This is a genomic window from Methylobacterium sp. AC690 (assembly GCF_979256535.1).
Window position 1 is genome coordinate 226,604 of sequence record NZ_CEEDOX010000003.1, and the last position, 57,671, is coordinate 284,274.

Annotated in this window: 36 protein-coding genes and 1 pseudogene (2 of these 37 running past the window's edge); 20 read left to right on the forward strand and 17 right to left on the reverse strand. The window is 64.4% G+C overall.

Features of this window, described 5'->3' with window-relative positions:
- From glgX to glgB, 7 genes are all read left to right on the forward strand, one after another.
- Window positions 1-707, forward strand: the 3' portion of a protein-coding gene (gene glgX, locus AC0IY1_RS05135) for a glycogen debranching protein GlgX (protein WP_471768100.1). 1,393 nt of this gene lie to the left of the window's left edge; 707 of the gene's 2,100 nt are visible here — the last part of the coding sequence; its start codon lies off the left edge, out of view; it ends in the stop codon at window positions 705-707.
- A 72-nt stretch (window positions 708-779) separates the two neighbouring features.
- Window positions 780-962: a hypothetical protein gene (locus tag AC0IY1_RS05140; RefSeq protein WP_055954934.1), complete on the forward strand. Its 183-nt coding sequence runs from the start codon at window positions 780-782 to the stop codon at window positions 960-962.
- Between the two features lie 240 nt (window positions 963-1,202).
- Window positions 1,203-3,008 carry a malto-oligosyltrehalose trehalohydrolase gene (gene treZ, locus AC0IY1_RS05145; protein ID WP_471768250.1) on the forward strand — a complete coding sequence of 602 codons (1,806 nt, stop codon included), beginning with the start codon at window positions 1,203-1,205 and terminating at the stop codon, window positions 3,006-3,008.
- Window positions 3,005-7,906, forward strand: coding sequence for a malto-oligosyltrehalose synthase (locus tag AC0IY1_RS05150; protein WP_471768101.1), 4,902 nt, complete (start codon window positions 3,005-3,007; stop codon window positions 7,904-7,906). Before treZ ends, AC0IY1_RS05150 begins: the two co-directional genes overlap by 4 nt.
- 168 nt (window positions 7,907-8,074) lie before the next feature.
- Window positions 8,075-11,455 carry a maltotransferase domain-containing protein gene (locus AC0IY1_RS05155; protein ID WP_471768103.1) on the forward strand — a complete coding sequence of 1,127 codons (3,381 nt, stop codon included), beginning with the start codon at window positions 8,075-8,077 and terminating at the stop codon, window positions 11,453-11,455.
- A gap of 172 nt (window positions 11,456-11,627) precedes the next feature.
- A complete protein-coding gene (gene treS, locus AC0IY1_RS05160) occupies window positions 11,628-14,885 on the forward strand; it encodes a maltose alpha-D-glucosyltransferase (protein ID WP_471768106.1) in 3,258 nt (1,085 codons plus the stop codon).
- Window positions 14,886-17,189 (forward strand): 1,4-alpha-glucan branching protein GlgB, encoded by a 2,304-nt coding sequence (gene glgB / locus AC0IY1_RS05165; RefSeq protein ID WP_471768109.1) that lies wholly within the window; start codon window positions 14,886-14,888, stop codon window positions 17,187-17,189. It begins immediately after the preceding gene.
- Window positions 17,190-17,305: 116 nt separating this feature from the next.
- On the opposite strand, the gene glgA is transcribed toward glgB, so the two are convergent.
- Window positions 17,306-18,811: a glycogen synthase GlgA gene (gene glgA, locus AC0IY1_RS05170; RefSeq protein WP_471768112.1), complete on the reverse strand. Its 1,506-nt coding sequence runs from the start codon at window positions 18,809-18,811 to the stop codon at window positions 17,306-17,308.
- A gap of 191 nt (window positions 18,812-19,002) precedes the next feature.
- Window positions 19,003-20,601 (reverse strand): alpha-amylase family glycosyl hydrolase, encoded by a 1,599-nt coding sequence (locus AC0IY1_RS05175; protein WP_471768114.1) that lies wholly within the window; start codon window positions 20,599-20,601, stop codon window positions 19,003-19,005.
- A 576-nt stretch (window positions 20,602-21,177) separates the two neighbouring features.
- Between AC0IY1_RS05175 and AC0IY1_RS05180 the strand changes: the two genes are divergently transcribed.
- The 4 genes and pseudogenes from AC0IY1_RS05180 (at window position 21,178) to tnpC (ending at window position 26,184) form a co-directional block, all read left to right on the forward strand.
- The gene (locus AC0IY1_RS05180) at window positions 21,178-23,631 is read left to right on the forward strand and encodes a glycogen/starch/alpha-glucan phosphorylase (protein ID WP_471768252.1); all 2,454 of its coding nucleotides are present in this window, start codon (window positions 21,178-21,180) and stop codon (window positions 23,629-23,631) included.
- 175 nt (window positions 23,632-23,806) lie between these two features.
- Entirely contained in the window at window positions 23,807-24,220 is a 414-nt protein-coding gene (gene tnpA, locus AC0IY1_RS05185; protein WP_471768116.1) for an IS66-like element accessory protein TnpA, read from the forward strand.
- Window positions 24,217-24,564: an IS66 family insertion sequence element accessory protein TnpB gene (gene tnpB / locus AC0IY1_RS05190; protein ID WP_471768118.1), complete on the forward strand. Its 348-nt coding sequence runs from the start codon at window positions 24,217-24,219 to the stop codon at window positions 24,562-24,564. Before tnpA ends, tnpB begins: the two co-directional genes overlap by 4 nt.
- A 114-nt stretch (window positions 24,565-24,678) precedes the next feature.
- A pseudogene (gene tnpC, locus AC0IY1_RS05195) lies at window positions 24,679-26,184 on the forward strand (IS66 family transposase).
- Between the two features lie 100 nt (window positions 26,185-26,284).
- Here tnpC and AC0IY1_RS05200 read toward each other — a convergent pair.
- From AC0IY1_RS05200 to coxB, 14 genes are all read right to left on the reverse strand, one after another.
- Entirely contained in the window at window positions 26,285-27,229 is a 945-nt protein-coding gene (locus AC0IY1_RS05200; protein ID WP_055954915.1) for a ferredoxin reductase domain-containing protein, read from the reverse strand.
- Window positions 27,230-27,296: 67 nt separating this feature from the next.
- Window positions 27,297-27,650: a hypothetical protein gene (locus AC0IY1_RS05205; protein WP_471768120.1), complete on the reverse strand. Its 354-nt coding sequence runs from the start codon at window positions 27,648-27,650 to the stop codon at window positions 27,297-27,299.
- A gap of 130 nt (window positions 27,651-27,780) precedes the next feature.
- Window positions 27,781-30,666 (reverse strand): EAL domain-containing protein, encoded by a 2,886-nt coding sequence (locus AC0IY1_RS05210; protein WP_471768123.1) that lies wholly within the window; start codon window positions 30,664-30,666, stop codon window positions 27,781-27,783.
- A 208-nt stretch (window positions 30,667-30,874) separates the two neighbouring features.
- Window positions 30,875-32,170 carry a M16 family metallopeptidase gene (locus AC0IY1_RS05215; RefSeq protein WP_471768126.1) on the reverse strand — a complete coding sequence of 432 codons (1,296 nt, stop codon included), beginning with the start codon at window positions 32,168-32,170 and terminating at the stop codon, window positions 30,875-30,877.
- 6 nt (window positions 32,171-32,176) lie between these two features.
- On the reverse strand, window positions 32,177-33,589 hold the full coding sequence (thrC, locus tag AC0IY1_RS05220; RefSeq protein ID WP_471768129.1) for a threonine synthase: 1,413 nt from the start codon (window positions 33,587-33,589) through the stop codon (window positions 32,177-32,179).
- Window positions 33,590-33,655: 66 nt separating this feature from the next.
- Complete coding sequence (locus AC0IY1_RS05225; RefSeq protein ID WP_471768132.1) at window positions 33,656-34,072, reverse strand: DUF4864 domain-containing protein; 417 nt, start codon at window positions 34,070-34,072, stop codon at window positions 33,656-33,658.
- Between the two features lie 83 nt (window positions 34,073-34,155).
- The gene (locus AC0IY1_RS05230; RefSeq protein ID WP_471768135.1) at window positions 34,156-34,920 is read right to left on the reverse strand and encodes an SURF1 family protein; all 765 of its coding nucleotides are present in this window, start codon (window positions 34,918-34,920) and stop codon (window positions 34,156-34,158) included.
- A gap of 2 nt (window positions 34,921-34,922) precedes the next feature.
- On the reverse strand, window positions 34,923-35,291 hold the full coding sequence (locus AC0IY1_RS05235) for a DUF983 domain-containing protein (RefSeq protein ID WP_471768137.1): 369 nt from the start codon (window positions 35,289-35,291) through the stop codon (window positions 34,923-34,925).
- Between the two features lie 134 nt (window positions 35,292-35,425).
- Window positions 35,426-36,283, reverse strand: coding sequence for a cytochrome c oxidase subunit 3 (locus AC0IY1_RS05240; protein ID WP_471768140.1), 858 nt, complete (start codon window positions 36,281-36,283; stop codon window positions 35,426-35,428).
- A gap of 137 nt (window positions 36,284-36,420) precedes the next feature.
- Entirely contained in the window at window positions 36,421-37,035 is a 615-nt protein-coding gene (locus AC0IY1_RS05245) for a cytochrome c oxidase assembly protein (RefSeq protein WP_471768143.1), read from the reverse strand.
- A gap of 27 nt (window positions 37,036-37,062) precedes the next feature.
- The gene (locus AC0IY1_RS05250; protein ID WP_280137551.1) at window positions 37,063-37,197 is read right to left on the reverse strand and encodes a hypothetical protein; all 135 of its coding nucleotides are present in this window, start codon (window positions 37,195-37,197) and stop codon (window positions 37,063-37,065) included.
- A 35-nt stretch (window positions 37,198-37,232) separates the two neighbouring features.
- Complete coding sequence (locus AC0IY1_RS05255; protein ID WP_471768146.1) at window positions 37,233-38,183, reverse strand: heme o synthase; 951 nt, start codon at window positions 38,181-38,183, stop codon at window positions 37,233-37,235.
- Window positions 38,184-38,360: 177 nt separating this feature from the next.
- Window positions 38,361-39,992 carry a cytochrome c oxidase subunit I gene (gene ctaD, locus AC0IY1_RS05260; RefSeq protein ID WP_055954879.1) on the reverse strand — a complete coding sequence of 544 codons (1,632 nt, stop codon included), beginning with the start codon at window positions 39,990-39,992 and terminating at the stop codon, window positions 38,361-38,363.
- A gap of 89 nt (window positions 39,993-40,081) precedes the next feature.
- Window positions 40,082-40,921, reverse strand: a complete 840-nt coding sequence (gene coxB / locus AC0IY1_RS05265) for a cytochrome c oxidase subunit II (RefSeq protein WP_055954876.1) — start codon at window positions 40,919-40,921, stop codon at window positions 40,082-40,084.
- Window positions 40,922-41,234: 313 nt separating this feature from the next.
- Between coxB and AC0IY1_RS05270 the strand changes: the two genes are divergently transcribed.
- The 6 genes from AC0IY1_RS05270 to AC0IY1_RS05295 all read left to right on the forward strand — a co-directional run bounded on the left by AC0IY1_RS05270 (window position 41,235) and on the right by AC0IY1_RS05295 (window position 48,403).
- On the forward strand, window positions 41,235-42,143 hold the full coding sequence (locus AC0IY1_RS05270) for a LysR family transcriptional regulator (RefSeq protein ID WP_471768148.1): 909 nt from the start codon (window positions 41,235-41,237) through the stop codon (window positions 42,141-42,143).
- A gap of 167 nt (window positions 42,144-42,310) precedes the next feature.
- Window positions 42,311-42,784: a formate dehydrogenase subunit gamma gene (locus AC0IY1_RS05275; RefSeq protein WP_471768151.1), complete on the forward strand. Its 474-nt coding sequence runs from the start codon at window positions 42,311-42,313 to the stop codon at window positions 42,782-42,784.
- Window positions 42,781-44,340 carry a formate dehydrogenase beta subunit gene (locus AC0IY1_RS05280; protein ID WP_471768154.1) on the forward strand — a complete coding sequence of 520 codons (1,560 nt, stop codon included), beginning with the start codon at window positions 42,781-42,783 and terminating at the stop codon, window positions 44,338-44,340. The genes AC0IY1_RS05275 and AC0IY1_RS05280 overlap by 4 nt, the downstream gene beginning before the upstream one ends.
- 13 nt (window positions 44,341-44,353) lie before the next feature.
- Window positions 44,354-47,215 (forward strand): formate dehydrogenase subunit alpha, encoded by a 2,862-nt coding sequence (gene fdhF, locus AC0IY1_RS05285; protein WP_471768157.1) that lies wholly within the window; start codon window positions 44,354-44,356, stop codon window positions 47,213-47,215.
- Between the two features lie 13 nt (window positions 47,216-47,228).
- On the forward strand, window positions 47,229-48,071 hold the full coding sequence (gene fdhD / locus AC0IY1_RS05290; protein WP_471768160.1) for a formate dehydrogenase accessory sulfurtransferase FdhD: 843 nt from the start codon (window positions 47,229-47,231) through the stop codon (window positions 48,069-48,071).
- Between the two features lie 41 nt (window positions 48,072-48,112).
- Window positions 48,113-48,403 (forward strand): formate dehydrogenase subunit delta, encoded by a 291-nt coding sequence (locus AC0IY1_RS05295; RefSeq protein WP_471768163.1) that lies wholly within the window; start codon window positions 48,113-48,115, stop codon window positions 48,401-48,403.
- Between the two features lie 34 nt (window positions 48,404-48,437).
- Here the strand turns inward: AC0IY1_RS05295 and AC0IY1_RS05300 are convergent, their stop codons facing one another.
- The gene (locus tag AC0IY1_RS05300) at window positions 48,438-49,340 is read right to left on the reverse strand and encodes an NADH dehydrogenase [ubiquinone] 1 beta subcomplex subunit 11 (protein WP_471768166.1); all 903 of its coding nucleotides are present in this window, start codon (window positions 49,338-49,340) and stop codon (window positions 48,438-48,440) included.
- A gap of 623 nt (window positions 49,341-49,963) precedes the next feature.
- Here AC0IY1_RS05300 and gltB point away from each other — a divergent pair.
- From gltB to AC0IY1_RS05315, 3 genes are all read left to right on the forward strand, one after another.
- Complete coding sequence (gene gltB, locus AC0IY1_RS05305; RefSeq protein ID WP_471768169.1) at window positions 49,964-54,679, forward strand: glutamate synthase large subunit; 4,716 nt, start codon at window positions 49,964-49,966, stop codon at window positions 54,677-54,679.
- Window positions 54,680-54,875: 196 nt separating this feature from the next.
- Window positions 54,876-56,306 carry a glutamate synthase subunit beta gene (locus AC0IY1_RS05310; RefSeq protein WP_471768172.1) on the forward strand — a complete coding sequence of 477 codons (1,431 nt, stop codon included), beginning with the start codon at window positions 54,876-54,878 and terminating at the stop codon, window positions 56,304-56,306.
- Between the two features lie 115 nt (window positions 56,307-56,421).
- Window positions 56,422-57,671 carry the 5' portion of an FdhF/YdeP family oxidoreductase gene (locus AC0IY1_RS05315; RefSeq protein WP_471768254.1) on the forward strand. Its footprint extends 1,054 nt past the window's final position, so only the first 1,250 of its 2,304 coding nucleotides appear in the window; the start codon lies at window positions 56,422-56,424; the stop codon falls past the right edge of the window.

A 57,671-nucleotide genomic window follows, 5' to 3' on the forward strand; every position in this document is an offset into this window, starting at 1 on the left:
AGCACAATCTTGCCAATGGCGAGGACAATCGCGACGGGCATGGACACAACCTCTCGCGCAATTACGGCGTCGAGGGGGACACCACCGATCCCGTCGTCCTCAACCTGCGAGCCCGCCAGAAGCGCAATCTCCTGGCTACGGTGTTCCTGGCGCAAGGCGTGCCGATGCTGCTCATGGGCGATGAGCGCTCGCGGAGCCAGCGCGGCAACAACAACGCTTACGCCCAGGACAATGCCATCAGCTGGATGGACTGGGAGAACGATCCGGATCTCAGCCTCGCGACCTTTGTCGGCAACCTGACGCGTCTCCGCCGCGAGCAACCCGCCCTACGTCGGCGCGACTATCTCACAGGCGCTCTGGTCGATGATGGGCCTCTCCGAGACGTTCACTGGCTCGCCCCGGGGGGGACTGAGATGGACGATGGAGACTGGGCGGATTCCGACCGGCAAGCCTTCGGTATGCAGATCGGCAATGATCTGCCGCAGGCGGATCGCCTGCTCATCCTCATCAATGCGGCCGAACAGCCCTGCGATTTTACCCTGGCACCGATCATCGGAGGCCCTTGGACGCTTGTTTTCGACACGACGAAACAGACCGGTTCTGTGCCGGCCGGACAGGCCCTGTTTCCACCCGGCGCGGGCGTTCGCCTCGATGCACAAGCGATCTACGTGCTGCGCGCGAGGCCGGCCTCGGCTTATCGGGGATAAGCAGAGAGCAGGTTGAGACCCCGGCCGGGCCTCGAACGGGGTTCACCCCGTCGATCCCTCGGAACGCAGTTCATGTCGCGCTTGTTCGAGGAACTCCTCGCGTTCAGCATCCGAAAGGGGCAGCAAAGGGCATTCGAAGGTCGGGTGGTCGTCGGCGCCGGCAGCGTCCCAGCAACGCTCTCCGTGACTCTTTCGTGCGAAGTTCAGCTTGGCCCTCGCCAGGACCAGCACCGCATCAGCTTCTTTCATCTTTGACCCTGCAGCGCGGGGAACCGCTCCAACCCGCATGAGGCAAGAGTCAGACCGAGCCGGGATCGGCTCCGAGGAGTCGGTGCGGCGCACAAAACTCTTCCGGCCAGTGGTTGTCGCCGCCAAACCACGCCTTACCTCGACGGTGATCCCGCAGGGAACAACATGGTGCGCGCCGGCTTCTGCAAGGTGCGACGGACGCTCACGTCCCCAAGACGAATTCAGCAGACGGATGATGGTGGCTTGATGCGGCGCGCCCACAGCATGGCTTTCGGCAGCGAAGTGGTGAAGGACGGAGTTCGCTTCGCGTTCTGGGCCCCGACGGCTCAAGAGGTGAGCTTGGTCCTCGACGGAGCGGACCATCCGATGCCGGACGGCAAGGAAGGTTGGCGCCGGCTCACCGTTGCAGGAGCCGGCGGCGGTGCACGCTACGGCTATCGCATCGACGGCGACCTGATCGTACCGGATCCGGCATCACGGTTTCAGCCAGAAGACGTCTCAGGTCTCAGCGAGGTGATCGATCCGCGCAGTTACGATTGGGCCGACGCCACTTGGACCGGACGCCCCTGGGAGGAGGTCGTGCTTTACGAACTCCATGTCGGGACGGCGACGCCAGAAGGCACTTACGCAGCGCTGGAAGGTAAGCTCGAGGACCTGCGCGACCTCGGAATAACCGCCATTGAATTGCTGCCGCTCGCGGACTTCAAGGGTACGCGCAACTGGGGCTACGACGGAGTCCTGCCCTACGCGCCGGACAGCGTTTACGGTCGACCAGACGACTTGAAGCGCCTCATCGACAAGGCGCACACCCTTGGGCTGATGGTCTTCCTGGATGCAGTCTACAACCACTTTGGCCCAGCCGGGAATTACCTGAACGCTTACGCCAAGACTTTTTTTACAGAGCGACATCAGACGCCCTGGGGCGCCGGGATCAACTACGACGGCGAGACCAGCGGGCGAGTTGTCCGCGATTTCTTCATTGAGAATTCATTGTATTGGCTCGAGGAATTTCATTTTGATGGTCTGCGCTTTGATGCAGTCCATGCGATCCTCGACGATTCTGAAAAGCACTTCATCGGAGAGCTCGCCGAAACCATCCGCGCGAGACTGCCGGACCGCCACATTCACCTTGTCCTTGAGAACGAGGCGAACCAGGCACGCTGGCTTGAGCGCGATACGCAGGGGCAGGCGATCCAGCACAATGCGCAATGGGCCGACGACCTGCACCATTGCTGGCACGTGCTCCTCACCGGCGAAGATGCCGGCTACTATGCGAGCTTCGCTGACAGGCCAGTCGAGCATTTGTCCCGCTGCTTGTCGGAAGGTTTTGCCTATCAGGGCGAGCCCTTCCCGACCCTGGATAACCATCCTCGCGGCGAGCCGTCCTCCCATTTGCCGCCGTCAGCCTTCGTCACGTTCCTGCAGAACCACGATCAGGTCGGAAACCGGGCGCTGGGTGAGCGGCTGAGCGCCCTCTCCGATCCGAAGAGGCTTGCGCTCGCCCGGGCTGGGCTGCTCCTCAGCCCGCAGATCCCGATGCTGTGGATGGGCGAGGAGTGGTCGTCGACCGCGCCCTTCCTCTTCTTCGTGGACTTCGCGCCGGACGAGGAGCTGAACAAGGCTGTTCGCGAGGGACGCCGCCGGGAGTTCAAGAGCTTCGCAGCCTTCGCCGACGATACGTCGGTGATCCCAGATCCTACTGAAGCGAAGACGTTTACCGATTCACGGATCGACTGGGCCGAGCGTTCGGAGGCGGCTCACCGCGCGGTGCTGGCGGACACGCGCAATCTGCTTCAGATCCGGCACCAGAGCGTGGTGCCCCTGACGAAGACCCGATATGTCGGCGCAAGGTCGACCCTACCGCGGCCCGACGTCGTCGACTGCACCTGGACCTATGCGGGCGGCTGGCTGCGTTTCGTCGCCAATGTCGGCAACGCTGATTTCACCGTCGAACGCAGTGGCGGCCAGGTCATCTGGTCGAGCGGTTCGGGCAACGAATCAATCCAACTTCCGTCTTGGACGGGTGTCTTTCTGACGGGTGTGAATCGATGAGCCGCGACCTCGAACGCCTCGCCGACCTCCTCGGCGTCGCTGCCGGCTATACCGATGCCTTCGGACAGCCTGTAGAGACCGCCCTCGAGGTTCGGCGTGGGATGATCGCTGCCCTCGGCTTTGCCGTCGAAACCGACACGGACATCGCCGCGAGCCTCGCCGAGGTTGCGACCGTGCGAAGCGGGCTCATCCCGCCGCTTCTGCCGGCCGAGGCCCGTCGCGCCACCACCGTCCCGATTCAGGTGGCAGGCGCCAGTGGGACATTGTCCTGGCGTTTGGTCGACGAGCGAGGACATCACCGCGAGGGTCGTGTCGCGGTCACGGGCTCCAGCTTCGAGTTGCCACCGCTTACCCCAGGCTATCATCGCCTCTCCGTCACCCTCGGTGAACATCGTTCGGATTCCTGGGTGATCTCGGCGCCACAGCGCTGCTGGCGCCCGCGGGCCTATGCGGATGAGGGCGCCCGCGACTGGGGTCTCGCGGCACAGCTCTACGGCCTTCGCTCGCCCGACAACCTCGGGATTGGCTCCTACGCCGATGCGGGGCGGGCGGCGCGGGATGCGGGCCTGCGCGGCGCGTCCTTCCTGGGCCTCAGCCCCGTCCACGCGCTGTTCGCCACCGATCGCACGAAGATCTCGCCCTACTCGCCGTCGTCGCGGCTCTTCCTCGAAATCCTCTTCATCGAGCCCGGTGCCCTGCCGGGCTTCGCGGGCTCGAAGGCGGCGGCACTGCTGGCCTCCATGGAAGATCGGGTGGAGAGTCTGCGGGAGGCCAAGCTCGTCGAGCATGCCGGCATCTGGGCCGTGCTGTCGCCCGTGCTGCAGGCCCTCTGGCAGGAATCTGCGGCGCGCGCCGGGATGGATGCGGACTTTGCCGCCTTCCGAGCCGCCGGCGGGGAGGACCTTGAAGCGCACGGCACCTTCGAGGCGCTCGCCGAGCACTATCAGGCACAGGGCGCCCAGTGGCTCGGCGACTGGCCGGAGGAGATGCGCCGCAACGGAACGCAAGCCGTCCGCGCCTTCGCCGAGACCCATGCCGAGACCGTGACCTATCACATCTGGCTGCAGTACCTTGCGGATCGCCAGCTGGAAGATGCGTCCAACACCGCGCTCGCCACCGGCATGCGCCTCGGGCTCTACCGCGACCTCGCCGTCGGCGCCGACCGGGGCGGCTCGGAAATCTGGTCGCATCCCGAGCGGTTCGCCAACGGTGTCTCCATCGGGGCGCCGCCGGACCTGTTGGCACCGAAGGGCCAGGATTGGGGCCTGCCAGCCTTCCATCCCCTCGAAATGGAGCGCGACGGGCTTGCGGCCTTCCGTGCCCTGGTGGTGGCCAACATGCGCCATGCGGGCGCGATCCGAATCGATCACGCCTTTCAGCTCGCACGCCTGTTCCTGATCCCGGTCGGGCGCTCGGCGAAGGAAGGGGCTTACGTTGCGATGCCCTTCGAGCCGATGCTCGCGGTGCTGCGCCTCGAAAGCCACCGTGCGAAGTGCCTGGTGATCGCTGAAGATCTTGGGACCGCCCCGGAAGGCTTCTCCGACGCCCTGATGCAAGCTGGCATCCTCAGCTACCGGATCCTCGCCTTCGAGCGCGAGCAGGGCGCCCGCTTCAAGCCGCCGGCGGCCTATCCTCGGGATGCCCTCACGGCCATCACCACCCACGATCTGCCGACTTTCGTCGGATGGTGGCGGGGCGTCGACACCGACACGCGCCAGGCGCTCGGGCTCTACGATTCCGAGCGCGCCGATGCGGAGCGCCGCGAGCGCGTCGAGGAGCGCACCCGTCTCACCGAAGCGCTCGCCTCGGAGCAGTTGCTGCCGAGCTACGATCCGCCCGAGGCTGCCCCGTTCGAGGCTGCGGCCCGTTATCTCGGGCGTGCGCCCTCCATGCTGACGGCAGTCCAGTATGAGGACGTCGTTTCCGAACTGTCTCAGGCCAATGTGCCGGGCTCGACGGAAGGCTACCCGAACTGGCGTCGCAAACTCGATCGCACCCTGGAAAGCATCGCCGCCCCCGGGGGACCCCTCGCCAAGCTTGCGGCCTCCCTCGCCGCCGAGGATCGCGGTCCGCGCTCGGGCGCCGCGCGCCTCGCATCGGCTCCGCCCCGATCGACCTACCGCCTCCAGTTCCACAAGGACTTCACCTTCGCGGATGCGGAGAAGATCGTTCCGTACCTCGCCAAGCTCGGCATCAGCCACGTCTACGCTTCGCCGATTCAGAAGGCCCGTCCCGGCTCGACGCACGGCTATGACATCGTCGACCACTCGACGATCAACCCGGAACTCGGCGGAGAAGAGGGCTTCGCCCGCTTCTCGGATGCGCTGCATGGGGCCGGCCTCAAGCTCCTCCTCGACATCGTGCCGAACCACATGGGCGTCGGCGGCGCCGACAATCCCTGGTGGCTCTCAGTGCTCGAATGGGGCGGGCTCTCGCCCTCGGCCGAAGCCTTCGACATCGACTGGTCGCGGCTCGGCGCCAAGAACAAGCTCGTGGTGCCGTTCCTCGGCGACCGCTACGGCGAGGCCTTGGAGAAAGGGACTCTGGAGCTGAAATTCGATCCCGAAAAGGGCGCGTTCAGCATCTGGCACTACGAGCACGAATTTCCGATCTGCCCGCTCCAGTATCCGACGATCCTGAACCGCTCGCTCGCGGCACTCGGCGACATCGAGGACGCGGCGGCGCTCGAGGTGTTGGGCATCTCGGAGCGCCTGCGCCTCATGGGGGAAGAGACCAGCGACGAGCGCCGTCGTGCTTTCCCGGCGGAAGCCGAAGAACTCAAGGACCGCCTCGTCGAGGCCGTCGAAGCCTCTCCGGCCATCGCGTCCGCAATCGGTCGCACGCTGAAGCTCCTCAACGGCGCCAAGGGGCACCCTGACAGCTTCGGTCCGCTGCACCGCCTTCTCGAGCAGCAATCCTATCGCCTCGCCCATTGGCGGATCGCTGCGAGCGACATCAATTACCGCCGGTTCTTCGACGTGAACGGCCTCGCCGGCCTGCGCGTCGAGAAATCCGACGTTTTCCAGCGCTCGCACGAGACGATCTTCCGCCACATCGAAGCCGGACGCATCGATGGTCTCCGCATCGACCACATCGATGGTCTCGCCGATCCGCTCGGCTACGCGCGCGCGTTGCAGGCTGCCATCGGCCCAGGCTTCTACGTGGTGGTGGAGAAGATCCTCGAACCCGGTGAGCGCCTGCGTCCCTGGCCCGTGGCGGGCACCACCGGGTACGACGTCCTCAATCAGCTCGACGGCATCCTCGTCGATCAAGGCAAGCGCGCCGAGATCCGCAAGCTCTACGAGAGCCGGACGCAGTTCGACGAGCCGTACAAGTTCATGCTGCGGGCGGCCAAGGCCGAGATCTTGGAGATTAGTTTCGCCTCCGAGCTCGAGGTGATGACCTCCGACCTCAAGGCTGTAGCGGATGCCGACCGACGGACCCGTGACTTCTCGGTCAATGCCATTCGTCGGGCGCTGATCGAGATCATTGCCCGCTTCCCGACCTATCGCAGTTACCTGCCGGGCGACCTCGACGAAAGCGATGTCGAGGACGAGGATATCCGTCTCATCGAGACGGCGGTGAAGAAGGCCAAGCGCTGGAGTGCGTTGCCGGACCGTTCCGTGCACGACTTCGCCGCCGACGCCATGCTCGGCCGCATCGACGTGACGGGACCGGGTCGGCCGGACCCGGAGGTGATCCTGCGTTTCCGCCGCCGCTTCCAGCAGCTCACCGGTCCGGTGATGGCCAAGAGCCTGGAGGACACACTGTTCTATCGCTTCGCCGAGCTCCTCGCCTTGAACGAGGTCGGGGGCGATCCGGGTGAATACGGCCTCGACGCGGAGCATTTCCATGCGCTTCAGGCGGCGCGGGCTCGCGACTGGCCGAACGCGATGATCACCACCGCGACCCACGACACCAAGCGCGGCGAGGATGCCCGCTCGCGCCTGCTCGCCCTGTCGGAAATCCCGCAGGATTGGGCCATGGCCTGGGACACCTGGACGAACCTCGCCCAGCCCCATCTGACGGTGATCGACAAGGAGCCGGTGCCGGACGCCAATGACCAGTGGATGTTCTTGCAGGCCATCCTCGGTGCATGGCCGCTCGAACTGCTGGAGGCGGATGATCCGGCCGCGATCGAGGATTTCCGCAATCGCCTGGACGCCTATGCCGAGAAGGCCTTGCGCGAATCGAAGCGGCGGTCGAGTTGGGTCAACGTCGACGAGGAATACGAGGGTGCGGTTCACACGCTCTTCGGCGGCCTCATCGCACCCGGGTCCGCGTTCCTGGCGCAACTGCGCCCGTTCGCGAAGCGCCTCGCCCATCTCGGCATGATCGCCGGTTTGGGACGAACGGTACTGAAGGTGACCCTGCCGGGCCTGCCCGACACGTACCAGGGCACCGAGTTCTGGGATTTCTCGTTCGTAGACCCCGACAACCGCCGCCCCGTGAACTACCCGGCCCTGACCAGGGCCCTTGAGGAGGGCTTGCCGACCGCCGATCTCCTGCCACACTGGACGGATGGACGCGTGAAGCAGGCGACCCTTGCTAGGCTCCTGGCAGATCGCGCCGTCCGGCCGAGCTTCTACGCCGATGCCGATTATCAGGCCCTTCCGGCGTCCGGTCCGCAGGCGGGGCATGTCATCGCATTCACACGTTCGGATGCGACGACGGGCGAGGGCGATCTCGTGGTCGCGGTCCCGCGACTCGTCTCAGGTCTCATCGGTGACGCCATCTGGTCGAGTGAAGCCTTCGCGGGGACGAGCGTGGCGGTGATGCCAGGCTCAGCCTGGATCGATCTCGTCACCGGCGACGAAGTTGTTTCCGAGGACGGCCGGATCGAACTCGAACGGGCCTTCACGCGTCTGCCCTATGCCGTCTTGAAGCGGATCCGCTGACGGCGGGTCGAACGCGCCCCCAAACCGGGGGCGCGCCGACACGATCGATATGGGGAAGGGATCGACCTTCCTCGACACGGCTGACCCTCCTCGGGACAGCCGCTCGCCGGCTCAGGCGGCCCCTATCGGGGTTCCGATCCGTGCACGCACAGACGAAATGGAGCTCGCATGAACGCACCCAGCCCCGCAACGACCGCCGCCCAGCGGACCGCAGCCGGTCAGGTGCCGCTTCCCGCTACCCTCGCGCCCCGCGCCGAGGGGCCGCGCATCTACAACCTCTTCCCACTTCTCGTCGGACGCGTGTCTGCCTGGACCGCTGAATTGCCGAGGATCGCTGCCCTCGGCTTCGACTGGGTCTATCTCAATCCCTTCCACCAGACCGGTGGATCGCGCAGCCTCTACGCCGTGGCCGATCCGGACCGCCTGGACGAGCGCTTCCGCGACCAGGACGGCACTTCGGACGATGAGCAGATTCGACGTTTCTGCGCCGCCGCCGCTTCGCAGGGTCTGAGTGTGATGACGGATCTCGTCATCAACCACACCGCCATGGACGGTCCGCTCGCCGCTCAACGCCCGGATCTGTTTGTGCGGGATTCTGAAGGCCAGATCGAAAGCCCCTATGCGGTCGATCCGGACGATCCGTCGATCCGTACGGTTTGGGGCGACCTCGCCGAACTCGACTATCATTCCGAAGGCGCGCGCCAGGAACTCACCGCCCTCTGGTCGGGCTACGTCAACCGCCTGCAGGATCTCGGCGTGCAGGGATTCCGCTGCGACGCCGCTTACAAGGTCCCGGCCACGGTCTGGCGCGACCTGATCGGTGCGGCCAAGGCACTGGAGCCGGATTGCCTGTTTGCGGCCGAGACCCTTGGCTGCACCTTCGAGGAAGCCCAGTCCACCGCGGGAGCCGGGTTTGACTACCTCTTCAACAGCTTCGCCTGGTGGGACCTCAAGGCCTCCTGGGCGCTCGACCAGTACGAGCGCCTGCGTGTTATCGCGCCCTCCATCGCCTTTCCCGAGAATCACGACATGGCCCGCTTGGCCGCCGACCTCGACGGCGACGCGGCCGCCATCGCCCGTCACCTGACGGCACGCTACGCCTTATCCGCATTCTTCTCCGCTGGTGTGCTCATGCCGATCGGGTACGAGTGGGGCTACCAGCGTGCGCTGCACGTGGTCGAGACGACGCCGGAAGCACGCGAATCAAATACTGGCGTCGACATCTCGGCTTCGATCGCGGCGATCAATGCCCTGCGGGCCGAACTGCCGGCCGCCAATGTCGAGGGTGCCCAGGCGCGGATTTCGTCACCCGACGCGGCCTACACGGCTCTGCTGCGCTTCGACACCGGACACGGCGCCTCCGCGCGCAGCGCCACGCTGGTGCTGTACAATCCGACGGAGGCCTCGGTGCCGGTGGCGCCGGAAGCCCTTCTGGCCCGGACAGGTGGCATGCTCGGTGACTTCATCGATCGGACGCCGGAGGCGGAGCCCATCCAGTTTCGCCCAGGCGTTGCCCTTGCCCTGGCACCGGGAGAAGTCCGCATCCTCGCCGCGGAAAGCTTAGGCGTGAAGGCGATGCCGAGGCCGAGCACACCGACGGGTGAGGGTCGCGTCGTCATCGAGGCGGTGATGCCGGAGCTCGATGGCGGCCGGTCGGCGGTCAAGCGTGTGGTGGGCGAAAGCGTTCACGTTACCGCGGACATTTTCAGCGACGGCCACGAGATCATCGACGCCGAGATCCTGTCACGGGTCATGGGTGAGACCGAATGGCGGTCCGACCGCCTGGTATTCATCGACAACGACCGCTGGGGCGGTCACTTCCCGCTCCTTCGCAATGCCCGCTACGAGTTCACGATCCAGGCCTGGCGAGACGGGTATTCGTCCTGGGTGCGCGACACCCTGAAGAAGCGCGATGCCGGGGTCAACGTCCGACTGGAGACCATCGAGGGTGTCGCCTTCGTTATGGGAGCGGCCGAGAATGCGGCGGGTTCGGATCGCGGCCGCCTGAAGGCCCTCGTCGGCGACCTCGAGGCTCAGCCGTCCGGCTCGGCGAGCCAACTCGACCTGATGCTCGCACCTGCCAACGCGCATCTGATCCGCCAGCATGCCCCGCGCATCAACCTCTCGCGCTATCCGGTCAACGTGCCGGTCATCGCCGATCGTCTCGCGGCCCGTTTCTCGGCTTGGTACGAAATCTTCCCGCGCTCCCAATCAATGGACGTCAACCGCCACGGCACCTTCGACGACGTCATCCGGCGTCTGCCGGAGATCCGCGAACTTGGCTTCGACGTTCTGTATTTCACGCCGATCCATCCTGTCGGAAAGACCAACCGCAAGGGCAAGAACAATACCCTGAAGGCGCTGCCCGGGGATGTCGGCTCGGTCTACGCAGTCGGCTCGGAGGAGGGCGGACATGAGGCCGTTCATCCGGATCTCGGCACCCTCGACGACTTCCGACGTCTCGTGGCAGCGAGCCACGCCTACGGCATGGAGATCGCCCTCGATTTCGCGATCCAGTGCTCGCCGGACCATCCGTGGATCAAGAACCACCCGGAGTGGTTCGAGTGGCGTCCCGACGGCACCCTGAAGTTCGCCGAGAACCCGCCGAAGAAGTACGAGGACATTTCCAACGTCCACTTCTACGGTGGCGCGCTGCCATCCCTCTGGATCGAGCTGCGCGACATCGTCATGGGCTGGGCGGAACTGGGCGCCCGGATCTTCCGGGTCGACAATCCGCACACCAAGCCGATCCCGTTCTGGGAGTGGATGATCGCCGAGGTCAATGCCCGCTACCCCGACGTGATCTTCCTCGCTGAGGCCTTTACCCGGCCGAAGATGATGAAGAAGCTCGCCAAGGCGGGTTACCAGCAGAGCTACACCTATTTCACCTGGCGAGACACCAAGGCAGATCTGATCGCCTATTCGACCGAGTTGGCAGGAGAGATGGGCGACTATTATCGTCCCAACTTCTTCGCCAACACGCCCGACATCAATCCGATCTACCTGCAGACCAGCGGACGGGCGGGCTTCGTCGTACGCGCAACCCTCGCCGCTACGCTGTCGAGCGTCTGGGGCATCTACAACGGCTTTGAGATGTGTGAGGCCGAGCCTTATCCCGGCAAGGAAGAATACCTCAACTCCGAGAAGTACGAGCTGAAGGCCTGGGATTACCACCGACCCGGCAACATCCGTGACCATATCATCAAGCTCAATCAGATCCGGCGCGACAACCCGGCCCTGTGGGACTTTCGCAACGTCGTCTTCACCGGCGCCTATAACGACCAGATCATCGGCTACGCCAAGGTGACGCCGGAGGGGGACAACTGCATCTTCGTGCTGGTCAACCTCGATCCGCGCAACCGGCAGGAATGCACCTACGAGGTGCCGCTGTGGCTGCTCGGCCAGCCCGATGACGGGGCTGTCGAGGTCGAGGACCTGCTGCTCGGCTACAAGTTCGAGCTACGTGGGAAATCACACCGCATCGCCCTCGATCCTGCGGAGCGCTCGGCGGTGATCTGGCGCCTTCGCGCCCCGAGCCGGGTTGCGTAAGCCGCGTGCCCGTGTCAGCAAAAAACCCGGCGGCCCAGGCGGGCCGTCGTCGTGTCGCCCGATTGTCGGCGCCTACCCAGCCGACGGACGCCGTACTCGCCAGTCTCATCGCTGTGAGTGGTACGGATGCCCCGGACACGCCCTTGAACTCGACGCATGAGGCAACGACGCGATGATCGATCGCAGCGATCCGCAATGGTACCGTGACGCCATCATCTACCAGATCCACGTCAAGTCGTTCTTCGACTCCAACAATGACGGGATCGGCGATTTCGAGGGCCTGACGCAGAAGCTCGACTATGTCCGCGACCTCGGTGTCACGGCCATCTGGCTGATGCCGTTTTATCCGTCGCCCCTGCGCGACGACGGCTACGACATCGGCGATTATCGGGACGTCAATCCGTCCTACGGCACGATGGAGGAGTTCCGGAAGTTCGTGGACGCGGCGCACGAGCGCGGCCTGCGGGTGATCACCGAGCTCGTCATCAATCACACCTCCGACCAGCATCCCTGGTTCCAGCGAGCCCGCGAGGCCCCGGCCGGTTCGCCGGAGCGCGACTTCTATGTCTGGTCGGATACCGATACACCGTACTCGGACACGCGCATCATCTTCCTCGACACCGAGGTCTCGAACTGGACTTGGGACCCTGTCGCCAAGCAGTACTTCTGGCACCGCTTCTACAGCCACCAGCCCGACCTGAACTTCGACAATCCGGCCGTGCTCGAAGCGGTCATCGAGGTGATGCGCTACTGGCTCGACATGGGCGTGGATGGCCTGCGCCTCGATGCAATCCCCTACCTGATCGAGCGGGACGGCACGAACTGCGAAAACCTGCCGGAGACACACACGGTCATCAAGGCGATCCGCGCGGCTTTGGATGCGAGCTATCCCGACCGGATGCTGCTGGCTGAGGCCAATCAGTGGCCCGAGGAGACCGCGCAGTATTTCGGCGACGGCGACGAGTGCCATATGGCATTCCACTTCCCGCTGATGCCGCGCATGTACATGGCGATCGCCCGCGAGGACCGGCACCCGATCACCGACATCATGCGCCAGACCCCGGAAATTCCCGAGGGCTGCCAGTGGGCGATCTTCCTGCGCAACCATGACGAGCTGACCCTCGAGATGGTCACCGCCGAGGAGCGCGACTACCTCTGGTCTTTCTATGCCGCCGAGCGCCGCGCCCGCATCAACCTCGGCATCCGGCGCCGCCTCGCGCCCCTGTTGGAGAACGATCGGCGCAAGATCGAGCTGATGAAGTCCCTCGTCCTGTCGATGCCCGGCACGCCGGTGCTGTATTACGGCGACGAGATCGGCATGGGCGACAACATCTACCTCGGTGATCGCGACGGCGTGCGGACGCCGATGCAATGGTCGCCGGACCGCAACGGTGGCTTCTCGCGGGCCAATCCACAGAAGCTCTTCCTGCCTTCCGTGCAGGACCCGATCTACGGCTTCGACGCGATCAACGTCGAGGCACAGACCCAGTCGCAGACCAGTTTGCTGAACTGGACGCGGCGCATGATCGCGATCCGCAACAATTCGGTGGCGCTCGGCCGGGGCGGCATGCAGTTCCTCTATCCTTCGAACCGCAAGGTCCTCGCCTGGATCCGCGAGTTCGAGGGCGAGCGGGTCCTCTGCGTCGCCAACCTGTCCCGAGCGCCGCAGGCGGTGCAGCTCGACCTGTCGGAACTGCGCAGCGCCGTTCCGATCGAGCTGACGGGTGGCTCGGAGTTCCCGGCCATCGGCGATCTGCCATACCTGCTCACCTTGCCCTCCTACGGCTTCTACTGGTTCTCCCTGAGCGCGGCGAACACGGGCAGCATCGGTCCGCAGCCCGAATTGCCGGAACTCTTCACCCTCGTTCTCACGGGTGGCATCGAGACCTTGATGGCCGGGCGCGAGCGCACGGCCTTCGAGCGCACAGTCGCGCCGCGCTTCATCGCGACCCGTCGTTGGTTCGCCGCCAAGGGCTCGCGCATCAAGTCGGTGCAGGTCACCGACAGCGCGGCGCTGAAGGACAGCACCGGCGAGGCGAAGTTCCTCCTGCCCCGGGTCGCCGTTCACCTCTCCACGGGCGAGCGGCAGGACTATTTCGTGCCGGTGGCAGTCGATGAAGGCCGCGAAGACGAGGCCATGCTTCAGCATGCCGTGGCGCGTGTCCGCCGGGGTCCGCGCACCGGGCTGCTGCTCGGCGCGGCCGCTTCGTCGAGCTTCGCCGTTGCGATGGTCGAGAGCATGCGCGAGGGTCGCGAGATCGCCACCGAGACCGGGCGCCTCGTCTTCTCCACCACTTCCGCCTTCGATCGCGATGTGGTGGTGGAGCCCGGCGAGATCCGGTCGCTGAACGCTGAGCAGAGCAACACCTCGATCGCCATCGGCTCGAAGATGATGCTGAAGCTGCTGCGCCGCCTGCAGACCGGGACCCATCCCGAGATCGAAGTCGGGCGTTTCCTTACTGAGACCGCGCACTTCCACAACACGCCGGCGCTCCTTGGCGTTCTTGAGCACGTCGACGCCAAGGGCACTCGTACAGCGCTCGCGGTGCTGCAGAAGTTCGTGCCGAACCAGGGCGATGCCTGGACGCTGATGCTGGAAGGCCTGCGCCGCGACTTCGACACGGTGGTGTTGGCGCCGGAGAGCGAAGCTCCGTCACCCGCGGAGGCGTTCGAGACCCACCTGCGCTGGGCGATTCTGCTCGGGCGCCGCACGGCCGAAATGCACAACGCGTTCGCGGTCGAGACCGACGACCCGGCCTTCGCGGCCGAGCCCTTCGACCACGCCGACCTCTACGCCCTCGGCGACGACACGCGCCGCCAAGCGGAGCGGGCTTTCCGCGGGCTCGACGGCCTCGCGGGCCGCGGCTCCAATGCTGCGAGCACCGAACTGGCGGGCCGCCGCCACGAGGTCGAGGCGGCGATCGAGACCCTGACCGCCAGGGCACCACAGGGCGCTACGAAGACCCGCATCCACGGAGATTATCACCTCGGGCAGGTGCTGGCGGCAGAGGACGATCTCATCATCGTCGACTTCGAAGGTGAACCCTCGCGGCCGGCCGACGAGCGTCGGATCAAGTCGACACCGTTGCGGGACGTCGCCGGCATGCTGCGCTCCTTCGCGTACGGCGCCGAGACCGTCACCCGTGGGATCGCCGCGCGCTTCTCGGATTCCGAGGAGCGGGCCCGGCGGGCTTCGATCGCCTGGCGCGGCATGATCGATGCCGCCTTCCTCGACGGCTACCGCGAGGCCGTCTCGGTGAGCCGGGCCGCCGTGACCGATCCGGAGACCGAGGGCCGTCTTCTCAGGCTCTCATTGCTGACGAAGGCGCTCTACGAAGTCGATTACGAAGCCAACAATCGACCCGACTGGATCGAAATCCCCGCCCGTGGGGTTCTCAACATTCTGGATGAGATCAAGAGAGGCGTTTGAATGATGGGCATCGACGAGACGTTCGCGAGCAGGACCGGCCAAGCGTCGGGCACCTCCGGATCGGCGGACGTTACGCCCGTTGCCACCCGGGCGCCGCAATCCGCGGCGCCCGAGACCGGTTCGCTTCACCCCGACGTCATTGCCGCAATGATGGCGGCGAACCATGGCGATCCCTTCTCGGTGCTGGGTCCTCATGAGGTGGGGCCGGGTCAGTGGGAGGTTCGCGCCGTGCTGCCGGAGGCGAAATCCGCGAGCCTGCTCGTGGGCAGCCAACGCATTTCCTTCGAGCGCAAGCACCCGGACGGCTTCTTCGTCGCACGCCTGCCGAGTGAGGGGCGTCCGCTCTATGAGCTATCCGTCGAAACCTGGGACGGCGTCGAGCGCTCGCGCCACGATCCGTACGGGTTCGGCTCCTCCCTGCGCCAAAAGGACATCGACAATCTGCGCGAGGTCGGCAGCAACGTCACCTACCGCATCCTGGGTGCGCAGCATCGCCCGGTCGACGGGATCGACGGTTTCCGCTTCGCGGTCTGGGCACCGAATGCCCGCCGAGTCAGCGTCGTCGGCGACTTCAATAACTGGGATGGCCGTCGCCATCCCATGCGGCTCTGGCAGAATGGCGGCATCTGGGAACTGTTCATCCCCGGATTGAAGGCTGGTGCGCACTACAAATACGAGATCCGTGGCGCCGATGGATCATTGCTGCCCCTCAAAGCCGATCCCGTCGCTTTCGCGGCCCAGAAGCCGCCGGAGACCGCCTCGGTTCTCCAGGGCACGAACGATCCTGCCTGGCATGATGAAAAGTGGATGGCAACGCGGGGTGAGAAGGACCCGCGCCACATTCCGATCTCGATCTACGAGGTCCATCTCGGTTCCTGGGCGCGGGTCGCCGAAGAAGGCAACCGTTACCTGACGTACCGGGAACTGAGTGAGCGCCTGATTCCCTACGTGAAGGAGATGGGCTTCACGCACATTGAGATGCTGCCGATCACAGAGTTTCCCTTTGACGGATCCTGGGGTTACCAGCCGGTCTCGCTCTTTGCGCCGACGAGCCGCTTCGGCACGCCGGATGACTTCGCTGCTTTCGTCGATGCGGCCCACGCGGCCGGCATCGGCGTGATGCTTGATTGGGTGCCGGGCCATTTCCCCCTCGACGCGCACGGCTTGGGTCAGTTCGATGGGACGCATCTCTACGAGCACGCCGACCCTCGTCAGGGCTTCCACCAGGATTGGGGCACCTACATCTATAATTTCGGTCGGACGGAAGTCTCCAGCTTCCTCGCCGCCAATGCCCGGTTCTGGCTCGAGCATTATCACCTCGATGGCCTTCGCGTGGATGCCGTCGCGTCAATGCTCTACCTCGACTACTCGCGTCGTCAGGGCGAGTGGATTCCGAACCGTTATGGTGGCAACGAAAATCTCGACGCCATCGAGTTCCTACGCAAGACCAACGAGGCGACCTACGCGCACGCACCCGGCACCCTGACTGTGGCCGAGGAATCCACCTCCTGGCCGGGTGTTTCGCACCCAACCTATACGGGTGGCCTCGGTTTCGGCTTCAAGTGGAATATGGGGTGGATGCACGACACCCTGAATTTCGTCTCCAAGGAGACGATTCATCGCCGCTACCACCACCACGACCTGACCTTCGGGCTGCTCTATGCCTTCTCGGAGAACTTCATCCTTCCGCTGTCTCACGACGAGGTGGTGCACGGGAAGGGCTCGCTCCTCGGCAAGATGCCCGGTGACCGTTGGCAGAAGTTCGCGAATTTACGCGCCTATTACGGCTTCATGTGGGGGCATCCCGGTAAGAAGCTGCTCTTCATGGGTTGCGAGTTCGGCCAGGAGAAGGAATGGAACCACAACCAGAGCCTCGATTGGCACCTTCTGGAAGACGGGATGCATCAGGGCGTCAAGGATTTGATCCGCGACCTCAACCACCTCTACAAGGCGACGCCAGCCCTCCATAGCCGGGATACCGAGGCTGCCGGGTTCCAGTGGCTGGTCGCCGACGACCAGGACAACAGCGTCATCGCCTGGGCCCGGAAGGGTCGTGAGCCGGATGAGATTGCCGTGGTGGTCGCGAACTTTACGCCGGTGCCGCGGGAGAGCTACCGGATCGGGGTTCCGGTTGCCGGTTTCTATCGGGAAGCCATCAATTCGGACGCGGAGCGCTACGGGGGTTCGAATGTCGGCAATATGGGCGGCGTTCAGGCCGAAGCCGTACCGAGCCATGGTCAGCCCTATTCGGTGTCCATGACGATCCCACCCCTGGCAACGACGATCTTTCTCCGCGAGGGGTAAGGTCGTACGTCGCGGGTCCCGTCTTCAGGGATGGGACCTGCAAATCTTAGCAAACGAACAAAGCCGGCGGGTGACCCCGCCGGCTTTGTTCGTTTGCCGATAGCGCCGTCGTGACTTTACGCAGCGCGGAGGCGCAGGCCGGCAGTGTTGCCGAAGGCGCGGGCGTAGAGGGATGCGTAGTTCATCGCGGCCTGATCCCAACCGAACGAGCGCGACATGGCGTGGCGACGCATGGCGTTGAGGCGCTTCTTCTGTGCGAAAGTATCGAAGGCGCGCCGGATCGCGTTCGAGAAGCCACGCGTGGAGGCCTCGCCGAAGGTGAAGCCGGTGACGCCGTCCTCCACCGTATCAGCAAGTCCGCCGGTCCGATGAACGATCGGCAGTGATCCGAAGCGCTGGGCATACATTTGCGCCAATCCACATGGCTCGAAGCGCGAAGGCATCAGCAGAAAATCGCTGCCCGCGAACATCCGGCGCGCATCCCGCTCCTCGAAGCCGACATGGACGCCGATAGAGGAGGGATGGCGGCGAGCGAGGTCTCGCAATGCACCTTCGAAACGGCCTTCGCCCTGGCCGATCACCACGAGCTGACCGCCCTCGGCCACGATCGACTCGGCTGCGGCGATGCTGAGATCGATGCCCTTCTGGTGCACCAGTCGGGAGACCACGGCGAAGAGGGGACCGCGCGAAACGGCCAGACCGAACTGTCGCCGGACAGTCTCGGCGTTGGCACGCTTGCCCTTCCAATCATCGACCTCGAAACGGGCGGCAAGATGGGCGTCGGTCCGCGGGTCCCAGCTCTCGTCGATCCCGTTGAGGATCCCGGCGAGGCGGCCCTGTGCGGCCCGTGTCCGTAGCAGGCCATCGAGCCCGCAGCCTGATTCCGGTGTGATGATTTCCCGAGCGTAGGTCTCGCTGACGGTTGTTACGTGCGAAGCGTAGAAGAGCCCGGCCTTGAGGAACGAGAGCTGACCGTAGAACTCGACGCCGTCCATCTGGAAGGCATCTTCGGGTACCCCGAGGCGCCCGAGGGACTCGCGCGGGAAAACGCCCTGATAGGCAAGGTTGTGAACCGTAAGGATGCTCGGCACTCGCAGTCCAGCCCATGCGAGATACGCGGGGGCGAGGGCAGCCTGCCAATCGTTTAGATGAAGAAGATCTGCGGCCCAAGCCGGGTCGATGCCCCGCGCGATTTCTGCAGCAGCGAGGCTTAGACGGGCGAAGCGGATGTCATTGTCGCCGAAATCGCCCTGCGCGTTGCCGTAGGGTGTCCCGTCGCGCTGATAGAGATCTGCATTGAGGACAACGTAGACTTGGAGCCCATCGCTGGTCTCCACGAGGCCAAGATCACAGGGCGGTACGCCCGCTTGGGCCGGCAACTGTGCGACGACCGGGATGTGATCGAACTGCTCGACGACCTGCCGGTATCCGGGAATGAGGACGCGAACATCGTAGTGCTTGCGTAGAGCTCGCGGAAGAGAGCCCGCCACTTCGCCAAGACCCCCCGTTTTCACGAAATCGGCCATCTCCGGCGTAGCGAAGAGAATGCGGGGCTGTAATTGGTGGCGGAAACGGGTGCCGTGGTGGAGGTCTGTGGGATTCTGCTGGTCCGCCAGGCTCATCAATTCGTTCCCGCGTCGAGCGGTGGGCGGGAACGGAGAGCAAGAGCCCAGCATCGACGTCGACCTCGTGAACGCAGCGAGACGGTGATTGTTCCGTTGCATTGCACAATTCAAGCCACGTTCAGAAACTTTCTCGCAACGAGACGCTTCTGCCCGCTTTTCACACGCTGATGTGATGCTCGCTGCGACCCTCAGCTGCAGCCTCTGATGAGAATCAGGCCTTCATTGGCCTCGAGCACCAAATCGTTGGCGTGCTGGTTGCTGGCTCGGTCCGTGTGGGTGGAAAGGAGAACGGTCCATGCGCCACCATATGCCCCCGTATCGCTGACGGTTTGTGGCGATGCACTAAAGTTTAGCAGGATGCGGAGTGTCGTATCAGCGTCATGCCGCTCATAGGCAAAGACGAACGCAGTCGATGAAGGCAGGCTGCGAAATCCACCCGTCGAGAGAGCCGTATTGTCCCGGCGGAGGCGCAGGAGGCGACGGTAGAGGATGAGGAGCGATCGGGCATCGTCGCACTGGCGCTCGACGTTCCGGGCTGCCGCATCCGCGCTTAGGGGGAGCCAAGGCTCGCCCACGCTGAAACCCGCATTGGGTGAGTCGTCCCACTGCATCGGCGTGCGTTCGGAATCGCGGCCGTGGCCTGGCTCGTTGCGCTCCCAGGGATCCTGGACCCGGTCTGGCGGAATGGGCACGTGGGCGAGGCCTATCTCGTCACCGTAGTAGAGCGTCGGCGTGCCGCGCAGGGTCAACAGAAGCATCGCCGCGATGCTGGCCTGTGCGGCACCGACCCGTGCCGCGATCCTGGGTTGATCATGGTTGCCGAGCACCCAATTCGGCCATCCGCCGGGGGGAAGGGCGTCCTCGTAGGCGACGACGAGTTCGGCCACCGAGCGTGCGTTCCAGGGCGTTTGAATGAGTTGGAAGTTGAAGGGCAGATCGACGCCTGCCAGATCGGCGCCATAATACGCTACGAGTCGCTCAACGGGCAGGTATATCTCGCCGATCAGAACGCGATCACCGTAGGGTGCGAGTACGGCCCGCATCTCTGCGATGACATCGAAGATCTCGGGGCGATCCGCGGAATAGACCTGAGTGAAGCGATTGATCTCGGCCTGCCCCGAGGTGAAGCCCGGATTGGCAGGATTATCGCGGAAGCCCTCATCCTTCATCAGGTGCCAAATCACGTCGACACGGAAACCGTCGACACCGCGGTCGAGCCAGAAGCGGAGGACATCGTGCATCGCCGCGCGAACCTCCGGGTTGCGCCAGTTCAGGTCCGGCTGCTCGGGCAGGAAGGCATGGTAGTAGTATTGCCCCGTCGCTGCGTCTCGGCTCCAGGCGGGGCCGCCGAAATTGCTGATCCAGTTGTTGGGCGGACCACCATCGGGGGCGGGATCGCGCCAGATATACCAATCTCGCTTGGGGCTCGTGCGCGAAGCGCGGCTTTCCGCAAACCACGGATGGGCGATCGAGGTGTGGTTCGGGACGAAATCGAGGATGACCTTGAGCCGCCTGAAATGGGCTTCCGCCACCAGAGCGTCGAAGTCCTCCAGTGTTCCGAACAAGGGGTCGACGCCACAATAGTCCGCGACGTCGTAACCGAAATCCGCCATCGGAGAGGGATAGAACGGCGAGATCCAGACAGCATCGACGCCGAGCCAGGCGAGATAGTCGAGACGTCGGGTGATCCCGCGCAGATCCCCGATCCCGTCCCCGTCGCTATCCTGGAAGGAGCGCGGGTAGACCTGATAGACGGTGCCGCTCTTCCACCAGACCGTATCCGCCATGCAATCCTCCGCCGACGCGCCCCGGTCGCGTTCGGGTCGGACCCTAGCCGCAGACGGGACCTCGCGCGACCCGCTCGGATTGAGGGGCGTTCAGACAATATTCGAACGTGGTGTGGTCTCATTCCCGAACGGTTTGGCTGGGACTGTCGGACACCATGACGCAGGTTTGTGTTTCAGGGGAGCTCTGTGGTCTCGATGGGGCGCCAGTAGGGCACGCTCGGACAAGCAAAGTACCCCATCCTAAAGCGGTACCGAATTCGCAGCATTGGTGGAGTGCGAGAATGGGGCTCCGGGGCGAGGATCGAACATCAGACTAGAGAAAGATCGCGAGCGCGGTACGGCCCATGCTGCACCGGTTGGCGAGACGAAACGAAGGGGACCGGGCCGAACGCAGAACTGGAATGCCCGAGAGCATGATAGCCCCAGGGTTGTCATCCTGGCGGCGGCTTCCAAGTCTGATGGCCGAAAAAAGGGGGGGACTAAGACGTGCTGAACGACAAACTCATCGGACGAGACAATTCCGACGTCACCACATCGATGGAGGCTTCGGAGATGACTCTACGAGGGCCCTCGCCAATGTCGCGAGAACGCACCCGACCGCTGCAGAAGCCGTCCGGCGATGCTGTAGCGGACCTGCGGGAGGCCATCCTGGCCAAGCTGGTCTATGCCATCGGAAAGACGCCCCGGACTGCACGTGAGCGTGACTGGTTCGCCGCGACCGCCCTCGCCCTGCGTGACCGGGTCGTCGATGCTTGCCACGATGCGGATGGGTCGATCCCCAACAAGCGAGTCTATTACCTATCCCTGGAATTCCTCATCGGTCGTCTTCTCTCCGATGCCATGAACAATCTCGGCCTCGTCGAGACCACCCGGACGGCCCTGCGCGAGCTCGGCGTGGAACTGGGCGACGTGGAGGCGGCGGAGCCAGATGCCGCGTTGGGGAACGGCGGCCTCGGACGTCTCGCCGCCTGCTTCATGGAAAGCATGGCCAGCCTGTCGATCCCCGCTATCGGATACGGGATTCGCTACGATCACGGCCTCTTCCGGCAATCCCTGGAGGACGGATGGCAGAAGGAAGCCCCGGAGACCTGGCTCGCCGAGGGTAATCCTTGGGAATTTCCGCGACCCGAGGCGACCTACACGATCGGTTTCGGTGGCCACGTCACCATGTCGTCGATCTCCGAAGGCGTGATCCGTCGCCATTGGCATCCGGCCGAAACGGTACGGGCGGTGGCACATGACGTGCCGGTCGTCGGGTGGCGCGGACGCCATGTGAATACGTTGCGTCTCTGGAAGGCCGAAGCCCACGTGCCTGTCGAGCTGGCTCAGTTCAATGGCGGAGACCATGTGGGTGCCGTTTCAGCGCGGGCTCGCGCTGAAGCAATCTCTCGCGTGCTTTATCCGAGCGACTCGTCCGCGGAGGGCCAGGAACTGCGCCTGAGGCAGGAATACTTCTTCACCTCCGCCTCGCTACAGGATCTGGTGCGCCGGCATGCAGCCGAGCGCGGCGATTTGCGTTCGCTGCCCGATCACGCCGCAATCCAGCTCAATGATACGCATCCCGCCATCGCGGTGCCGGAGTTGATGCGCCTCCTCCTCGAGGATCATGGCTTCAACTGGGAGGATGCCTGGCACGTCACGACGCACACTCTCGGCTATACGAACCACACGTTGCTTCCCGAGGCGCTGGAGACTTGGCCGGTCGAGTTGATGGAGCGCGTGCTGCCGCGGCATATGCAGATCATCTACCTGATCAACTGGATGCACCTTGAAGAGCAGGGCAAGCAGGGCCGTGGTTCTGCCGAGAAGCTCGCTGCCGTGTCGCTCATCGACGAAACCCATGGCAAGCGGGTCCGCATGGGCCATCTTGCATTCTTGGGAGCCCGCCGCGTGAACGGCGTGTCTGCGCTGCATACCGATCTGATGCGCTCGACGGTGTTCAAGGAACTCCACGCCCTCGACACGGACAAGATCGTCAACAAGACGAATGGGATCACCTTCCGGCGCTGGCTCCACAACGCCAATCCGGAACTCACAGCCCTCGTTGTCGAGGCAGTCGGGCCTGAGGTGCTTGATACGCCCGAACTGCTCACCGGCTTGGCCGATGTCGCATCCGATACGAACTTCCAATCCCGCTACGCAGCGATGCGCCGTGCGCGGAAGGCGGCTCTCGCGCAGGTGGTTGCCGATCGCACTGGTGTCGCGATCGATCCGTCGGCCCTCTTCGACGTACAGATCAAGCGCATCCACGAGTACAAGCGCCAGCTCCTCAACGTGATCGAGACCGTTGCCTTGTATCAGGCGATCAAGGCTGACCCGACGGCCGACTGGACGCCGCGCGTGAAGATCTTTGCCGGGAAGGCGGCACCGAGCTACGTCCAGGCCAAGCTCATCATCAAGCTCGCCTGCGATGTCGCCAAGGTGGTGAACACCGACCCGGACGTGGCGGGCCGCCTGAAGGTGGTCTTCCTGCCGAACTACTCTGTGAGCTTGGCGGAGGCGATCATCCCCGCGGCCGATCTCTCCGAGCAGATCTCTACGGCCGGCATGGAGGCCTCCGGTACCGGCAACATGAAGCTCGCCCTCAACGGCGCGGTGACGATCGGCACCCTCGATGGCGCCAACATCGAGATCCGTGACCATGTGGGCGCGGACAACATCTTCATCTTCGGCCTCGATGCGGCCGGGGTGCAGGGTCGGATGGCGGAGTCGAACTACGCTGAGGCAGCTATCGCCGCTTCGCCCCGTCTGCGGGCCGCCCTTGACCTCATCGAGGTTGGAGGCTTTTCGCCCGAGGAGCCAGGCCGTTTCGGACCGATCGTCAATGACCTGCGCCACAACGATCGTTATCTCCTCACCGTCGATTTCGACGATTACTGGCGCGTTCAGCGCTCGGTCGATCAGGCCTGGAACGATCCGAAGGCCTGGTGGCGTACGGCCATCCTCAACACCGCTCGGATGGCGTGGTTCTCATCCGACCGTTCCATGCGGGAATATGCGGAGGACATTTGGCGGGTTCGGCTTAGCTGATTTGCCCAGTGCGCCCGGCTCCCGAGATGGGGGCCGGGCAGGTCGCGGCTGCAATCTAGAAATGACTGAGCCGCATCCCCAGGGTACGCGTCCGGTGATGGCCGCGGTCGACGGCCTCGCGCACTCGGCTGAAGTCTGACCTTAATGCTGGCGTTCAGGTCAGCGGGTCGGGGCGATGCGGGTCGAGGTGCTTGAGGGGGCCGAACGACGGCGGCGCTGGTCGTTCGAGGACAAGGTGCGGATCGTCGAAGCCTCGTACGAGGCCGGGGTGTCGGTGTGTTCGGTGGCGCGCCGGCACGGGATTGCCCAGGGCCTGCTGTTCACGTGGCGACGCCAGGCTCGAGAAGGCCGTTTGGGCGGGGACGAGCAGGCCCCGGTCTTCGTGCCCGTCGCGATCACCCCGGAGCCATCGCCGGCGGTTCCAGTTCTGCGGTCGGATGATCTTGATGCTGCGGCCCAGCCCCGTCGAGCGCGGCGCAAGACCGGCGTCATGGAGATCGATCTCGGTGACGGTCGGCGTCTCAAGGTCGACCGGGACGTCGATGCCGCGGCGCTGCGTCGGGTGCTCGATGCCCTGGAGGGTCGATGATCCCGCTGCCGGCCAGCGTCCGGGTCTGGCTGGCGACCGGCCACACCGACATGCGCAAGGGCTTTTCCAGCTTGGGGATGATCGTCCAGGAGACGCTGAGGCGCGACCCTCATTGCGGGCACCTGTTCGTGTTCCGCGGCCGGCGCGGCGACCTGATCAAGGTGATCTGGCACGATGGCCAGGGCGCGTGCCTGTACACCAAGCGGCTCGACCGCGGCCGTTTCCTCTGGCCCTCGGTGGCGGACGGAGCCGTGACGATCTCGACGGCGCAACTCGGCTACCTGCTCTCGGGCATCGACTGGCGGATGCCGCAGGAGAGTTGGCGTCCGAGCGCCGTCGGCTAGCGCTGTCGGCTGAGGATAACGCGTTACAGGGGCTGAGGAATATGCTCTTCTGTGGGCGTGTTGAACGCGCCTGAGCCCCCGCCGCTTCCCACGGATCTCGCCGCCGCCCACGCCATGATCCTGGCCGAGCGGGCGGCGCGGCTCGTGTCCGAGATCGCGGTCGAACGGCTCAAGCTGGAGGTCGCCCGGCTGCGACGGGAGCGCTTCGGGGCCTCCTCGGAACGCAGCGCCCGGATCGACCAGCTCGAACTCGCCCTGGAGGATCTGGAGGAGACGCTGGCTGAGACGGAGGCGCAGGCGGCTGCCGAGCCCGATGGGCTCCCCAGTGCAGCTTCCTCGCGGCGCAAGCCCGCTCGTCGGCCTCTCCCCGAGCACCTGCCGCGCGAGCGCGTCGTCCATCCCGGCCCGACGACCTGCGCTTGTTGCGGCGGGACGCGCCTACGCCACCTCGGCGAGGACGTCACCGAGACCCTGGAGCGGATCCCGGCGCGCTGGGTGGTGATCCAGCACGTGCGTGAGCGCTTCTTCTGCAGCGACTGCGAGACCATCATGCAGAATCCGGCCCCCTTCCATCCGATCCCGCGGGGTCGGGCTGGGCCGAACCTCCTGGCCGAGGTGATGATGGCCAAGTTCGGCCTACACCTGCCTCTGCATCGACAGAGCCAGCGCTTCACGCATGAAGGCGTGCCGATCGACGTCTCGACCCTGGCCGGCTAGGTCGGGGCCGTCACCACCGCCCTGTCGCCCCTGGTCGCTCGAATCGAAGCCCATGTCCGGGGGGCCGAGCGCCTCCATCTCGACGACACGCCGGTGCCGGTTTTGGCCAAGGGCAAGACCCGCACGGGCCGGCTCTGGACGGTGGTGCGCGACGACCGCCCCTTCGGTGGACCCGAGCCGCCGGCCGCGGCCTACTTCTACTCCCCCGATCGCTCTGGCGCGCATGCCGAGACCTGGCTGGGGGACTTCCACGGCATCGTGCAGGCGGACGCCTTCTCGGGGTTCGGCCGGCTGTACAACCCCGGACGCAAGCCGGGTCCGATCCGCGAGGCGGCCTGCTGGGCGCATGCCCGACGCAAGTTATTCGAACTGGCCGATCTGAAGAAGGCCCCGATCGCCATCGAGGCAGTCACGCGGATCGATGCGATCTTCGCCATTGAGCGCGCCGCCAACGGTCTTGCCCCGGATGAGCGCTGCGCACACCGCCGCGCCCGCTCGGCCGCCCTCGTCACCGACCTGGAAGCGTGGCTGCGGGACAACCGCGCCAAGCTCTCGGCCAAGACCCCCACAGCCGCGGCGATCGATTACCTGCTCACGCGCTGGAGCGCCTTCACCCGGTTCCTCGACGACGGACGCATCTGCCTCTCCAACAATGCCGCCGAACGCGCCATCCGTCCCTTCGCGGTGGGCCGCCGCAACTGGACCTTCGCCGGCTCGGATGCCGGCAGCCATCGCACCGCGGCGCTCTACACGCTGATCGATACCGCCAAGCTCAACGGCATCGACCCGCAGGCGTGGCTCGCCGACATCCTCGCGCGGCTACCCGACCATCCCGCCCGGCGCATCGACAATCTGCTGCCGTGGAACTGGACCCAACTTCAGCCCCGGCAGATCGCCGCCTGACACCCCGTCGAAACCACGACCGCGGCCTTCACCGAAGGCGTACTCCCCAGGGGAATGTGGCTCATTTCGTTTGATCGCCTCAGCGGGGTCGGGGGCCGAGCTAGATCCCGGCGTCAATCAGGATCGGATGGCACCGGGCCCCGGTGGTGGCGGCGAGGACCTCCACGGCTCCGACGGTCGAGGCATCCCCCGCGACGTGTACCACGTCTGTGCTCCGCAGCGATGGCAGGTGTGCTGTGAGGGGCCCCGGGCGAACTTCGGGCGGACGTTGGCGGGTGCGGTCGGAGACGGTGACGATTTTGGTGACGCCGGTCGCGCGCAACCAATCGAGCGCCGGTCGCATGTAAAGGTCGAGTGGATTGCGCGCCCCGACCACCAGGATGATTTCACGGGCGGGTTCGATGTAGCGCGCCGCATGGGCAATGGACCAGATCGGTGCAAAGCCGGTCTCGGAAGCAACAAGAACGAGGCGTCCGCCCCCTGCACGGTAGAAGCCGCGACCGACGGGCCCTTTCACCTTCACCGGGTGATCGCACGCGAGAGCTTCCACCAATTCGTGGCCGAGACCGAAGCCGTCGCGGTCCTGGCGCAGGTGGAACACTAACTCGTTAAGTTCCGCCGATCCGTCGACGCGCAGGGTCGGGCTCAGGGTGACGGGCGCGAAATTTTCGAATGTGACGTCGAGCCCGTGACCCGGTTCCAGGGCAAGCCGACGAGTGATCGTCACGACGACTTGGAAGGTATGCGGACCAAGGGGGGTGATCTCGGTGACTGTGCCGGTCCGCTTCTGCACGGCGGTCGGTCGACTCGGCAGCACCAGGCGAGAAGGTGGCTCGATGGCAGCTGCGCGAGGCAGCGAAAGCTTGATGGCCTCACCACGATGGGCGCGGCTCTGAGCCCGGCGTGGGGCAGGGCCGGCGCCCTGGCCACCGGCTCCAGGCGTGGCAGCGATCATCCCATCGGCAAGAGCGGCTTCCAGCGGGGTGTCACCGGTGGAAACGCGCACGGACTTGCCGTTGACGACGAGCGAGCAGCGGGCGCTCATGGTCGTCCTTCAGGTGTGGGGAATGGAGTGGGTGCGTCGCGGAGGTGTCGCTGAGCGACGCCTCGCCTCAGCGCGGTTCGTGGAGCAGATGGTCGACCAGGGCGGCCCAACGGTCGCGGACCGCCTGTGCCTCCGGCGACAGTGGCTCGGCGCCGTCGATCCGGCTGATGCAGGCGCGGAGCCGGTCGACCTCGCGACGTTCGGCCCCCAGCACGGCTTTCATGACCATAACCTCGGCCTTGAGCCGCGACACCTCACCTGCCGCGGCCGTACCGGACGTCGCGACTGCGATGGGTGCGGCAGCCGGAACCTCATGAACCACCGCGACGTCGGGCGCCGCGCGAAGCGGACGCGCCATCAAGCGTCGGACCAGACCGGTGTCGATCTCGTCGTCCACGATCCGCAACGCAGCCTGCGCCATGACCCCATCTCCCTCGGCCAGCGCGTTGCGCTTTGCCGCCCGCCCATCAACTCGAAGCTGAGGATGCCCGATCATGGTTAAGGGAGGTTTAACTGGATGCGATGGTTTGCTCGCATCCAACGGATCTCCCTCAGGCAGCTTCGGGCGCTGCACCGAGCAACTGCCGAGCTTGAAGCATCGACATCGGTTCGCCGAAGGCGAAACCTTGAGCATATTCACAGCCCAGTTCAAATAGGATCTGTGTGTCGACTTCCGATTCGGCGCCTTCCGCAATGATCGACAAGCCGAGTTCCTGTGCCATCTTGACGATGGATCGCAGGATGGCGGTCTGGCCCGTCGCGATCTGGCGTACGAAGGATTGGTCGATCTTGATTGTGTCGAAGGGGAAGCGCTGCAGATAGGAGAGGGCCGAGTAGCCAGTGCCGAAATCATCCAGGGACAGGCCGGCTCCAAGGTCGTGAATGCGGTGAAGCATCTGCGCTGCGTATTCAGGATTCTCCATCACCAGGCTCTCGGTCATCTCCAGCTTCAAAGAGCCAGGGATGACTCCTGAACGGGCGAGGATCGTCTTCACGTCATGCAAGAGGTCGTGGCGGAGGAGCTGTCGTGAGGAGACGTTGACGGAGGCGAAGATCGGCGGTTCCACATCGAGGGAACGCTGCCAAGCTGCCAGCTCGAGAGCGGTTCGCTCCAAGGCGAAGATACCAAGATTGACGATGAAGCCGCTTTCTTCCGCGATCGGCAGGAAGGTCGCGGGACCAATGCGGCCGAGCTTCGGATGGTCCCAGCGCAGGAGCGTCTCGAAACCCGCGACGGTGCGGTCCTCCAGCCGGACGATCGGCTGGAACAGCACCTTCATCTCGTTTCGATCCAGCGCCCGGCGCAGATCGGCTTCCAGCATCAAGCGATCGCTGCGCTCGTTACGCATGGTGGCGCGGAACACTTCGGTGCGATCCCCACCGCCGCGCTTGGCTTGGATCATCGCCATCTCGGCGTTCTTGAACACCTCTTCCCGCTTCAGGTTCGCACCACCCTCGTAGAGGGCGAGACCCACAGAGACCGTCAGGAAGATTTCGCGATCCGCATAGGTGATTGGTGTCGCAATCGCTTTGCGGATCATTTCCGCGAACGCGAGGATGCGGTCCGGCTCGCGTTCGGAAATCAGGATCAGGGCGAACTCATCGCCCGCGACACGGGCCAGGGTATCCTGTGGGCGGAGGAGGCGTCCGAGTCTACGCGACAGCGTCAGAAGGATCGAGTCACCGGCCGACAGACCGATGGCGTCGTTGATGGACTTGAACCGATCGATGTCGAGGACGATCGTCGTCGGCCGTAACCGGGCATCCTGGCTGGCGAAAGCCAGCGCCGCATCGAGGCGATCATAGAAGAGTTCGCGGTTCGGCAGACCCGTGAGGCTGTCATGCACCGCATCGTGGAGAAGCCGCTCCTCGGCCGTCTTCACCTCGGTGACATCGCTGATCGTGCCGACGACCCGGATAACCTCTCCGTCCGAACCAATCACGGGCCGTGCCTTGAGGCGATACCAATAGTACGGGCCGGCCGTGGAGCGCAGGCGGAAATCGTGCACGATGCGGCCACGGCGTTCCTCGATGACTGTGTCGAGGGCCGCCGAGTAGCGCTCGACGTCGAACGGATGGACCAAGCTCAGCCAGTTGGCCGCAGGGCCTTCGAGGGCGCCGCGTTTCAGACCAAGCTGTCCCTCGATTTCCTGACCGGCAAAGACACGGTCACCCGGTACGTCCCAGTCGAACACCACGTCCCCTGCGCCGGCAAGGGCCAATGCGCGACGCTCGGTGTCAGAGACAAGAGCGTGGGTCAGGCCACCGCCCGCGAACGCATGCTGCATCACGGTGAAGCCGATCAGCATGACGATCAGCACGAGGCCGCCGATGAGGGCCGGTTGTACCAGGTCGCTGCTGATCTGCCCCGTGATCGCGAACCCTGCAGCCACCACCCAGACGAGAAGCAGGCACCAAGTAGGCACCAGCAGGATGGCGCGGTCATAACCGTTGTGCGCCGCCAGATAGACGATCAGCAGCAGGCCAACCCCGGCCACCGCCGCAATAGAAATACGGGCGACACCCGCCGCCACAGGCGGATCGAAGACCGCGAGGCCCACCAAGCACGCCAGGAACAGAAGCCAGATGATCGCCACGTGGCTGTAGCGGACGTGCCACCGGCTGAGATTCAGATAGGCGAACAGGAAGACCAGCAGCGTCGCGCCGAGAACCGCCTCCGTCGAGGCGCGATAGACACGCTCGGCAACCTCGGTAATGGGAAACACACGCTGCAGGAAGCCGAAATCAATCGACGCGTAGGCCAGCACGGCCCAAGCCAGGGACGCAGCGGCAGGAAAAATGATCGCGCCCTTCACGACGAAGATGATCGTCAGGAAGAGGGCGAGGAGACCTGCAATGCCGATAATAATGCCCTTGTACAGGGTCAGGCCGTTGGCCTTCTTGCGATAAGCTTCCTGATCCCAGAGGTACACTTGTGGGATGTTCGGGCCTCGGAGCTCGGCCACGTAGGTTACCGTCGCACCGGGATCGAGAGTGATGACGAACTGATCGGCTTCCGGGTTCTCATCACGCTCTGGCCGAATGCCCTGGCTCGCCGTGATGGCGGCGATGCGCGAGCCTCCGAGATCGGGCCAGACAACACCCGAACCCACGAGGCGAAAATGCGGGGCGACGAGGACCCGGTCCACCTGCTCGTCGGTGTCGTTCGTGAGGGCGAACACCATCCAGTCAGGGCGGGCGCCGGTCTCACGGGCCTTGACCACGATGCGGCGGACGATCCCGTCCTTGCCCGGAGCGGTGGAGATCTGAATCAGGTCGCCATCGGAGCGATAGCGCTCGATCATCGGTGTGAGATCGATAACGGGCGCGTCGAGCGTGACGCGGACCGCCTCGACGGCCTGCGCCGGTCCTCCGACGATCAGGGCACTGAGCAGTGCCGCAGCGAGGGCGGCTAGGACGAGGGCGAATCTACGCAACGGGCGAGTGTTCCGGCCGGGCGAGGCATGATCGATGGAAACAGGCGACGGGAGACGGCTCAGCTGTGCATCCAGTCGTATCGGTGGGGGCCTCGACGAGCAAGGCAAACGGTTGCCTTGCGCGACGGCGTTCACCGGTTGTGAACCGTGGCGCCGACGAGGTTCGATCGCCCGCCTTTGCGGCCAAAACAAGCCGCAAAGGCCAAGCTCACGCCGCCTTCAACGCCGCTGTGATGCGGTCGAGCGTCGGAAGCTTCTTGATCGGGCCGATGGCGGCGAGGGTTGGGGCGCCCTTCAGCAGGCGTCGGCCAGCTTGGCGGACGTCGTCGACGGTGACCGCGTCCACCTTCGCGATGACCTCGCTGGCTGGAATAACCCGGCCCCAGGCCAGGATCTGTCGGGCGTTGCGTTCGATTCGGCCACCAGGGGTCTCCAAGGCGGAGAGCAGCGCGACCTTCAGCTGGGCCTTCGCCCGAGCGACTTCGATCGTGTCGGCATCCGCCGCGGCACGGATCGTTGCGTCCAGCGTCACGTCCATCAACTCGGCGAGGTCACCCCCGGATGTACCGGCGCCAATTCCGAACAGACCACAATCGTAGAACGCCCAATGAAAGGATTGGATCTCGTAAGCCAGGCCTCGCGTTTCGCGCACCTCGTGCCACAGCCGCGAGGTCAGGCCGCCACCGAGCACCTGTGCGAAGATGTGAAGCGCGTAGTAATCGTCGTCGCGAAACGACAGGCCTGGCAGGCCGAGCACGACGTTGGCTTGCTCGAGCTTCTTCGGCAGCCGCTTCTCGCCACCACCATAGACCCCCGGGACTGCTTCCGGCGGCTGCGTCGGCTTTAGATCACCGAAATAGCGCGACGCCGATTCGACGATTTGGTCATGGCCGATGGCGCCCGCCGCCGCCAGGACGGTGCGGTCGGGGGTATATTCCCGCGCGATGTAGGCCTCGATCGCTGCTCGGTCGAAGCTGTTGATCGTCTCGGGCGTGCCAATGATCGGCCGCCCCATTGGCTGGTTCGGAAAGGCCGCCTCGGTGAACGCCTCGTAGACGATATCGTCGGGGGTATCCTCGATCGCCGCGTATTCCTGCAGGATCACGCTCTTCTCACGCGCAAGTTCGCCGGCATCGAAGACTGAATTGGTGAGGATGTCTCCGATCACATCGAGGGCGACGCCCGCATCTTCGCCCAGCACCCGCGCGGTGTAGCTCGTTCCCTCGGCACTCGTTGCGGCATTGATGTCGCCGCCGACATTCTCGATGTCCTCGGCAATGCGGCGGGCGGACCGGGTCTTCGTACCCTTGAAGGCCATATGCTCGATGAGGTGGCTCAGACCGCCCTCGTCGGCACATTCGTGGCGCGAGCCGGCTCCGACCCAGACGCCAAGCGTCGCCGTCGCCACGCCCGGCATCGACTCGGTAACCACGGTGACCCCGTTGTCGAGCTTGGTGATCTTGAGATCGGGCGAAGCGCCGTGGGTGGCGAAATGTTGGTTCATGAGCGGTTACGCTCCCTTGGTGATGCGGGCGCGCTCGCGGATGAAGGTCTCGACCGCCGCCTGATCGTTGGCAACGCGCGAAAAGGTCTCCTTGCGATCCATCAGGTCGGCGAGGTGCGGCGGAAGTTCAGGCCGCCGCCCGCCGATCGCCTTGGCGACGGCGTCGGGGAACTTGGCAGCGTGAGCTGTGGCCAGCGCCACAACCGGCGTGTGTGGGTCCTGCCGCAGGAGCTTGCGCGCTGCATGAATGCCGATCGCGCTGTGTGGATCGATGACGTGTCCAGTCTCCGCATGGGTGCGGGCGATCTCAGCCATGACCTCGGGCTCGGAGACGGCAGCGGCATCGAACTCGCCGCGCACGGTCTCGAGGACGGACGGATCGAGATGGAAGCCGCCCGACTGCTTTAGCCCGGCCATGAGCCGCGCGAGGCTCGTGGAATCGCGTCCCAAGGCCTCGAACAGTAGGCGCTCGAAGTTCGAGGAGATCTGAATATCCATCGAGGGCGAGGTGGTCGGTTGCACCCCGCGGACCTCGTACGCGCCGTGCTCGAGGGTGCGAGCCAAAATGTCGTTGGCATTGGTGCCGATCATGAGGCGCTCGATCGGCAGTCCCATGCGCTTGGCGACCCAGCCGGCCAGGATGTCCCCGAAATTCCCGGTCGGGACCGCGAACGAGATCGGACGGTGAGGAGCGCCCAGGGCCACGGCCGAGGTGAAGTAGTAGACCGCCTGTGCGGCGACTCGGGCCCAATTGATCGAATTGACGCCCGACAGCCGAACATCGTCGGCAAAATCCGCGTGCTGGAACAGGGCTTTGACGATGTTCTGGCAGTCGTCGAAATTGCCGTCGATGGCGATGGCGTGGACATTGTGTGCCCCGACCGATGTCATCTGACGACGCTGGACCTCGGACACGCGCCCTTCCGGGAACAGGATGAAGATATCGACCTGATCGAGGCCGCGGAACGCCTCGACCGCGGCGCTGCCGGTATCGCCCGATGTGGCGCCGACGATGGTGGCCCGTGCACCGCGGGCACGCAGGACATGGTCCATCAGGCGCCCGAGCAGCTGCATCGCGACGTCCTTGAACGCGAGCGTCGGGCCGTGGAAGAGCTCCAGCAGAAACAGGTTGTCGTCGAGCTGGGTAAGGGGGCAGACGGCCGGATGCCGGAAGGTCGCGTAGGCCTCCTCGATCATCCGATCGAGGTCCACATCGGCGATCTCCCCGTCGATGAGGGGGCGCAACACGGTCTTGGCCGCATCGGCATAGCGCAGGCCTGCCAGTGCGGTGATCGTCGGTTTGGCGATCTGCGGCCAGCTCTCGGGCACGTAGAGGCCGCCGTCGCGAGCGAGGCCGGCGAGAAGGGCATCGGAAAAGCTGAGGGGCGCCGCGGCGCCGCGGGTCGAGACGTGAAGCAAGGGGGCCTCCGGGAAGGCGCCCCGTCTACACGATGTCGGCGGGCGTGTCGAAAGTGTCGGGCTGGGTCAGGCTTTGCTGCCGGGCGCCTTGACCAGACGGCATCCCGTGATCCGCCAGGCGCCGTCCGACTGTTTCTCCAAGCTGTAGAGAGCAGCCCAGTCGGCCCCGTCCTCGTCCTGCAAGGTGACGCCGAGGGCCACACCGTCGTCACCGGCATCCTCGATGCGATCCACACTGTATCGCCGGTTTCGGTAGACGGCGCCGTATCCCTGTTTGACCATCGCGATGAAGGTTTCGGGTGAGGGAAACAGCCCCTGGATCGCGGGGGCGGCCTGAGCATAAGCGGTGGCCGCATCGTCTCGACGGAAGGCGTCGATCTGGCGTTCCACCGTGGCCTTTGCCGCATCCCGCGCGGCCGCATCCACCGCAATAGCGGCCGAAGGCATGAACATCAGAGTGAAAAACAGGAGGACGGTGCGCATGGGGCCCACTCCGTATCGTGACCGCTCACCCGGAGGCTAGCGGGATCACCGGCGCAGCTGAAGCAAGTATTCGGCCGCATGCGTCACGATTGCGCGGGTGGCAACTCGTCGTGAAGTCGACGCCAAGCGAAGACACCGAACACGCCGACGAGGCAGGCTGCAATTCCAAACCAGGTGAAAGCGTATTGCAAATGGTTATTCGGAAGATCGACCCGAAGCTGACCACCCTTCGGCCAGCCGCCGGGATTTAGCGTGGCATCTGCCTCGACAAGGTAGGGTCGAGGATCGGTGAGGCCGCGGGAGGCGCTGATCCCAGCGATGTCGCGGTTGAACCATTCGTTCCGCACCGGATCCGGCGCCGGCACGAACATCGTCCGTGGCTCTGATCCGCGAAGTATCCCAGTCACGGTGGTGATGCCGTCGACCTGGCCGGCAGCGCGATTCGCGGGCGCCTTCAACTCGGTGGGCACGAAGCCGCGATTGATCAGGATGGAGCCACCATTCTCGAGCAGGAAGGGCGTCAGGACGTAGTAGCCCTGCAGCGCCCGTCCTGGCACCTCGCCCGCGGCGAGCCCGTGGACCAGCGTCTCGGCTTCGTGCCGAAACCGCCCCGTGACACGGACACGTCGAAACTCGTCCCGGGCTTGATCCCAACTCTGCGTCGGGGGAAGCGCGGCTGGCGGCTCAACCTTCGATCGCGCCAGGATGCGGGAAATCAGGGCTTCCTTCTCTCCCTTGCGCTCAAGCTGCCAGACTCCAAGACCAAGGAGGATCGCGAGGCAGATCAGTGAGACGAGGCCGGGCGCCAGGATACTGCGCCAGGCGCCGGGACGAAGTGTCGAAGCCATGACTAACGGAAGCGCCCTTGCTCGGCCTTATTGGTAAATTGTAGGGCCGCGAGGACACCCTTGAGTGGCCGCACCAGCAGAAGACTGAGTCCGATCGACAGAGTGCCCGCCACCAGGGCATGCACCCAGATCGGCGGCTCATAGGTAATCTCCATCCAGAGCGCGAGCCCAACGACTATGATGCCTACGATCGACATCACGAAGAAGGCTGGCCCGTCTCCCGAATTAAAACTGCCGTAGTCGAGACCGCAGACCTCGCACGAAGGGCGGAACGTGAGGAAGCCTTCGAACATGTGCCCCTCGCCGCAACGGGGACAACGACCACGCAGGCCGGCGGAAATGGGGGAAGGCTTCGGCCGCGATGCATCCAAGATCGATCACTCCTCGTACGGCGCTGCGCCGTGCCACTCCATATGGGCATGGACTATGCGCGCTTCAGGCGCGACCATGAAAAAGGGCGGCTCACGCCGCCCTTTTCAACACTGCCCTACGGACCAAGCCGGGCTCAATGAGCCGCGTGACCGACCCCCGCTCCCCAGACATAGATCGACGCGAACAGGAACAGCCAGACTACGTCAACGAAGTGCCAGTACCAGGCGGCGAACTCGAAGCCGAGATGCTGGCGGGTGGTGAACTGACCGAGATAAGCGCGGTAGAGACAAATCGCGAGGAAGATCGTCCCAATGATGACGTGAAAGCCGTGGAAGCCTGTCGCCATAAAGAAGGTCGACGAGTAGATGCTGCCCGAGAAACCGAAGTGGGCGTGCGCGTACTCGTAGGCCTGGCAGGCGGAGAACAGGATGCCGAGGATGATCGTCAGCCAGAGGCCGTACTTCAGGCCCTTCCGGTCATCGTTCAGCAGGGCGTGGTGCGCCCAAGTGATCGTCGTACCGGAGGTGAGAAGGATCAGAGTGTTGAGTAGCGGCAGGTGCCACGGGTCGAACGCCTCGATACCCTTCGGCGGCCAGGTACCCCCCGTGAAGTCGACGCGCGAGGCCTGGATCGGATCGGCGGCATAGAGCGCGGCTTCGAAATAGGCCCAGAACCAAGCAACGAAGAACATCACCTCGGAGGCGATGAACATGATCATGCCGTAGCGGTGGTGCAGCTGAACGACGCGGGTGTGGTCGCCCGTGTTGGCCTCATGCACGACGTCCTTCCACCAAGCGAACATGGTGTAGAGCACGCCGACGAGGCCGGCGCCGAAGATGTAGGGGCCAGGGGTGAGCGTGCCGATCTGAAGGCTCTTCATCCAGAACACGGCGCCGAAGGCCATCAGGAAACCCGAGAAGGCACCGATCAGCGGCCAGGGACTGGGGGCCAGAATATGGAAGTCGTGATTTTTGGCGTGCGCCTCGGCCATTGAACTCTTCTCCTACCCCCGACCTCCGGACCGTCGCCGGCCCTCGATCCACTGATTGCGTCTTCCCGACCGGGTTGCCCCGGATTGTTGTGGCAAACCCTTACCCAGGGTCGTGCGCTGTTGTCACGCTTGTGCCATCAAAAATTCGACTTCGTCCCCGTGCCGCCCGTTGTCGCAAGCGCGGCCGTGGGCTGACCGTTCTTCGAAGCGAAATACGTGTAGGAGAGCGTCATCTCAGACAGATGCGCGGTATTCGAGTCCTTGCGGACCTCAGGGTCAATGTAGAACACCACGGGAAAATCCATCGTCTCACCCGGCTGCAGGGTTTGCTCGTTGAAGCAGAAACACTGCACCTTGACGAAGAAGCTTCCCATGAGACCCGGCTGCACGTTGAAAGTGGCGATGCCTGTAGAAGGCGTGCTGCCGGTGTTCTTCACGCGGAAAAAAACGGTCTTCGTCTCGCCGAGTCGGGCTTCGACCTTCGGCGACTCGGCCTGGAAGCGCCAGGGCAAGCTCGACGACACGTTCGTGTCGAAGTGAACCACCATGCTGTCATCGATCGCCGCAGCAGTCGGAGCAAGACCTGTACGCGGCGTGCCGTCATAGCCGGTCGCCTTGCAAAACATGTCGTAGAGCGGCACCGACGCGAACGCGAGCCCGATCATCCCGAAGGCGAGGCCTGCACAGGCGAAGGCCGTCACGCCGGCCTTGCGGCCAACGCCACGCGGCGGCGCATGTCTGGGGTCGACCATCAGAAGCGTCTCCGTTGTCCGGCGCAATCAGATCGGACGATTGAGGACCTGTGGCCCAAGCTTCGCGATCGTAAGCACGTAGAAGATGGTCACCAGCGCGAACAGGACGGTCGCGATGGCAATGGAGCGCTTGCGCCGACGCTGTGATTCCTCGGGCGTCAACGGCCGTGGCGTTCCCGGAAGGCCAGGGCGATCGCTCACAGGCTCACCGCGCGGAAGAGGCCGAGGCTCTGCTCCGCGAGCAGTGCCGCGAACATCAGAAAGAGGTGCAGGATCGAAAATCCGAACATGCCCATGGCGGCCTTGCGCTCCGGCTCGCCCTCGCGATTGCGGAAGACGTGGACGCTGAAAGCCAGCATCCCGAGACCGCCCAGCAGCGCGGTGATCGCGTAGAGCCATCCGCCGAAACCGAGGGCGACAGGCGCGAGTCCGAGGGGGAAGAGCAGCATCGAGTAGCCGATGATCTGACGACGCGTCGAATCAGGGCCGGCGACGTTCGGCATCATGGGGATGCCAGCCTTGGCGTAGTCGGCGGACTTGATGAGGGCCAGAGCCCAGAAATGCGGCGGCGTCCAGATGAAGATAATCATGAAGAGGACCAGCGACTCGACGCCGATGGTGCCGGTTACGGCCGCCTGACCGACCATCGGGGGGAGGGCGCCGGCAGCGCCTCCGATGACGATGTTCTGCGGCGTCGCGCGCTTCAGCCACATCGAATAGACCACGGCGTAGAACACGATGGTGAAGGCCAGGAGCCCGGCCGCCATCCAGTTGGAAGCGAGACCGAGGACCAGCACCGAGCCGACCGACAGCACGATGCCGAATGCCAACGCCTCATCCGGTCGGATGCGTCCATCCGGGATCGGACGCTTTGCGGTCCGGGTCATCACTGCGTCGATGTCCGCGTCCCACCACATGTTCAGGCAGCCGGAGGCACCTGCGCCGACAGCGATCATCAGCAGCGAGATGGAGCCGACCACCGGCTGGATATGGACGTTCGAGACCACCATGCCGACGAGCGCGGTGAAGATGACAAGGATCATCACCCGCGGCTTCAGCAGGGCGAAGAAATCCGACACCTCGCCGCCAACCGGCGACAGAACTTGCGGCTCGGCGCCAGCGGATAGGCTGTTCGACACGCTCGTCATGGGGTCCCGATACGGTTTTCGTGTTTGGTGGGGCTTCAGATCGCGCCGCGTGGCGCCGCCCTTTGCGGGAGACCTCAGCACACTCGAGGAGCGAACTCCCGAAGCTTGACCGAGGCCTCCGGGAAAGAGCGAGGACCGCTCGCGCGGTCCTCGCAATCCTCGAAGCTGGTAACCTGTTCAGTGGTGACCCGGCTCTTCGACGATCCGGGGCAGGGTCTCGAACTGGTGGAAGGGCGGCGGAGAGGACAGGGTCCACTCCAGGGTGGTCGCACCCTCACCCCACGGATTGTCGGCGGCGCGCTTGCTCGAACGGAAGGCCAGAACGACACCGATGAAGAACACCACCATGCCGAGGGCGAAGATATGTCCGCCCCAGGTAGAAACCTTGTGCCAACCGGCGAAGGCTTCCGGGTAGTCGGCGTAGCGGCGCGGCATGCCGGCCAAGCCAAGGAAGTGCATCGGGAAGAACAGGACGTTCGCGCCGATGAAGGCGAGCCAGAAGTGCAGCTTGCCGGCCCACTCGGGGATGATGTGACCGGTCATCTTCGGGAACCAGTAGTAGACACCAGCGAAGATGATGAACACGGCACCAAGCGACAGGACGTAGTGGAAGTGCGCCACGACGTAATAGGTGTCGTGAAGGTACTTATCGACCGCCGAGTTTGCGAGGACAACGCCGGTGACGCCGCCAACCGTGAACAGGAAGATGAAGCCGACCGCCCAGTGCATGGCAGCGGTGAAGCGGATCGAACCACCCCACATCGTCGCAATCCACGAGAAGATCTTCACGCCGGTGGGCACCGCGATGACCATCGTTGCGAAGACGAAGTAGGACTGCGTCTGGAGGGACAGGCCGACCGTGTACATGTGGTGCGCCCACACGACGAAGCCGACGACGCCGATCGCGACCATGGCGTAGGCCATGGCGAGGTAGCCGAAGACCGGCTTGCGCGAGAAGGTCGAGATGATGTGCGAGACGATGCCGAAGGCCGGCAGGATCATGATGTACACTTCGGGGTGGCCGAAGAACCAGAACAAGTGCTGGTAGAGGACCGGATCGCCGCCGCCGGCCGGATCGAAGAACGTCGTGCCGAAGTTACGATCGGTGAGGAGCATCGTGATCGCGCCGGCAAGCACCGGAAGCGACAGCAGCAGGAGGAAGGCGGTCACCAGCATCGACCAGGCGAACAACGGCATTTTATGCAGGGTCATGCCCGGCGCGCGCATGTTCAGGATGGTGGTAATGAAGTTGATCGCACCCAGGATCGAGCCGGCGCCGGAGAGGTGGAGGGCAAAGATCGCGAAATCGACGGCCGGACCCGGGTGACCGGCGCTCGACAGGGGCGGGTACACGGTCCAGCCAGTACCAGCACCTGAGGAGCCAGGAGCGCCCTCGACGAAGAGCGAGCAGACGAGGCTCAGGAAGCCTGCGACCGTCAGCCAGAACGAGACGTTGTTCATGCGCGGGAACGCCATGTCTGGCGCGCCGATCATGAGGGGCACGAACCAGTTGCCAAAGCCGCCGATCAAGGCAGGCATCACCATGAAGAACACCATGATGAGACCGTGGCCGGTCACGAACACGTTGTAAGTGCCGGGATTGGCGAAATACTGGAGCCCGGGCTCTTCCATCTCCATGCGGATACCGAAGGAGAGGAACGCGCCCATGATGCCCGCGCAGAACGCGAACAACAGGTAGAGAGTGCCGATATCCTTATGGTTCGTCGACAGGAACCAGCGGGAGAAGAAGGACGGCATGTGGTGGTCGTGGGCGTCGTGGTGCCCCGTATGTGCAGCGGCGTTCGCCATGGATGCAGACCTTAGTCCAGGTTTCTCGTGATCATCTCGATGGGTGGAGCCGGGCGCCGCTCAAGGGCCCGGGTCCGAAATCCGCGCCCTTACCGGGCGTCGGCGAACTTCGACGGGTCGTCGATGCGGGCGAACTTAGTCTTACCTTCGGCGAGCCACTTGGCGTAGGCCTCTTCGCTCACGACCTGAACCGTGATCGGCATGTAGGCGTGACGCGCGCCGCAAAGCTCGGAGCACTGGCCATGGTAGGTGCCTTCGCGCTCCGCCTTGAACCAGAACTGGTTCAAGCGGCCCGGAACGGCGTCGATTTTGAATCCGAAGGACGGCATTGCCCAGGAGTGCATGACGTCGGCGGCAGTGACCTGAATCTTAACGATCTTATTCACTGGCACGACCATGTCGTTGTCGGTACCCAACAGCTTCGGCTGCTTGTCCTCGTCGAGGTTGGCATCGAAGGTGAAGCCGCCGCCGTTCTCCACAGCCGGGTACTCGTAGGACCAGTACCACGCGTGACCGATGACCTTCACCAAGACGTCGGCCTTGGGGTCGGAAAGCTGCGTGCGCAGGAGGCGGAACGACGGGATCGCGACGGCGACCAGGATCAGCACCGGGACGATGGTCCAGGCCACTTCGATCATGGTGTTGTGCGTGGTCTTTGAAGGCGTCGGGTTCGCCTTCTCGCTGAACCGGAAGACGCAATAGAGAATCAAGCCGAGCACGAACAGCGAGATACCGAACGACAGCCAGTGCATGCCGTGTTCGAACGAATGAATGTCCCGGGCGTTCTCGGTGACCGCGACCTGGCGATCCATCTGCCACGGAACGGGCTGGCCGATGCCGGCCGCGAGCGCGGATGAGGAAGAAACGAGGAACGCGCCGAGCGCGGCAAGCCCCCATGATGACCGGTGTTGCGCCTGCGTCGTCCGCATGTGCCTCTCGTGGCTCCCCGTGATTGTGATCGTCGATGCCGCGCGTCTTGCTGGGTTTGTTCTAAATCGCAAGTGCATTTCGCGGATCGCGGGCCTTCCGAGGGGATGACCCACGTCTGGCCGATTGGCGTGTCAGACCACAAGGGCGTGAAGCGCGCAACCGCAACAGCGTCGCATCATGCGGCTTGAAGGTCTCGACTCAGGCCGCTGACGGTCTATCGAAATGTCGCAGGCTAGGCGATGCGTCCCTGGGAATGCTTCATCCCAGATGAGGAGGCGTAGCCTGGCTCCAAGGCTTGCGAAGGGGCCGTCCGTGATCGATCGACTCGAATTTATCCTCGCGCTCGCGCGTGAGCGTCACTTCGGCAGGGCAGCCCAGGTCTGTAACGTCTCGCAGCAGACCCTCTCGGCCGGGGTGAAGCAGTTGGAAGAACGGCTCGGTGTGCTTCTCGTGCAACGGGGTTCGCGTTTTCAGGGATTCACTCCGGAGGGTGAGCGCGTACTTGAGTGGGCTCGGCGCATCGTTGGAGATGCGAGGGCGATGCGCGAGGAAGTTGCGAGTCTTAGGCGCGGGCTCGCGGGAACGTTGCGCCTCGCGGCAATCCCGACTGCGACCCCGATCGTTGCCGCGCTCACGACGCCGTTTCGGGCGCGCCACCCGAACGTCCGCTTTTCTGTCCACTCCACCACCTCTGGAGAAATTGGGCGCCTGATCGCCGATCTCGAGATCGACGCCGGGATCACGTATCTTGAGAATGAGCCCCTCGGTCGGCTGACAGCTGTTTCACTCTATCGGGAGCGCTATCGCCTCCTGACCGCGATCGACGGGGTGTTCGGCGAACGGGAAACGGTCACATGGAATGAGGTCGCGAGCCTGCCTCTGTGTCTGCTGACCCCTGATATGCAGAACCGGCGGATCATCGATCGGCAACTGCTGAATGCAGGAACGGCGGTCGCCCCGCTGCTCGAGTCCAACTCGATGATCGTTCTGCTGACTCACGTTCGTACCGCCAAATGGGCGAGCATCATGCCGGCGGTACTCGCCGACACCTTCCGTTTGAGTGACCGCGTGAGAGCCGTGCCAATCGTCGATCCGGATCTCAGCCACGTTGTCGGCCTCGTGGTGCCGGAACGCGAACCGATGACGCCCCTTTGTGCTGCGCTGATCGTCGAGGCGCGGAACGTTGCCGCGTCGATCACTGAAATGATCGACGCCTTGTAAAAAGACCTTGAGAACGCATTGAATCGGCCTCTGTTTACCGTCGCTTTTCGCGTCGCAACATCGGTCGCTGACAAAAAACCGTTGTCATTTCACGGATCAGCGCGATTGATCGTGGGTTGGCGATATACCACCCTGGAATGAGAGCAATCTTAGTCCGGGTATGAACAATGGTGCCGAACGAGCCCTGGAGCGAGCCGCGTGCCGCCGGGATCATCGCCGAACACGTCCACCTCGAAGGGGCGACACTTCCGATCCTCCATGCGTTGCAGGGGACCTTCGGTTACGTCGATGAAGGCGCGGTGCCGCTTATCGCCGACGCACTGAACCTGTCGCGCGCGGAGGTGCATGGCTGCATCACCTTCTATCATGACTTTCGTCGCGCACCGGCCGGGCGCCATCAAGTTAAGCTCTGTCGGGCCGAAGCGTGCCAAGCCATGGGCTCCGACGCTCTGCATGCCGAGATCCTGTCACGTCTTGGGGTCGACTGGCACGGAACCACGGCCGACGGTCAGGTCACGGTGGAGCCCGTCTACTGCCTCGGTCTCTGCGCCAATGGGCCCGGAGCCCTGGTGAACGACGAGCCTTTGGCCCGGCTCACCGCCGCTTCCCTTGAAGCCACCCTGACGGAGATGAAGTCGTGAGCATCACGATCACCGTTCCGCGCGACGCCGTGGCGCTGGGGCTCGGTGCCAACCGCGTCGCCCGCGCGCTGTTCGCCGGCGCCGAGCGCCGCGGCCTCGACGTCACCATCGTTCGCACTGGCTCCCGAGGCCTCCTATGGCTTGAGCCGATGATCGAGGTCGCGACGGCGGAGGGCCGTATCGCTTACGGGCCGGTGACGCCAGCCGATATCGACAGTCTGCTTGATGCGGGCCTCGTTGAGGGTGGTTTGCACCCTCTCCGACTCGGGCGGCCGGAGGAAATCCCCTATCTCGCGCGTCAGCATCGGCTCACCTTCCAGCGCTGCGGCGTGGTGGATCCGGTCTCGGTGGAGGATTACCGGGCGCATGGCGGCTACCGGGGCCTGGAAGCTGCCCTTAAGCTCGACGCTGCCGGCATCGTCGCGGAAGTACGCGAGTCCGGCCTTCGCGGCCGGGGGGGCGCAGGCTTCCCCGCCGGGATCAAGTGGAACACTGTGATGCTCGCCCAGGCTGAGCAGAAATACGTGGTCTGCAACGCCGACGAAGGCGATTCCGGCACCTTTGCCGACCGCATGATGATGGAGGGCGACCCCTTCAATCTTATCGAGGGCATGACCATCGCGGGCTTCGCGACCGGTGCTACCCGGGGCTACATCTACCTGCGCTCCGAGTATCCGCAGGCGTTCTCGACCCTGAAGGAAGCGATCGCCAACGGTATCAAGGCCGGCCTCCTCGGCGATAACGTGATGAACTCCGGCAAGGCCTTCCATCTGGAGGTTCGCCTCGGGGCCGGTGCCTACATCTGTGGTGAGGAGACGTCCCTTCTGGAGAGTCTGGAGGGCCGCCGCGGCATCGTACGTGCCAAGCCGCCGATCCCAGCGCTGAAGGGCTTCCTCGGCCAGCCGACGCTCGTGAACAACGTGATGACCTTCACGGCCGTACCCTACATCCTGCAACACGGCGCCGAGGCTTACGCCGAGTACGGCATGGGCCGCTCGCTCGGGACCCTCGCGATCCAGCTGGCCGGCAACGTCAAGCACGGCGGCCTGATCGAGTACGCCTTCGGCATCACGTTGCGCGAGATCATCGAGGATTTCGGCGGCGGCACACGGAGTGGTCGTGCCGTGCGCGCGGTTCAAGTGGGGGGACCCCTCGGTGCGTACTTCCCGGACCACCTCCTCGATACGCCTCTCGATTACGAAGCGATGGCGGCCAACAAGGGCCTCGTCGGCCACGGCGGGATCGTTGTCTTCGACGACACTGTCGACATGGCAAAGCAGGCGCGGTTCGCGTTCGAATTCTGCGCGGTGGAATCCTGCGGCAAGTGCACGCCCTGCCGCATCGGCGCGACTCGCGGCGTCGAGACCATGGACAAGGTCATCGCCGGCATACGGCCGAGTGAGAACCTCGCCGTCGTCGCCGACCTCTGCGAGGTGATGACCGACGGTTCTCTCTGCGCCATGGGCGGCCTGACGCCGATGCCCGTCATGAGTGCGATCACCCATTTTCCTGAGGATTTCCAGCAGCGCGGGCCGATGTCCGTCGCGGCTGAGTAAGGAGGCGCGATTCATGGCCCTCATCAAAGAGATCGATTACGGCACCCCGATCCGCATCTCGGACCAGACCGTGACGCTGACGATCGACGGCATGAGCGTGACAGTGCCGGCGGGCACGTCGGTAATGGCGGCCGCGATGCATGCGGGCACGCAGATCCCCAAGCTTTGCGCCACCGATTCCCTCGAGGCCTTCGGCTCTTGCCGCCTCTGCCTCGTGGAGATCGAGGGACGGCGCGGCACGCCCGCCTCCTGCACCACGCCGGCCGAGAACGGCATGGTGGTCTCGACCCAGACCGATAAGCTCGCGAAGCTCCGCAAGGGCGTGATGGAGCTCTACATCTCCGACCACCCCCTCGATTGCCTGACCTGCGCCGCCAACGGCGACTGTGAGTTGCAGGACATGGCGGGTGCTGTGGGTCTACGCGATGTGCGCTATGGCTATGACGGGGCCAACCACGTCAAGCCGACCTCCGAGCAGTACCTACCCAAGGATGCGTCGAACCCGTACTTCACCTACGATCCGTCGAAATGCATCGTCTGCAATCGCTGCGTTCGCGCCTGCGAGGAGACGCAGGGCACGTTCGCCCTCACCATCTCCGGTCGCGGCTTCGACAGTCGCGTGGCTGCCGGACCGACCGACTTCTTCAACTCCGAGTGCGTGTCGTGCGGGGCCTGCGTTCAGGCCTGCCCGACCGCAACCCTGCAGGAGAAGTCGATCATTGAGCACGGCCAGCCGGACCATTCCGAGATCACCACCTGCGCCTATTGCGGCGTCGGCTGCTCGTTCAAGGCCGAGATGCAAGGCACCCGCATCGTCCGCATGGTGCCCTACAAGGGCGGTAAGGCGAACGAGGGCCACTCCTGCGTGAAGGGCCGGTTCGCCTACGGCTACGCCACGCACAAGGACCGGATTACTAAGCCGATGATCCGTGAGAAGATCACCGATCCATGGCGCGAGGTGACCTGGGACGAGGCGATCGATCGCGCCGCCTCCGAGTTCAAGCGCATACAGGCGAAGTACGGCAAGGATTCGGTCGGCGGTATCACCTCATCCCGCTGCACCAACGAGGAGGCCTACCTCGTTCAGAAGCTCGTGCGCGCCGCCTTCGGCAACAACAACGTCGACACATGCGCCCGCGTCTGCCATTCCCCCACCGGGTATGGGCTAATGTCGACACTCGGCACTTCGGCCGGAACGCAGGACTTCGCCTCCGTGGCGCATTCCGACGTGATCCTGGTCATCGGTGCGAATCCGACCGACGGTCATCCCGTCTTCGCATCCCGCATGAAGAAGCGGCTGCGCGAGGGGGCCAAGCTGATCGTCGCCGATCCGCGCAAGATCGATCTCGTGAAGTCGCCCCACATCAAGGCGGACTTCCACTTACCACTCAAGCCCGGCTCGAACGTCGCCTTCATCAATTCGATGGCGCATGTCATCGTCACGGAAGGCTTGGTCGACGAGGCTTATGTTCGCGAACGCTGCGACCTCGGCGACTTCGAAGCCTGGGCCCGCTTCGTCGCTGACGCGCGCCATTCGCCGGAGGCGCAGGCGGCGTATACGGGCATCGACCCGGTCGAACTGCGTGCCGCCGCCCGCCTCTATGCGAAGGGTGGAGCCGCCGGCATCTACTACGGCCTCGGCGTCACCGAACACAGTCAGGGCTCGACCATGGTGATGGGCATGGCGAACATCGCCATGGCCACGGGCAACATCGGTATGCTCGGCGCCGGCGTGAATCCACTGCGCGGCCAGAACAACGTGCAGGGCTCCTGCGACATGGGCTCGTTCCCGCACGAACTGCCGGGTTATCGCCACGTCTCGGACGATGCCACCCGTGAGACCTTCGAGGCCCTGTGGGGGGTGTCGCTGGACCAGCACCCGGGTCTGCGCATCACCAACATGCTCGACGAGGCCGTCGATGGCGCCTTCAAGGGCATGTACATCCAGGGCGAGGACATCGCCCAGTCGGATCCCGACACGCACCACGTCACCGCTGGCCTGATGGCGATGGAATGCATCGTCATTCAGGACATCTTCCTCAACGAGACGGCCAAATATGCCCACGTCTTCCTGCCGGGCGCCTCGTTTTTGGAAAAGGACGGCACCTTCACAAACGCCGAGCGCCGGATCTCCCGCGTGCGCAAGGTGATGCCGCCGCTCTCCGGCGTCGGGGACTGGGAGGGCACCATGCTGCTCTCCAACGCCCTCGGCTATCCGATGAGCTACAGCCACCCCAGCGAAATCATGGATGAGATTGCGTCCCTGACGCCGAGTTTCTCCGGCGTCAGCTTCGCCAAGCTCGACGAGCTCGGTTCGATCCAGTGGCCCTGCAACGAGGCCGCCCCGACCGGCACGCCGATGATGCACGTGGACCGCTTCGTGCGCGGGCTCGGCAAGTTCATGATCACCGAGTACGTGCCTACAGAGGAGCGCACCGGCCCGCGCTTCCCGCTCATCCTCACCACCGGCCGCATCCTGTCGCAGTACAATGTCGGCGCACAGACCCGCCGAACGGAGAACTCGCGCTGGCACGAGGAAGACGTGCTGGAGATCCACCCCTTCGATGCGGAAGTACGCGGTATCGTCGACGGGGACCTTGTTGCGCTCGAAAGTCGCTCCGGCGATATCGCATTGAAGGCGATCGTGTCAGAGCGCATGCAGCCCGGCGTGGTGTATACCACCTTCCACCACGCCAAGACCGGCGCCAACGTCATCACCACCGACTACTCGGACTGGGCAACCAACTGCCCCGAGTACAAGGTCACGGCGGTACAGGTTCGGCGGACGAATCGGCCCTCCGACTGGCAGGCGCGGTTTTTCGAGGAGGATTTTTCGTTGACCCGGATTGCGACCCAGCTGAATGCGGCCGAGTGACCAGACCAGCCTGATGGCGAACGAAGGGGATGCGGCGGTCGAGACCGCCCGGCGCGTCCCGACCCTGGTCGTCGCCTACGACGATCCGGAGCCCCGCAGCGGGACCCGGCCGCTGGCTGTCGAGATGCCGGTCAACTTGGTCTACGGAACGGTACCTTACGCCGTGATGATGACGACGCCGGCGGACCTCGTAGACTTTGCCTACGGGTTCAGCTTGACGGAGGGAATCATCGCGGCCGCCGATGAGATCCGCTCGGTTCACGTCGAGGTTGACGCGGCGGAGGGCGGAATGCGCCTTCTCGTCGATTTGGTGCCGGGGCGGTTGCGGGAACACCTCGCGCGCAAGCGCGCCATGTCGGGGCGCACCGGCTGCGGCGTCTGCGGAATCGACGATCTCGGGTCGCTACCGAGGGCCGACGCGCCCCTGCATGGCGCGGGCCGGGTTACCGTCGCGGCAATCCAGAGGGCGCTGATGGCCATGGGCGACGCGCAAGTGCTCAACGCCGAGACGCGGGCGGTCCATGCTGCGGCTTGGGCCGATCTCGACGGTAACTTGGTGGCATTGCGTGAAGATGTCGGGCGCCACAACGGCCTCGACAAGCTGATCGGCGCACTGATCCGACGCCACACCGATCCCGCGGATGGCTTCGTCGTCATCACCAGCCGCTGCTCCTTCGAGATGGTCGAAAAGGCGGCAAGCCTGGGCGCGACGGTACTCGTCGCAATCTCCGCCCCGACTTCGCTGGCGATCGATCGAGCGCGCCTGCATGGCATGACGCTCTGTGCCATCGCTCGCTCCGACACCCTGACGGTTTTCACAGGCCGTGAACGCCTCGACTTGCCCGCGAAACCCTAACGTCGCACGACTCCCGTTCCCTCGACAGAGTTTTCGTACTCATGAGCGCCCTGACGTCCGACGAGAAGCTGGTCCGCATGGCCAATCAGATCGCCACTTTCTTCCGATCCTATCCAGACGAGGAAGCTGTGGCCGGGATCCACAAGCACATCGTGGCGTTCTGGACGCCGAAAATGCGCAGAGCACTCGAGGGCTATGGCCCCAATTCGGATAGTGGACTCGATCCACTTGCGCTGCGGGCCCTGCAGGACACGCCGGCTGGCAGTAGCCCCGTTCGTGCCGCGACTCGCGACCCGCATCTGCAGGGTGCTGGCGCCAGCGACGCTGGCTGATCTGATCGCAATTCCTGAAGCGAGCACCTGGACTTCAGTCCTTTTCGGGCTCCTTCGTGGTGCCGGGTACGATCGTCGCTCCACCGATCACACGAACCGGTCGCTTGGCATCGGCCGGCACATCCTTCCAGTCCTGCGCCACCGGCTTCTCCGCCGGGGGCGGCTGCACCGACGCCGGCGTCATGGCGGCGGTTGGTGTCTCGGTCTTCGGAGGAGTAACCGCTGCGGTTATGCCAGCGGGACCAGCCTCAGCCTTCGGTGAAGTGGGGGGAACATCGGACAGCTTCTGCACTCCGGGAGCGACCGCCGGCGGAGCCGCCTTTCCCGCTGGGGCGAGGCGAACGGTTTTCCGGCGTATGTCGGACTTCGGCTTTGCCTCTGACCCGTGGGAATCGGGATTCAAGCCCATGGGATTCTGATCGCCAGGCTCAGGCCTTGCCTGTGGAACGGCCCGTGACCCGGTTACCGAACGAGCCGCGAGATCCGGGCGCCCGATAGGTTCAGGACGCGTCCGGCGAGCCTGATCCTGCGGGAAGAGGATGTCTGCAGGAGGAATGATTCGCTCGGCTTCTCGAATTCGCCGACGAGGAGCCTCGTCGTCTTCCGTCCAGCCATAGCCAGGTTCACGGCGCACAACGCGCGGGATCGCGTCGAGCCCAGTGTCGAGGCGCTGGCGTCCGATGATTCGGCCGTCGCGCGCATCGACGAAGAGGCGCAGGCGTTCGCCATACGGATTGGATGCCTCGACGACATACGCCTGCCCATCGAAGCGCGGACGCGTAACGTCCGTGAATCCGCGGTCACTGAGGCGCCACACGACAGCACGGGGCGGGAGAAGGAGATCAGGCTCGTAAGCGTATTGCGCCTGAGCGACGCTCGCAGCCCAAAGCGTCAGGATACCCGCCGACAGACCGCGGAATGAGGAGGATGCACGCATGGGCTTCCTGCGAGACGAGACCATCGCGATGAAATTCAGAGTGATGTCGGCGCGGAGGCCTGCTGTTGGCGCAGGTCCTCCGCTCCAAGGTCCGCCGGGATTCGGGACAATTCCCGCACGCCGCTTGTGCTCGGCACGCCGTGTAGACAGCCGGAATGGGGCAAGATTGCGGGGTGACGACCGTGGGCTTCGCTCCGACGGACATCGGTCGTTCCAATCTAGCAGGGACCTGCGGCAACAAGGCCTTCCGTCTGCTGGAACCATGCGCTCGAAAACCGCAGCGTGCTAACCGGCACACCCTTGCTGGACCGATTAAAATCTGTCACTTTTCATCGGTAGGACAGTAGAGCTGTCCCATTCCCGGCGGGGTGCCTGTCCGGATGGCTGTGAGGATCTCGCTCAGGTGACGTTGCCGGCGACCAAACGAGATTCGAAGCCGGTCGCCATCGCGGCGATCCGGGCCCGCACGGCTTGAAACCAAGCCGGCGTCGAGCCCGCGAGTTGCGGGCGCTTCCTGACCGAAGAACCCGCCCAGAGCCGACGCTGTCGAGAGACAAAACCCGGACGCCTCTCAGGCTCTGGGCATGAAACATGCTCGCATGCGGGCAGGTCGGAGGCGAAAGATGGTGGACGTGGTCGCATCTTCTGAGTTCGGGGCGCTGCAGGCGTCGGTTCCCGCCACTCGCGACGGGACCGCGCCGCTCATCGTACGTGACCAGGCCCTACCGAAAGCCCAGGGGCTCTACGATCCGGCTCGTGAAAGCGACGCCTGCGGCGTCGGCTTCGTCGCCGACATGCACGACCGGCGCACCCACGCCATCGTTCAGCAGGGCCTGCAGATCCTGAAGAACCTCGACCATCGCGGTGCCGTCGGCGCCGATCCGAAGATGGGCGATGGCTGCGGCATCCTCGTGCAGATCCCGCACGCCTTCTTCAAGGCCGAGTGCGAGGCCCTCGGCATCACCCTGCCCGAGCCCGGCCATTACGGAGTCGGTCAGTTCTTCATGCCCAAGGACGAGGAGGCACGTCGCCTCGTCGAAGAGATCGTCGAGAAGGCGCTGGCCGACGAGGGTCTGCCATTCCTTGGCTGGCGTGACGTCCCGGTCGATCCGAGCGACCTTGGGGTGATGGTCAAGGAGACGGAGCCTTGTCACCGGCAGATCTTCATCGGCCGTCCCACCACGGTGGCGGATGAGGACGCTTTTGAACGTCGACTGTTTACTGCGCGAAAGGTGATCTCGAACAAGGTCTACGGTCTGAAGGACGAGCGCGCGAACACCTACTATCCCGTGTCTCTTTCGACCCGCACTATCGTCTACAAGGGCATGGTTCTGGTCGATCAGCTCGGCGACTACTACCGCGACCTGCAGGACGAGCGCTTCGTTTCGGGGCTCGCCCTCGTGCATCAGCGCTTCGCCACCAACACCTTTCCGACTTGGCGCCTGTCGCACCCCTACCGGATGGTCGCGCACAACGGCGAGATCAACACGCTGCGCGGCAACGTCAACTGGATGGCGGCGCGCCAGGCGAGCGTCGATTCGGAGCTGTTCGGCAACGACATCTCGAAGCTCTGGCCTATCTCCTATGAGGGACAGTCCGACACCGCGTGCTTCGACAACGCCCTCGAGTTCCTTGTTCAGGGTGGCTACTCGCTGGCCCACGCGATGATGATGCTCATCCCGGAAGCCTGGGCCGGCAATCCCCTGATGAGCGAGGAGCGCCGTGCGTTCTACGAGTATCACGCTGCCCTGATGGAGCCGTGGGACGGGCCGGCTGCCGTCTGCTTCACTGATGGCCGGCAGATCGGCGCCACCCTCGACCGTAACGGCCTTCGCCCGGCCCGCTACCTCGTGACCGATGACGGCCTCGTGGTGCTGGCTTCCGAGATGGGCGTGCTGCCGATTCCGGACGAGAAGATCGTCGAGTCCTGGCGCTTGCAGCCCGGCCGCATGCTGCTCATCGACCTGGAGAAAGGTCGCATCGTCTCCGACGAAGAGATCAAGAGCGAGCTTGCCGCCGCGCATCCCTACGCCGAGTGGGTCAAGAACACCCAGATCGTCCTTGAGGACCTGAAGCCGGTGATCCCACGGGCCTCGCGTTCCGACGTGTCGCTCCTCGATCGCCAGCAGGCTTTCGGCTACAGCCAGGAGGATCTCAAGCTCCTCATGGCGCCGATGGCGGTGACTGGCCAGGAGGCCGTCGGCTCCATGGGTACGGACACGCCGCTCTCGGCGTTGTCTGACAAGCCGAAGTCGCTCTACTCCTACTTCAAGCAGAACTTCGCGCAGGTTACGAACCCGCCGATCGACCCGATTCGCGAGGAGGCCGTGATGAGCCTCGTCTCGTTCATCGGCCCGCGTCCCAACCTGCTCGATATGGAAGGCGCTTCCCGCAAGAAGCGTCTCGAGGTTCGCCAACCGATCCTCACCAACGGCGATCTCGAGAAGATTCGTTCGATCTCCCATTTCGAGGACCGGTTCGATACCAAGACCTTGGACATGACCTTCCCGGCCGAGACCGGTGCGGCGGCCATGGAAGGTGCTGTCGATCGCCTCTGCGACCGAGCCGAGGTTGCCGTACGCGGCGGCTATAACATCATCATCCTGTCGGATCGCGGTGTTGGGCCGGATCGCATCGCGATCCCGGCGCTCCTCGCGACGGCTGCCGTGCACAATTATCTGATTCGCAAGGGGCTGAGGACTTCGGTCGGTCTCGTGGTCGAGTCGGGTGAGCCGCGCGAGGTGCATCACTTTGCGTGCCTGGCCGGCTACGGCGCCGAAGCGATCAACCCGTATCTCGCCTTCGAGACACTGATCGCGATGAAGGACGAGTTCCCGCCGGACCTGACACCGGACGAGATCGTCTACCGGTACATCAAGTCGATCGATAAGGGCCTGCTCAAGGTTATGTCCAAAATGGGCATTTCGACCTATCAGTCCTATTGCGGCGCGCAGATCTTCGACGCGATCGGCCTGAACTCGTCCTTCGTGGCACGCGACTTCTTCGGCACCGCGACGACGATCGAGGGCATTGGCATGGCCGAGGTCGCGCAGGAGACCGCGCGGCGCCACGGCGACGCCTTCGGTGACTCGCCGATCTACCGCACCGCCCTCGATGTCGGCGGCGAGTACGCCTACCGCTTGCGCGGCGAGAGCCATACCTGGACCCCAGATTCCGTCGCAACGCTCCAGCATGCGGTGCGCCTTGGCCTGCCCGACCGCTACCGTGAATACGCCCGGCTGGTGAACGAGCAGGAGAACCACCTCAAGACCATCCGCGGCCTGTTCCGCATCAGGCAGGCGGCCGAACTCGGCCGTGCACCGATCGAGATCGATCAGGTCGAGCCAGCAGCCGACATCGTCAAGCGCTTCGCTACGGGCGCCATGTCCTACGGGTCAATCTCCAAGGAAGCGCACGAGACCCTCGCTATCGCAGTGAACTCGTTTGGTGGTCGCTCGAATTCCGGTGAAGGCGGCGAGGAGGTCGAGCGCTTCAAGCCGATGGCGGACGGCCGCTCGCGCCGCTCGGCTATCAAGCAGGTCGCCTCCGGTCGCTTCGGCGTCACGACGGAGTATCTGGTCAATTCCGACATGATGCAGATCAAGGTCGCGCAGGGCGCGAAGCCGGGCGAGGGGGGGCAGCTGCCTGGCCACAAGGTCGACGCCAAAATTGCAAAGGTCCGTTATGCCACCCCTGGTGTCGGCCTGATCTCGCCGCCGCCGCATCACGACATCTACTCGATCGAGGATCTGGCGCAGCTGATCTTCGACCTCAAGAACGTGAACCCATCCGCCGATGTTTCGGTGAAGCTTGTATCCGAGGTTGGTGTCGGCACGGTCGCCACGGGCGTGGCGAAGGCACGCGCCGATCACATCACGATCTCGGGCTTCGACGGCGGCACCGGTGCGGCACCACTGACCTCAATCAAGCACGCGGGCGGCCCTTGGGAAACGGGCTTGGCCGAGACCCAACAGACGCTGGTGCTCAGCCACCTGCGCGGGCGCGTCGTGCTTCAGGCGGATGGCGGCATCCGCACGGGCCGTGACGTCCTTATCGCAGCCCTGCTCGGAGCCGATCAGTTTGGCTTCTCCACCGCGCCGCTGATCGCGGCCGGCTGCATCATGATGCGCAAGTGCCACCTGAACACCTGCCCGGTGGGCGTGGCGACGCAGGACCCGGTCCTGCGCAAGCGCTTCAAGGGCACGCCCGAGCACGTGATCAATTACTTCTTTTTCGTGGCCGAGGAGTTGCGCGAGCTGATGGCGTCCATGGGCTTCAGCAAGCTCGAGGATCTAATCGGGCGGGCCGACTTCCTCGACACCCTCGAGGTGATCAATCACTGGAAGGCGCGCGGCCTCGACTTCTCGAAGCTGTTCCACCGTCCGGAGGTCCCCGAGCATGTCGCGATCCGGCATACGGAGAAGCAGAAGCATCCGATCGATACGGTGCTCGATCGCCGCCTGATCGCCGGCGCTCAGTCGGCCCTCGATGGCGGAGAACCGGTGGTGGTGCGGGATGAGATCCGGAACTCGGATCGTACGGCCGGCGCCATGCTTTCGGGAGCCGTGGCTAAGCGGTACGGCCACGAGGGTCTGCCCGATGACACCATTCAGGTGGAGCTGTCGGGCACTGCCGGCCAGAGCTTCGGCGCCTGGCTGGCGGCTGGCGTCACCCTGGTGCTTACCGGCCACGCCAACGACTACGTCGGCAAAGGTCTATCTGGCGGCAAGCTGATCATCCGTCCCTCCGACGCCCTGCGGGCGCCGGGCTCGCACACCATCATGGCCGGCAACACCGTTCTGTATGGAGCCATTGCCGGTGAGGCCTATATCCGCGGTTCGGCCGGCGAGCGGTTCGCGGTCCGTAATTCGGGTGCCATCGCGGTGGTCGAGGGCATGGGCGACCATGGCTGCGAGTACATGACAGGCGGTGTGGTGGTGTCGATCGGTGAAACCGGACGTAACTTCGCGGCCGGCATGTCGGGCGGCATCGCCTATGTCCTCGACGAGGACGGCTCGTTCTCGGCTCGCTGCAACCTTTCCATGGTCGATCTCGAACCCGTCGAGGAGGAAGACGACCTCATGCGTCGGTTCCACCAGGACGGTGACCTGGAAACGAAGGGCCGTGTCGACATCCTGGCCGACATGTCTGGCCACGATGAGGAACGCCTGTCTCAGCTGATCACCAATCACCTGAAGTACACGGGCTCTCCGCGTGCCAAGGCGATCCTCGATGATTGGGCTGGCTACCGCACCAAGTTCGTCAAGGTGATGCCGGTGGAGTACCGGCGTGCCCTGCGCGAAATGGAGATGGCGCGGATGCCGGTGGCGGCCGAGTAGGGGCGGCTCGACTGATATTCTATCGAAGCGGCTCCCGGTTCATCGATGAACCGGGGGTTGCATGGGTCAGCACCGAGAGATGGCTGACGCATGAGGCAGGTCGGTCGAAGATCGATCTGCCGGGAGAGAGCGGATTAGGCCGTGGGGCCGCCTTCCGCGCGACGGATCAGACAGACTCGCGAAAGACGGTCAGACGATGGGCAAGGTCACGGGTTTCCTCGAATTCGACCGGCAGGAGCAGAAGTATCAGCTCGCCGCTGATCGCGTTCGCCACTTCCGCGAGTTCACACTGCCTCTCGACGAGCATGATCTCAAGAAGCAGGCGGCCCGCTGCATGGATTGCGGTATCCCGTTCTGCCACGGTCCAACGGGTTGTCCGGTGCATAACCAGATCCCCGACTGGAACGAGCTCGTCTATCAGTCCGACTGGGAGGAGGCGGCACGCAACCTTCACTCCACCAACAATTTTCCGGAGTTCACCGGCCGTATCTGCCCGGCTCCGTGCGAAGAGGCGTGCACGCTGAATCTCGAGAACCAGCCGGTGGCGATCAAGACCATCGAGCAGGCGATCGCGGACCGCGCCTGGAACAACGGCTGGGTCAAGCCCGAGCCCGCCGACCATACGACCGGTAAGAAAGTCGCAGTGATCGGTTCCGGACCAGCGGGATTGGCGGCGGCGCAGCAACTCGCCCGTGTCGGGCACGAGGTCCACGTCTTCGAGCGCGAGCCGAAGGCCGGCGGCCTGCTTCGCTATGGAATTCCGGACTTCAAGATGGAGAAGCGCCATATCGATCGGCGCGTGAAACAGATGGAAGGCGAGGGGGTTCGCTTCCACTACGGCGTGAATGTCGGGGTGACTAAGCCGCTCGATGAACTCACCGCAGAGTTCGACGCGGTGCTATTCGCTGGCGGCGCGGAGGACCCGCGGAATCCGCAGCTCCCGGGCCAGGAGTTGGAGGGCGTGCACTACGCCATGCCGTTCTTGGTCCAATCCAACCGTCGCGTCGGTGCCGAGCCGATGCCGGGGAACGGCGAGGCTCCTATCCTCGCCACGGCGAAGAACGTTGTCGTCATCGGTGGTGGTGACACCGCTTCGGATTGCGTTGGCACCTCGTTCCGTCAGGGCGCTTTGTCCGTGACACAGCTCGACATCCGGCCGCGCCCGCCGGAGCGCGAGGACAAGCTATCGGTCTGGCCATACTGGCCGACCAAGATGCGCACCTCCTCCAGTCAGGCTGAGGGCGCCGAGCGCGAGTTCCAAGCGGCCACGCTGCGCCTGGAGGGCAAGAAGGGCAAGCTCACCGGCGTGGTCTGCACCCGCGTCGACGAGAAGCGTCAGCCTATCCCGGGCGGTGAGTTCACGTTGCCCGCCGACCTCGTGTTCCTGGCAATCGGCTTCGCTGGCTCGGTCCGCAAGGGCCTCTTGGAAGAGTCCGGCGTCGTCATGGACAAGCGCGGCAACGTCACGGCGAACGAACTCGACTACCGGACTTCGAACGAGAAAATCTACGCAGCCGGTGATATGCGGCGCGGACAATCCCTTGTGGTCTGGGCGATTCGCGAAGGCCGCCAAGCGGCGCGCTCGATCGACGAAGCTCTGATGGGCGCGAGCATACTGCCGCGCTGAGGGGGATGTCGAACCGGATTGCGACGTCTCGCCGTCGCAGTCCGGAACACGCCGGGTCTGCGCATCATTGCTGTCCTGACACCTAAGATGTCGGGACACGCGCATGACCGAACCGATGGCCGAACCCAAGATCGAACCCTATGATGGCCCTGCGGGAGGGTGGGGTTCTGCGGGCTCCCTCGCAGAGATTCTAACGCGCGAACAAATCCCCGTCTCGGGCGCGGCCCTGCTGATGAAGCAGAACAAACCCGACGGTTTCATGTGCGTTTCGTGCGCTTGGTCGAAGCCGGCCAGGCCCAACACGTTTGAGTACTGTGAGAACGGGGCGAAGGCGACGGTTTGGGAGCAAACCGCCAAGCGGGTCGGGCCCGACTTCTTCCAGCGCTACACTGTGACGGAACTCCTGAGCTGGACGGACTACGCTCTCGAGGAGAAGGGACGCCTGACCCATCCCCTCCGCTATGACCCGGACAGTGACCGGTACGTAACGGTGTCGTGGGAAGAGGCTTTCGCGGAAATCGGGCGGGAGCTGCGTGCCTTCGATCCAAATGCGGTGATCTACTACACTTCCGGCCGTGCATCGCTCGAGACGTCGTACATGTACGCGCTGATGGCGCGGATGCATGGCACCAACAACCTGCCCGACTCCTCGAACATGTGCCATGAGCCGACCTCGGTCGGCCTCAAATCCTCGATTGGGTCGCCGGTGGGCACCACCATCCTAGAGGATTTCGAGTCCACCGACCTGATCCTCTTCTTTGGACAGAACGTCGGTTCGAATGCCCCACGTATGCTCCACCCTCTTCAGGAGGCACGGAAGCGGCGCGTTCCGATCATCACGTTCAATCCGCTGCGGGAGCGCGGACTGGAGCGGTTCACGAACCCGCAATCGCCGACCGAGATGCTGACCCGCAGCTCGACCGAGATCTCGACCCAGTACCATCAGGTGAAGGCGGGAGGAGACCTCGCGGCGATCACCGGCATGTGCAAGGTCCTGATCGCCGCTGACCGAGAGGCGATGGAAGTCGGTCGCCCGCGTATCCTTGACGTCGATTTTATCGCTGAACACACCCACGGCTTCCGCGATTTCGTCGCGTTCTGCGATTCCCAGTCATGGACAGACATTGAAACACGATCCGGGCTAACACGCGAGGCTCTGGAGGCTGCCGCTACGGTCTATGGGCGCGCCCGTTCCGTCATCGCGGTCTACGGCATGGGCCTGACCCAGCACCGACGTGGCACCGAGGGTGTCCAGATGCTCGTGAATCTCATGCTTCTACGCGGCAATGTGGGTCGGCCAGGAGCTGGGCTCTGTCCAGTCCGTGGTCATTCTAACGTCCAGGGACAACGTACAGTTGGCATTAC

What these genes read in the sequence shown, in the direction of transcription:
- AC0IY1_RS05140 (WP_055954934.1), top strand. Translation starts at nt 780, where the DNA reads ATGTCGCGCTTGTTCGAGGAACTCCTCGCGTTCAGCATCCGAAAGGGG.
- treZ (WP_471768250.1), top strand. Translation starts at nt 1,203, where the DNA reads ATGCGGCGCGCCCACAGCATGGCTTTCGGCAGCGAAGTGGTGAAGGAC.
- AC0IY1_RS05150 (WP_471768101.1), top strand. Translation starts at nt 3,005, where the DNA reads ATGAGCCGCGACCTCGAACGCCTCGCCGACCTCCTCGGCGTCGCTGCC.
- AC0IY1_RS05155 (WP_471768103.1), top strand. Translation starts at nt 8,075, where the DNA reads ATGAACGCACCCAGCCCCGCAACGACCGCCGCCCAGCGGACCGCAGCC.
- treS (WP_471768106.1), top strand. Translation starts at nt 11,628, where the DNA reads ATGATCGATCGCAGCGATCCGCAATGGTACCGTGACGCCATCATCTAC.
- glgB (WP_471768109.1), top strand. Translation starts at nt 14,886, where the DNA reads ATGATGGGCATCGACGAGACGTTCGCGAGCAGGACCGGCCAAGCGTCG.
- glgA (WP_471768112.1), bottom strand. Translation starts at nt 18,811, where the DNA reads ATGAGCCTGGCGGACCAGCAGAATCCCACAGACCTCCACCACGGCACC.
- AC0IY1_RS05175 (WP_471768114.1), bottom strand. Translation starts at nt 20,601, where the DNA reads ATGGCGGATACGGTCTGGTGGAAGAGCGGCACCGTCTATCAGGTCTAC.
- AC0IY1_RS05180 (WP_471768252.1), top strand. Translation starts at nt 21,178, where the DNA reads ATGTCGCGAGAACGCACCCGACCGCTGCAGAAGCCGTCCGGCGATGCT.
- tnpA (WP_471768116.1), top strand. Translation starts at nt 23,807, where the DNA reads ATGCGGGTCGAGGTGCTTGAGGGGGCCGAACGACGGCGGCGCTGGTCG.
- tnpB (WP_471768118.1), top strand. Translation starts at nt 24,217, where the DNA reads ATGATCCCGCTGCCGGCCAGCGTCCGGGTCTGGCTGGCGACCGGCCAC.
- AC0IY1_RS05200 (WP_055954915.1), bottom strand. Translation starts at nt 27,229, where the DNA reads ATGAGCGCCCGCTGCTCGCTCGTCGTCAACGGCAAGTCCGTGCGCGTT.
- AC0IY1_RS05205 (WP_471768120.1), bottom strand. Translation starts at nt 27,650, where the DNA reads ATGGCGCAGGCTGCGTTGCGGATCGTGGACGACGAGATCGACACCGGT.
- AC0IY1_RS05215 (WP_471768126.1), bottom strand. Translation starts at nt 32,170, where the DNA reads ATGAACCAACATTTCGCCACCCACGGCGCTTCGCCCGATCTCAAGATC.
- AC0IY1_RS05225 (WP_471768132.1), bottom strand. Translation starts at nt 34,072, where the DNA reads ATGCGCACCGTCCTCCTGTTTTTCACTCTGATGTTCATGCCTTCGGCC.
- AC0IY1_RS05230 (WP_471768135.1), bottom strand. Translation starts at nt 34,920, where the DNA reads ATGGCTTCGACACTTCGTCCCGGCGCCTGGCGCAGTATCCTGGCGCCC.
- AC0IY1_RS05240 (WP_471768140.1), bottom strand. Translation starts at nt 36,283, where the DNA reads ATGGCCGAGGCGCACGCCAAAAATCACGACTTCCATATTCTGGCCCCC.
- AC0IY1_RS05245 (WP_471768143.1), bottom strand. Translation starts at nt 37,035, where the DNA reads ATGGTCGACCCCAGACATGCGCCGCCGCGTGGCGTTGGCCGCAAGGCC.
- AC0IY1_RS05255 (WP_471768146.1), bottom strand. Translation starts at nt 38,183, where the DNA reads ATGACGAGCGTGTCGAACAGCCTATCCGCTGGCGCCGAGCCGCAAGTT.
- ctaD (WP_055954879.1), bottom strand. Translation starts at nt 39,992, where the DNA reads ATGGCGAACGCCGCTGCACATACGGGGCACCACGACGCCCACGACCAC.
- coxB (WP_055954876.1), bottom strand. Translation starts at nt 40,921, where the DNA reads ATGCGGACGACGCAGGCGCAACACCGGTCATCATGGGGGCTTGCCGCG.
- AC0IY1_RS05275 (WP_471768151.1), top strand. Translation starts at nt 42,311, where the DNA reads ATGGTGCCGAACGAGCCCTGGAGCGAGCCGCGTGCCGCCGGGATCATC.
- fdhF (WP_471768157.1), top strand. Translation starts at nt 44,354, where the DNA reads ATGGCCCTCATCAAAGAGATCGATTACGGCACCCCGATCCGCATCTCG.
- fdhD (WP_471768160.1), top strand. Translation starts at nt 47,229, where the DNA reads ATGGCGAACGAAGGGGATGCGGCGGTCGAGACCGCCCGGCGCGTCCCG.
- AC0IY1_RS05295 (WP_471768163.1), top strand. Translation starts at nt 48,113, where the DNA reads ATGAGCGCCCTGACGTCCGACGAGAAGCTGGTCCGCATGGCCAATCAG.
- AC0IY1_RS05300 (WP_471768166.1), bottom strand. Translation starts at nt 49,340, where the DNA reads ATGCGTGCATCCTCCTCATTCCGCGGTCTGTCGGCGGGTATCCTGACG.
- gltB (WP_471768169.1), top strand. Translation starts at nt 49,964, where the DNA reads ATGGTGGACGTGGTCGCATCTTCTGAGTTCGGGGCGCTGCAGGCGTCG.
- AC0IY1_RS05310 (WP_471768172.1), top strand. Translation starts at nt 54,876, where the DNA reads ATGGGCAAGGTCACGGGTTTCCTCGAATTCGACCGGCAGGAGCAGAAG.